The organism is Pseudomonas sp. OA65 (assembly GCF_017498305.1).
GTDB lineage: Bacteria > Pseudomonadota > Gammaproteobacteria > Pseudomonadales > Pseudomonadaceae > Aquipseudomonas > Aquipseudomonas zanjanensis.
Genome location: NZ_JAGDEZ010000031.1, coordinates 1 through 55277 on the forward strand (window position 1 = coordinate 1; position 55277 = coordinate 55277).

Annotated in this window: 61 protein-coding genes and 2 pseudogenes (1 of these 63 running past the window's edge); 14 read left to right on the forward strand and 49 right to left on the reverse strand. The window is 56.3% G+C overall.

Translation table 11 applies throughout. The features are described 5' to 3' along the window. The 3 genes from J3361_RS21810 to J3361_RS21820 form a co-directional block, all read left to right on the forward strand. Positions 1-97 (forward strand): transposase domain-containing protein (locus tag J3361_RS21810; RefSeq protein WP_156422410.1); only part of this gene is annotated, 97 nt, incomplete at its 5' end. A 132-nt stretch (positions 98-229) separates the two neighbouring features. Continuing rightward, a complete protein-coding gene (locus tag J3361_RS21815; protein ID WP_207966274.1) occupies positions 230-1243 on the forward strand; it encodes an SIR2 family protein in 1014 nt (337 codons plus the stop codon). A 10-nt stretch (positions 1244-1253) separates the two neighbouring features. Continuing rightward, the gene (locus tag J3361_RS21820) at positions 1254-2987 is read left to right on the forward strand and encodes an ATP-binding protein (protein WP_207966275.1); all 1734 of its coding nucleotides are present in this window, start codon (positions 1254-1256) and stop codon (positions 2985-2987) included. A gap of 211 nt (positions 2988-3198) precedes the next feature. Here the strand turns inward: J3361_RS21820 and mobH are convergent, their stop codons facing one another. Further along, a complete protein-coding gene (mobH, locus tag J3361_RS21825) occupies positions 3199-4923 on the reverse strand; it encodes a MobH family relaxase (protein WP_207966324.1) in 1725 nt (574 codons plus the stop codon). 231 nt (positions 4924-5154) lie between these two features. Between mobH and J3361_RS21830 the strand changes: the two genes are divergently transcribed. Next, a complete protein-coding gene (locus J3361_RS21830) occupies positions 5155-5349 on the forward strand; it encodes a hypothetical protein (protein WP_025214500.1) in 195 nt (64 codons plus the stop codon). Positions 5350-5483: 134 nt separating this feature from the next. On the opposite strand, the gene J3361_RS21835 is transcribed toward J3361_RS21830, so the two are convergent. Beyond that, positions 5484-6446, reverse strand: coding sequence for a zincin-like metallopeptidase domain-containing protein (locus J3361_RS21835; protein WP_207966276.1), 963 nt, complete (start codon positions 6444-6446; stop codon positions 5484-5486). Positions 6447-6576: 130 nt separating this feature from the next. Further along, the gene (locus J3361_RS21840; protein ID WP_207966277.1) at positions 6577-6906 is read right to left on the reverse strand and encodes a hypothetical protein; all 330 of its coding nucleotides are present in this window, start codon (positions 6904-6906) and stop codon (positions 6577-6579) included. A 450-nt stretch (positions 6907-7356) separates the two neighbouring features. Between J3361_RS21840 and J3361_RS21845 the strand changes: the two genes are divergently transcribed. Then, complete coding sequence (locus tag J3361_RS21845) at positions 7357-7755, forward strand: DUF3742 family protein (RefSeq protein ID WP_207966278.1); 399 nt, start codon at positions 7357-7359, stop codon at positions 7753-7755. On the opposite strand, the gene J3361_RS21850 is transcribed toward J3361_RS21845, so the two are convergent. The 5 genes from J3361_RS21850 to J3361_RS21870 form a co-directional block, all read right to left on the reverse strand. Further along, positions 7744-9285 carry a conjugal transfer protein TraG N-terminal domain-containing protein gene (locus J3361_RS21850; protein ID WP_207966279.1) on the reverse strand — a complete coding sequence of 514 codons (1542 nt, stop codon included), beginning with the start codon at positions 9283-9285 and terminating at the stop codon, positions 7744-7746. The two genes, J3361_RS21845 and J3361_RS21850, sit on opposite strands and share 12 nt — an antisense overlap. 10 nt (positions 9286-9295) lie before the next feature. Further along, complete coding sequence (locus tag J3361_RS21855) at positions 9296-9604, reverse strand: hypothetical protein (RefSeq protein ID WP_207966280.1); 309 nt, start codon at positions 9602-9604, stop codon at positions 9296-9298. Between the two features lie 3 nt (positions 9605-9607). Next, the gene (locus J3361_RS21860) at positions 9608-10990 is read right to left on the reverse strand and encodes an integrating conjugative element protein (RefSeq protein WP_163854401.1); all 1383 of its coding nucleotides are present in this window, start codon (positions 10988-10990) and stop codon (positions 9608-9610) included. Next, positions 10987-11943, reverse strand: coding sequence for a TIGR03756 family integrating conjugative element protein (locus J3361_RS21865; protein WP_163854399.1), 957 nt, complete (start codon positions 11941-11943; stop codon positions 10987-10989). The genes J3361_RS21860 and J3361_RS21865 overlap by 4 nt, the downstream gene beginning before the upstream one ends. A gap of 119 nt (positions 11944-12062) precedes the next feature. Then, positions 12063-12320 (reverse strand): helix-turn-helix transcriptional regulator, encoded by a 258-nt coding sequence (locus J3361_RS21870; protein WP_207966281.1) that lies wholly within the window; start codon positions 12318-12320, stop codon positions 12063-12065. Positions 12321-12480: 160 nt separating this feature from the next. Here J3361_RS21870 and J3361_RS21875 point away from each other — a divergent pair, with 160 nt between their 5' ends. Further along, complete coding sequence (locus J3361_RS21875; protein WP_207966282.1) at positions 12481-12738, forward strand: LasR-specific antiactivator QslA; 258 nt, start codon at positions 12481-12483, stop codon at positions 12736-12738. Positions 12739-12834: 96 nt separating this feature from the next. Then, entirely contained in the window at positions 12835-13398 is a 564-nt protein-coding gene (locus J3361_RS21880) for a hypothetical protein (RefSeq protein WP_207966283.1), read from the forward strand. A gap of 332 nt (positions 13399-13730) precedes the next feature. On the opposite strand, the gene J3361_RS29730 is transcribed toward J3361_RS21880, so the two are convergent. After that, positions 13731-13853, reverse strand: a complete 123-nt coding sequence (locus J3361_RS29730) for a hypothetical protein (protein ID WP_279382090.1) — start codon at positions 13851-13853, stop codon at positions 13731-13733. A gap of 135 nt (positions 13854-13988) precedes the next feature. Between J3361_RS29730 and J3361_RS21885 the strand changes: the two genes are divergently transcribed. Then, positions 13989-15548, forward strand: a complete 1560-nt coding sequence (locus J3361_RS21885; RefSeq protein WP_207966284.1) for a hypothetical protein — start codon at positions 13989-13991, stop codon at positions 15546-15548. Between the two features lie 44 nt (positions 15549-15592). Here J3361_RS21885 and J3361_RS21890 read toward each other — a convergent pair whose 3' ends face one another. Genes J3361_RS21890 through J3361_RS21930 form a run of 9 tightly spaced genes read right to left on the reverse strand, consistent with a single transcriptional unit; the run spans position 15593 to position 23054 of the window. After that, positions 15593-18346, reverse strand: a complete 2754-nt coding sequence (locus J3361_RS21890) for a conjugative transfer ATPase (protein WP_207966285.1) — start codon at positions 18344-18346, stop codon at positions 15593-15595. Then, a complete protein-coding gene (locus tag J3361_RS21895) occupies positions 18346-18762 on the reverse strand; it encodes a TIGR03751 family conjugal transfer lipoprotein (RefSeq protein WP_207966286.1) in 417 nt (138 codons plus the stop codon). Before J3361_RS21895 ends, J3361_RS21890 begins: the two co-directional genes overlap by 1 nt. After that, on the reverse strand, positions 18725-20239 hold the full coding sequence (locus J3361_RS21900) for a TIGR03752 family integrating conjugative element protein (protein WP_207966287.1): 1515 nt from the start codon (positions 20237-20239) through the stop codon (positions 18725-18727). The genes J3361_RS21895 and J3361_RS21900 overlap by 38 nt, the downstream gene beginning before the upstream one ends. After that, positions 20229-21041, reverse strand: coding sequence for a TIGR03749 family integrating conjugative element protein (locus J3361_RS21905; RefSeq protein WP_207966288.1), 813 nt, complete (start codon positions 21039-21041; stop codon positions 20229-20231). Before J3361_RS21905 ends, J3361_RS21900 begins: the two co-directional genes overlap by 11 nt. Beyond that, positions 21038-21679 carry a PFL_4703 family integrating conjugative element protein gene (locus J3361_RS21910; protein WP_054070113.1) on the reverse strand — a complete coding sequence of 214 codons (642 nt, stop codon included), beginning with the start codon at positions 21677-21679 and terminating at the stop codon, positions 21038-21040. Before J3361_RS21910 ends, J3361_RS21905 begins: the two co-directional genes overlap by 4 nt. Next, entirely contained in the window at positions 21676-22089 is a 414-nt protein-coding gene (locus tag J3361_RS21915) for a TIGR03750 family conjugal transfer protein (protein WP_207966289.1), read from the reverse strand. Before J3361_RS21915 ends, J3361_RS21910 begins: the two co-directional genes overlap by 4 nt. Positions 22090-22096: 7 nt before the next feature. Continuing rightward, the gene (locus J3361_RS21920) at positions 22097-22468 is read right to left on the reverse strand and encodes a TIGR03745 family integrating conjugative element membrane protein (RefSeq protein ID WP_207966290.1); all 372 of its coding nucleotides are present in this window, start codon (positions 22466-22468) and stop codon (positions 22097-22099) included. Between the two features lie 17 nt (positions 22469-22485). Beyond that, complete coding sequence (locus tag J3361_RS21925) at positions 22486-22725, reverse strand: TIGR03758 family integrating conjugative element protein (protein ID WP_207966291.1); 240 nt, start codon at positions 22723-22725, stop codon at positions 22486-22488. After that, on the reverse strand, positions 22722-23054 hold the full coding sequence (locus J3361_RS21930) for an RAQPRD family integrative conjugative element protein (protein WP_207966292.1): 333 nt from the start codon (positions 23052-23054) through the stop codon (positions 22722-22724). The genes J3361_RS21925 and J3361_RS21930 overlap by 4 nt, the downstream gene beginning before the upstream one ends. 304 nt (positions 23055-23358) lie before the next feature. Between J3361_RS21930 and J3361_RS21935 the strand changes: the two genes are divergently transcribed. Then, the gene (locus J3361_RS21935; RefSeq protein ID WP_027912517.1) at positions 23359-23730 is read left to right on the forward strand and encodes a histone-like nucleoid-structuring protein, MvaT/MvaU family; all 372 of its coding nucleotides are present in this window, start codon (positions 23359-23361) and stop codon (positions 23728-23730) included. 94 nt (positions 23731-23824) lie between these two features. Here the strand turns inward: J3361_RS21935 and J3361_RS21940 are convergent, their stop codons facing one another. The 12 genes and pseudogenes from J3361_RS21940 to J3361_RS21995 all read right to left on the reverse strand — a co-directional run bounded on the left by J3361_RS21940 (position 23825) and on the right by J3361_RS21995 (position 33356). After that, entirely contained in the window at positions 23825-24556 is a 732-nt protein-coding gene (locus tag J3361_RS21940; RefSeq protein WP_207966293.1) for a TIGR03747 family integrating conjugative element membrane protein, read from the reverse strand. Positions 24557-24638: 82 nt separating this feature from the next. Further along, positions 24639-26744 carry a type IV conjugative transfer system coupling protein TraD gene (traD, locus tag J3361_RS21945; RefSeq protein ID WP_207966294.1) on the reverse strand — a complete coding sequence of 702 codons (2106 nt, stop codon included), beginning with the start codon at positions 26742-26744 and terminating at the stop codon, positions 24639-24641. Positions 26745-26753: 9 nt separating this feature from the next. Next, entirely contained in the window at positions 26754-27269 is a 516-nt protein-coding gene (locus J3361_RS21950) for an integrating conjugative element protein (RefSeq protein WP_207966295.1), read from the reverse strand. Further along, positions 27266-27814, reverse strand: coding sequence for a lytic transglycosylase (locus J3361_RS21955; protein WP_207966296.1), 549 nt, complete (start codon positions 27812-27814; stop codon positions 27266-27268). The genes J3361_RS21950 and J3361_RS21955 overlap by 4 nt, the downstream gene beginning before the upstream one ends. Beyond that, positions 27796-28515, reverse strand: a complete 720-nt coding sequence (locus J3361_RS21960) for a TIGR03759 family integrating conjugative element protein (protein WP_207966297.1) — start codon at positions 28513-28515, stop codon at positions 27796-27798. The genes J3361_RS21955 and J3361_RS21960 overlap by 19 nt, the downstream gene beginning before the upstream one ends. Before the next feature lie 9 nt (positions 28516-28524). Next, positions 28525-29195, reverse strand: a pseudogene (locus J3361_RS21965) (chemotaxis protein). Further along, positions 29192-29734 (reverse strand): PilL N-terminal domain-containing protein, encoded by a 543-nt coding sequence (locus J3361_RS21970; RefSeq protein WP_207966298.1) that lies wholly within the window; start codon positions 29732-29734, stop codon positions 29192-29194. The pseudogene J3361_RS21965 and the gene J3361_RS21970 overlap by 4 nt, the downstream one beginning before the upstream one ends. A 106-nt stretch (positions 29735-29840) precedes the next feature. Next, a pseudogene (locus J3361_RS21975) lies at positions 29841-30588 on the reverse strand (ABC transporter substrate-binding protein). 52 nt (positions 30589-30640) lie between these two features. Further along, entirely contained in the window at positions 30641-31135 is a 495-nt protein-coding gene (radC, locus tag J3361_RS21980) for a DNA repair protein RadC (protein ID WP_207966299.1), read from the reverse strand. Between the two features lie 100 nt (positions 31136-31235). Further along, a complete protein-coding gene (locus J3361_RS21985) occupies positions 31236-31493 on the reverse strand; it encodes a hypothetical protein (RefSeq protein WP_207966300.1) in 258 nt (85 codons plus the stop codon). 72 nt (positions 31494-31565) lie between these two features. Further along, positions 31566-32147, reverse strand: a complete 582-nt coding sequence (locus J3361_RS21990; protein ID WP_207966301.1) for an STY4534 family ICE replication protein — start codon at positions 32145-32147, stop codon at positions 31566-31568. Between the two features lie 858 nt (positions 32148-33005). Beyond that, positions 33006-33356 carry a helix-turn-helix transcriptional regulator gene (locus J3361_RS21995; RefSeq protein ID WP_207966302.1) on the reverse strand — a complete coding sequence of 117 codons (351 nt, stop codon included), beginning with the start codon at positions 33354-33356 and terminating at the stop codon, positions 33006-33008. A 209-nt stretch (positions 33357-33565) separates the two neighbouring features. Here J3361_RS21995 and J3361_RS22000 point away from each other — a divergent pair, with 209 nt between their 5' ends. Beyond that, positions 33566-33823: a hypothetical protein gene (locus J3361_RS22000; RefSeq protein ID WP_207966303.1), complete on the forward strand. Its 258-nt coding sequence runs from the start codon at positions 33566-33568 to the stop codon at positions 33821-33823. Between the two features lie 43 nt (positions 33824-33866). Here J3361_RS22000 and J3361_RS22005 read toward each other — a convergent pair whose 3' ends face one another. The 18 genes from J3361_RS22005 to J3361_RS22090 all read right to left on the reverse strand — a co-directional run bounded on the left by J3361_RS22005 (position 33867) and on the right by J3361_RS22090 (position 50153). Next, on the reverse strand, positions 33867-35834 hold the full coding sequence (locus tag J3361_RS22005; RefSeq protein ID WP_207966304.1) for a DNA topoisomerase III: 1968 nt from the start codon (positions 35832-35834) through the stop codon (positions 33867-33869). A 222-nt stretch (positions 35835-36056) separates the two neighbouring features. Next, positions 36057-36527 carry a single-stranded DNA-binding protein gene (locus tag J3361_RS22010; protein ID WP_027912502.1) on the reverse strand — a complete coding sequence of 157 codons (471 nt, stop codon included), beginning with the start codon at positions 36525-36527 and terminating at the stop codon, positions 36057-36059. Further along, positions 36524-37042, reverse strand: coding sequence for a DUF3158 family protein (locus J3361_RS22015; protein WP_207966305.1), 519 nt, complete (start codon positions 37040-37042; stop codon positions 36524-36526). The genes J3361_RS22010 and J3361_RS22015 overlap by 4 nt, the downstream gene beginning before the upstream one ends. Next, positions 37039-37794: a PFL_4669 family integrating conjugative element protein gene (locus tag J3361_RS22020; protein ID WP_207966306.1), complete on the reverse strand. Its 756-nt coding sequence runs from the start codon at positions 37792-37794 to the stop codon at positions 37039-37041. Before J3361_RS22020 ends, J3361_RS22015 begins: the two co-directional genes overlap by 4 nt. A 144-nt stretch (positions 37795-37938) precedes the next feature. Continuing rightward, positions 37939-39126 carry an STY4528 family pathogenicity island replication protein gene (locus J3361_RS22025; RefSeq protein WP_207966307.1) on the reverse strand — a complete coding sequence of 396 codons (1188 nt, stop codon included), beginning with the start codon at positions 39124-39126 and terminating at the stop codon, positions 37939-37941. Next, on the reverse strand, positions 39123-39671 hold the full coding sequence (locus J3361_RS22030; RefSeq protein WP_207966308.1) for a DUF2857 domain-containing protein: 549 nt from the start codon (positions 39669-39671) through the stop codon (positions 39123-39125). Before J3361_RS22030 ends, J3361_RS22025 begins: the two co-directional genes overlap by 4 nt. Next, on the reverse strand, positions 39668-41251 hold the full coding sequence (locus J3361_RS22035; RefSeq protein ID WP_207966309.1) for a ParB family protein: 1584 nt from the start codon (positions 41249-41251) through the stop codon (positions 39668-39670). The genes J3361_RS22030 and J3361_RS22035 overlap by 4 nt, the downstream gene beginning before the upstream one ends. Positions 41252-41265: 14 nt before the next feature. Continuing rightward, positions 41266-41475: a hypothetical protein gene (locus J3361_RS22040; protein WP_207966310.1), complete on the reverse strand. Its 210-nt coding sequence runs from the start codon at positions 41473-41475 to the stop codon at positions 41266-41268. An 88-nt stretch (positions 41476-41563) separates the two neighbouring features. Beyond that, complete coding sequence (locus J3361_RS22045; protein WP_207966311.1) at positions 41564-42403, reverse strand: ParA family protein; 840 nt, start codon at positions 42401-42403, stop codon at positions 41564-41566. A gap of 4 nt (positions 42404-42407) precedes the next feature. Continuing rightward, complete coding sequence (locus J3361_RS22050) at positions 42408-42638, reverse strand: AlpA family transcriptional regulator (protein ID WP_207966312.1); 231 nt, start codon at positions 42636-42638, stop codon at positions 42408-42410. A gap of 113 nt (positions 42639-42751) precedes the next feature. After that, a complete protein-coding gene (locus J3361_RS22055; RefSeq protein WP_207966313.1) occupies positions 42752-43492 on the reverse strand; it encodes a hypothetical protein in 741 nt (246 codons plus the stop codon). A 342-nt stretch (positions 43493-43834) separates the two neighbouring features. Next, positions 43835-44818, reverse strand: a complete 984-nt coding sequence (locus tag J3361_RS22060) for a Gfo/Idh/MocA family oxidoreductase (protein WP_207966314.1) — start codon at positions 44816-44818, stop codon at positions 43835-43837. A 21-nt stretch (positions 44819-44839) separates the two neighbouring features. After that, positions 44840-45832 carry an inositol 2-dehydrogenase gene (gene iolG, locus J3361_RS22065; RefSeq protein WP_046061941.1) on the reverse strand — a complete coding sequence of 331 codons (993 nt, stop codon included), beginning with the start codon at positions 45830-45832 and terminating at the stop codon, positions 44840-44842. A 465-nt stretch (positions 45833-46297) separates the two neighbouring features. Beyond that, positions 46298-46906, reverse strand: a complete 609-nt coding sequence (locus J3361_RS22070) for a TetR/AcrR family transcriptional regulator (protein ID WP_046061940.1) — start codon at positions 46904-46906, stop codon at positions 46298-46300. After that, positions 46893-47741: a 3-hydroxyacyl-CoA dehydrogenase NAD-binding domain-containing protein gene (locus J3361_RS22075; protein WP_207966315.1), complete on the reverse strand. Its 849-nt coding sequence runs from the start codon at positions 47739-47741 to the stop codon at positions 46893-46895. Before J3361_RS22075 ends, J3361_RS22070 begins: the two co-directional genes overlap by 14 nt. A gap of 37 nt (positions 47742-47778) precedes the next feature. Next, positions 47779-48315 carry a cupin domain-containing protein gene (locus tag J3361_RS22080; RefSeq protein ID WP_046061938.1) on the reverse strand — a complete coding sequence of 179 codons (537 nt, stop codon included), beginning with the start codon at positions 48313-48315 and terminating at the stop codon, positions 47779-47781. A gap of 68 nt (positions 48316-48383) precedes the next feature. Continuing rightward, positions 48384-49499: an alcohol dehydrogenase catalytic domain-containing protein gene (locus J3361_RS22085; protein ID WP_207966316.1), complete on the reverse strand. Its 1116-nt coding sequence runs from the start codon at positions 49497-49499 to the stop codon at positions 48384-48386. A 72-nt stretch (positions 49500-49571) separates the two neighbouring features. Continuing rightward, positions 49572-50153 (reverse strand): amino acid synthesis family protein, encoded by a 582-nt coding sequence (locus J3361_RS22090; RefSeq protein WP_046061936.1) that lies wholly within the window; start codon positions 50151-50153, stop codon positions 49572-49574. Positions 50154-50277: 124 nt separating this feature from the next. Between J3361_RS22090 and J3361_RS22095 the strand changes: the two genes are divergently transcribed. The 3 genes from J3361_RS22095 to J3361_RS22105 all read left to right on the forward strand — a co-directional run bounded on the left by J3361_RS22095 (position 50278) and on the right by J3361_RS22105 (position 53469). Then, positions 50278-51129 carry a fumarylacetoacetate hydrolase family protein gene (locus tag J3361_RS22095; protein ID WP_046061935.1) on the forward strand — a complete coding sequence of 284 codons (852 nt, stop codon included), beginning with the start codon at positions 50278-50280 and terminating at the stop codon, positions 51127-51129. A gap of 41 nt (positions 51130-51170) precedes the next feature. Next, a complete protein-coding gene (locus J3361_RS22100) occupies positions 51171-51731 on the forward strand; it encodes a VOC family protein (protein WP_046061934.1) in 561 nt (186 codons plus the stop codon). A gap of 100 nt (positions 51732-51831) precedes the next feature. After that, the gene (locus J3361_RS22105) at positions 51832-53469 is read left to right on the forward strand and encodes a bifunctional 3-(3-hydroxy-phenyl)propionate/3-hydroxycinnamic acid hydroxylase (protein ID WP_046061933.1); all 1638 of its coding nucleotides are present in this window, start codon (positions 51832-51834) and stop codon (positions 53467-53469) included. A gap of 78 nt (positions 53470-53547) precedes the next feature. Here the strand turns inward: J3361_RS22105 and J3361_RS22110 are convergent, their stop codons facing one another. Next, entirely contained in the window at positions 53548-54234 is a 687-nt protein-coding gene (locus J3361_RS22110) for an FCD domain-containing protein (protein WP_207966317.1), read from the reverse strand. 329 nt (positions 54235-54563) lie between these two features. Here J3361_RS22110 and J3361_RS22115 point away from each other — a divergent pair, with 329 nt between their 5' ends. Next, on the forward strand, positions 54564-55277 hold the beginning of the coding sequence (locus J3361_RS22115) for a DUF1302 domain-containing protein (protein WP_046061931.1). Its footprint extends 939 nt past the window's final position; 714 of the gene's 1653 nt are visible here — the first part of the coding sequence; it begins with the start codon at positions 54564-54566; its stop codon lies off the right edge, out of view.

Below are 55277 nucleotides of genomic sequence, written 5' to 3' on the forward strand. Positions count from 1 at the left end.
CCCGTACGCCTATCTAAAGGATGTTCTCACGCGTTTACCGACGCAGCGGGCGAGTGAAATCGAGCTGCTGCTTCCGCATAAGTGGCAGCCGGTTTAATCACGCAAGATGTGATGCCCGGACGCATACTCTCGATTGCGTACGGTGAACTCTCGGATATTGAACCTTGTAGGCTTATCAGGCCGCAAAGCGTAGTCTTTAAGGACCGGTACAAATGGCAAGGATAGAATTTTGTCTGACCTGAATTTTGAAAAACAAGCGCAGGACTATTACGGCAAGGTTCCTCTCATCATCCTGGGCAGCGGTGCATCGGCCGCTCACGGCATGTCAGGAATGGGTGCGCTTGCGAAGCACTTGGTCGCAAATACCAACACTTCTAGCCTGTCTGCCGCCGAGATTGAGGCTTGGGAGATATTTTGCCAGGTCCTATTGGACGGCGTTGATCTGGAGTCGGCACTGCATCAGGTGGCGGTTACTGAAGAGCTGACCTCCAGAATTATCACCGCAACCTGGTCGCTCATCAGCTCTGAAGACATTCAAATCTTCCACGATAGTCTTCAGAACCAAGCGATGTTTCCGCTGAGTCGACTGCTGCGCCACATGTTCAAAAGCAGCCTTACCAAAATAAATATCGTCACTACGAATTATGACAGGCTGGCAGAATATGCCTGCGATCAGGAGGGGGCCCATCATTACACGGGCTTCTCACACGGTTTTTTTCGGCAGCGTGCTGCACCGAATGAAATCACGTCTGCACGCAGGGTGAATATCTGGAAGGTTCACGGTTCGCTGGACTGGTTTAAATCGCCTCTTGAAGACATCGTAGCCCTTACAAACATTCAAGGAATACCTGCTAACTACAAGCCGGAAATCGTTACCCCGGGCACACAGAAATATCAAACGACGCATTTAGAGCCATACCGCTCGACTATCCACAATGCCGATTTGGCCATTACCGCTGCCAACTCATACCTGTGTATTGGCTACGGCTTCAACGACGAGCATATTCAGCCGAATATCATGTCTAAATGCCAGCGCCAGAATACCCCGATCACGATCATTACCTATGCACTCTCAGATGCTGCCAGAAAGCTCATCCTTGACGGCAAGGCGCAGAATTACCTGGCAATAGAAAGGGGAGCAACTGACGCCCAGTCCATCGTCTACTCCTCTTTGAATAAGACTCCGGTGACCGTTGAAAAAAACATTTGGAGTCTTGAGGGTTACCTGTCACTCATCATGTAGGGAAGAAGAGATGCCAATTTTTGACTTTAAGGATAAAGACGCGCTGGGGAAGGTTGCCTCTGTTGACACGACAAACGTGATCGTGGACGTGGAAAATGTCGACCAACTCAAAAGGTTGCAAGTCAACCATCTGGCCGTACTTCAAAGCAGCAGGCCCGGACAGCATCTCATCGGCCTCATCACCCAGGTGACCCGCAAGCGCGGCATCGAGGACATCGCAGGCGATGGCATCAGCGATCAGACTTCAGAACTCAACCTTTGCAAAATCGCCCTAATAGGTACGATGCTGGATCGCGACGGCGGTAAAGAAAACGTCTTTCGCCGCACTTTGGAAAGTGTTCCAGAAATCGACGCGAATTGCTTTTCGCTAGAGGGCGAAAACCTTACCAACTTTATGCGCACGCTCTCCAGCGTCTCAGCCGATGGGAATGCCTTGACGCTGGGCAAATACACACTGGACGAACATGCCGTCGCCTACCTCAACGGTAATAAGTTTTTCCAGCGCCACGCCTTCATCGGCGGCAGTACCGGATCAGGTAAATCCTGGACGACAGCCAAGATCATTGAGCAGATGGCGGGGCTCTCTACGGCTAACGCCATCGTTTTTGATCTTCATGGTGAATACTCGCCGTTGGTGGGCCTAGGCATTCAGCACTTCAAAGTGGCCGGTCCCGCAGATGTTGAGGCTAAACGCACCATTGATGACGGTGTGCTTTACCTGCCTTACTGGTTGCTTTCGTATGAAGCACTCGTGGCAATGTTTGTTGACCGGAGTGACCAGAATGCGCCCAACCAGGCCATGATTATGGCGCGTGAGATCAACCAGGCCAAAAGAAAGTATCTGGAGGATGGCGACCAGCAGGAAATTCTGAAGCACTTCACCGTAGATAGCCCGGTTCCGTTCGATCTGAATGTTCTGATGGACAGGCTAAATGAAATCAACGTCGAAATGATTCCCGGCGCGCGGGCGGGGTCCGAGAAACAGGGTGACTTCTTTGGGAAGCTTGCCCGCATGATCTCCCGCCTTGAGAACAAAATTTCTGATCGACGCCTGGGATTCATGTTCAGCGGCGGCGGAGACGTTCTGGATTTTACCTGGCTTGAAAAATTCACCACTGCCGTGCTCGGCAGCTCTGGGGAAAATGGCAAAGCTGGTATCAAGATCATCAACTTTTCCGAGGTTCCATCAGACGTTCTCCCGCTGATCGTTTCCCTTGTCGCGCGGGTCACATTCTCCGTCCAACAGTGGACGCCATCCGAGCTGCGCCACCCTATTGCGCTTCTCTGTGATGAAGCCCACCTCTACATGCCCCAACGAAGCATGGCGGAATCAGCTGACGATATTTCCCTGGATATTTTCGAGCGCATCGCCAAGGAAGGTCGCAAGTACGGTGTCAGCCTTGTCGTGATAAGCCAGCGTCCGTCCGAAGTGAATAAGACGATGCTCAGCCAATGCAGCAATTTCGTATCCATGCGGCTGACCAACGCCGAGGATCAGGGCGTTATCAAGAGACTTCTTCCCGATAGCCTCGGTGGCTTCAGCGACATCCTGCCGACCCTCGATACAGGCGAGGCCCTGGTTGTTGGCGATGCGAGCTTGCTGCCAAGCAGAATCAGAATTGATGAGCCTATAAACAAGCCGAATAGTGGCACGGTCAATTTCTGGGATGAATGGCAAAAGCCAGTTAAAGACAAGCGACTGCCGACGGCAGTAGATAACTGGCGTAAGCAAAACATCCAGTAATTGCTTAACGAGGTGGCAGTATGGAGCGGCTTCATGGCCGCTCCGTATGAAGACTCAAGGGCGCAACGCTCTTGAGTTCATCACGCGATGAATTTTCCTGCGAGACCAGGACATTCTGATGCTATAGGATTCTCGGTCGCCGCGCACTGCGATATTAAAGGCCTCCCATTTGCTGAATTGCTCTCCGAGCTGGGCTTACAGTTACGGAAATTTATAGCTCTGCGATTTTAAGGAAAGGATTGTCGGGGGGGATCGATTCGAAAAACAGCTTCGATTCCTCAATCAAGTATCCCTTTAAAATAGTTGTCCTTCTAGGGCCTTGTACTTGACACGCCCAGATATTTAGGCTGTCGCCCCGCTTCCTGTGCACCTTCAGTTTTTCGAACTGCTTTTGCACCCAGCGCCATGCCTCAAACTCCTGATCTGAACCCTGCGAAACGCCTGGAAATTCCTGTGCGTAACGTTGGAAGAGACCAGGCGTGACCAGAAATACGCTGCCACCCACCGTGTGGATTTTGGCCTTGCTGTCATTGATGATCAGCTTGTGGCTCAAAATGCCTTCCTTGACCCAATTCAGGAATGCCTGGCCTGGGTTATCCGATTGAAGCTTTGAAGTATCGTCAGCACTTTCTGGCAGAGCATCGTTGGCCTCAGGCTCGTCCAACTCGAACATGTCCAGCAGCGTGTCGAGGTAATCGGCATCCTCTAGCTCCATCGGATCCGGCTGCGGTTGGCTTTGACATGATTCTGCGCTGACTGCGTCGGGCGCTGGTGTCGGTACCGGGGTGTCAGATGAGTGTTCATGAGCCGCAATACTCACCGTTCCGCTGAAAGCCTCAGGCCGGTCTTCGTTCCCCCAGATCAACGCCGGTTGAAGGCGCAGAAAGGTAAAGCTGTGCTGCCAGTCTCCCTGTGTTACTTGCGCAGTCCAGATGGCTTTGCCTTCCCGAGTGGACTCAACCAGGCCATGCGATTGCAGTTCGTCGAACACCGCGAGGTTGGACGAGGGAATGCCCTCAATCGATTGCGACAGCAGATAGGCTCGTAGCTTGTCTGTGACCGTCTTGCTGACGAGCCAGAGGGCGTCCTGGGTCAGCCATCCTGCGGCACCTGGCTGGTTGAGTTTCAGCTCATGTTGAACCAGATGACGTAGTCCGGTGATCAAGTGATGTTGCAGCGAATGCGTCGGGGCCTGCAGTGCCTTCTTCGGGTTGCCACCGATGTTCTGCGCGGTGGAAACACGGTCGGCCTGCATCACCAACTCACCGAGCACGCCGGCGCGTTCGTACTGGCCCGCCAGGACATACAGCAGACTGGTCCACAGTGGCGGAAATCCACTGAGCCAATCGAGGATTGTACGGTCGAGAATCTGGGTATAGATCAAGCCTGCGGCCGCGCCGTGCAGGTGGTAGTCACGACCCTTGAGGTAGCGAAAGCGGTAGGGCTGATCCAGGGATCCCTGCCAAGGATGCCAGACACTACCGTCTTGGCGTTCGACCAGCAGGTCCACGGCGATCTTGCCGATGTCATGCAGCAGGGCGCCGTAGGCGATGCCTGCGGACCACGCGTCTGTCTGAGCGGCTTGGTCTTCGGGGGCGACACCTGTGGGCAGCAGATATGACTGACGCAGTTTCAGACTACAGGCGACCAGCTCCAGGCCATGGTCGAGCATGCCGCCAAGATAAGCATGGTGGTGCGTCTCGCTGGCCGGGAGTTGTTGGACCAGCTCGGCGTAGCGATGGATCGGATTTAAATAGAGCTGCCTGAACTGCTGATGGGAGAGGGCGGTGTACTGCCAGATGCGATCGAGCAACTGGCGGCGATGCTCGGCTGCTAACAAGCTCTGGGACGATTCGATGGGCAGGTACCCATCGGCGACGTTAACGGTTGGTGGCGGAGGAGGCTTTTGCCTTTTTTGCCGAAACAGACTGAGCATCATGGTCCTCCCGGGAACTGGCAAAGTCAGTTGCCTTTTAGCCTTTTCGGATAGGGCTCTTACCCTTGACTCCCCATTCCCTTCCAACCCTTACCGGTCCTTTTGACGCGGTTCCCTTTGTGCGGCAATTGGAATATCGATTTGTCCTGGTGCCGTTTTGTTGGATGCGCATGCTGGTACGAAAAAGGAAAGTGTCGGTACACTGCGGTGCGAATTTTATTGGGTCTTGCCATGAACCTCACTGACGCCACGCTCGTGCTGCTGCTCGCGGCACGTATCCATGGAACAGACGAAGCCGTCAGGGCCTCGGCGAAAAGCGTGGTCAAGAAGCTTCCGCGCAGCAAGCGTGATCTGATCTACAAGGTGATCGACAGCCGAAGTCCACTCGAGCTGGTGGATTACCTGGCGGAGAATCTGGATACGTAACGGCGTACTGCGGTTACGGGATTACCTCATGTTCTTTGCGTCAGAGCTCCGCAGTGTGGGGATTTTTCTGGGCATAGAAAAAGGGTCCAACTCGTGTTGGACCCTATGAATCGTGTGCAGCGGTGAGGTGACGATCAAGCTCCGTCGCTCATCCATCGCGAGTCATCCATTACCGTCTGCTTCCGTTGCTGCTCCAGGTTGAGCACATACTCCGAAGCACATCGGGCCTGGCCACTGGCGCGGAAGATGGCGCGGTTGTCAGCCTTGAGCAGGCCGAGCCAGGAGTCGATGTAGCCCTCATGCCTCAGCTCTCCCTGAATGCCGGCGTAGGCACATAAAAAAGCGGCGCCCATTTCGGCGATCAACTCTTCAAATGCATAGCCTGGCAAGCCAAATGGACACGGAGAGGTCACGCCTTCGCGCTGCAATCGAGAGTGGTGGCCGGTCCAGTGCGTCAGCTCGTGAAGCGCGGTGGCGTAGTACCCACCCTGATCGTGGAATTGCGATTTTGTCGGCAGTTGGATGAGATCCCTGATCGGGTGGTAAAAGGTTTCGTCGGCAAATCGATGAATGATGTTTGCGCCCGAACGTAACAACAGATTTTCCGCAACGCCGTTGGGGAAGAAGGGATCGCTCGGTTCCGTCTCGAGCACGGTTTTGTTGAGCGTTTCGAGCCCTTCCGTTTGCTCGATGTTGAACAGAAAATGCGTCCTGAGAATGCCAAAGTGAGCGACCTTGGGCTGACCGTTTTCATCGAGTACGGGTTGGCCTGATTCGGTCTGTTCCTCGCGTTCCATCGGTTTGTAGAGCACTGCCAGGGTGCTGTGCTCACCCTTACGGATGTGCCCGCCGGCTTTTTTGGCTTGGTTGAAAGTCAGCCAGCGATCTTGAGTGAACCCCTGCAACCTAGCCTCGGTCCAGAGCAGCGGTAAATTGATGCCCGAATAGGGGCGCTGGGTGATGGCGTTGATGGGGTAGGGGTGGTGATGAGTGACGTCAGTTGAGCCATTTGAGGACCAAGGTTTGATCCAGGGCGCTACGCCTTGGTCTAACGCGGTAACGATCTTGTCTGTCACGTCTTGGTAGATATTGCGCATGGCATTTTCCTCGAAAAACCGGAGGAACGCCTTGCCCGTCGGGGAGGGTTCCCCGGTGGGTGTTGATTGGATTGGTGCAGGACTGCGTATAGCCTGAGTTGGATCAGTGGCCGGGTATGGCCGTTTGCGTTTAGCGTTGCTGCTCTTCCGCAAGCGCTATCAGTAAGGCGTTAGGTTGGTCTGATGCCTGAAGTAGGCTGAGGCTCAGTCGCAGCAATGGTTCATGATCTGCATCACTCACTGAGACGAACTTGGCTACCTCAAACACCACGTAGGGTGCGTTTGGATCGGCCAGGTGCGCTTTGAAGGCTGCGCGTACGATGTTGCTCAGCCTATCGAGCTGCAGCTTTTCAGGATGATTTGAACCATCGAGCAATACTGCGTGTTGCCACGCGTCTGGAGTGAACACGACGGGCAAGCGCAGGGTGTTCAGTGCTTCGGATGTGAGTGAGTCGGACATGGTGTACCTCCGTTGAGCGCGCGAAGAAACCTGCCCCTTAGGGGAAAGAGTTTCCCCGCAGTGGGTTGAAGAAAAGCAAGAGGGTTTGGGACGAGCCGAGCTCGAAAGGCGCTCGGGAGAGGAGTAGGCGTTCATCACCGTGAAACGTGACCGTGCGAGCCACCGAACGCTAATCGCACTTGGGGGAACCATCACCGGAGTGACCTAGCTTTGAAGGCTCTGGCTACCTGGGAAGGTGCTGTCGATAACAGCGATCCGTACCTTCTATGTAGCTGGATGATCTGGATGGGTCAACGGCCATAGAGGCGCGGGTGCACGAGCTGCGTCTTCTGTCTTCCAGTGAAGTTTTTTTCGACCGAGCAAGCTGATAAACGGTTAAGCAAGGGCGATTTTCAGTAGTAGGCTGTAAGCTCGATTTCCACAGGAACACGCTCAGAAGAGGGCGCAATCATGCCGGGTCAGCAGCCACTTCAAATCTCCCTCGCACACCGCTGGGCATATGCATGCGGTATGTTCGCAAAACGTGGTTATCGCAAGTTAAAAGGGTTTGAGTCCCGCGTAGCTAAACGTGCGGTGGCGACAGGTATACCTGCGGGTGGGCTATTGGTTCGCGGGACCTTTCTAATTACGAAGCTGGCATTCCTCCTTGGGTTGCTCTTTATCGGTTTCTGGCTGGTCGCTTCTGTGGTGACGATGATTGCTGTAATTGGTCTTCTGGTGTCCAAGGCTGCCATTGATGCGGATATTAAAGAGGCGGCACCCGGGCCAGACTACCTTGGTGCCGACCTCTACATCGGTGACTTCGACGACAACGGGCATTACATCGGCGACAGCAAATCATCTAATTGAGCGGCTAGCCGCCCCCACTATTTGATCCGTACCTTTGCTTGCTGAATCACTCGCTGCTTTGCTGCCGTTCGCCAACATGCCTTGAATCCCGTTTCCTACTGCATATCCTGTCCAGCTCATAGCTCCAAGGAACAGCATAGGCAGTACGATGAACATTGCCCCCATCACATACTCAATCACCTGCGCCGTGACGGTCCCGTCCATAAAACCGGATGTGGGCAGCGACAACAGCACCTGATTGGACGCCGACACTTGGTTGTACAAGGTATCGAGCATGCTGGAGTCGACCCAGCGGGCCAACTCCCACCAGAAGGTCAGCATGTGCAACGTGAACAGCGCGAACGTCACCGTCATGACGGTTTTCAATTGGTAGGTACTGACCAGCAGGATCAGCGGCAAACTGATGATGACGCCCATGATCAGGAAAGCCTGCACCATGGGCAGGGCGGCGCGTAGCGCATTCATCGCCGGGAAGTTGCTGAAGGAGCCGAGGGCGAGCCCAGTGTTGGTGGCCAGGTTATTAAGTCCCTGATTGATCGATCCGCCGCGAGCACTGGAGCCATAGTCCTGGTACACCTGTCCGGGCGACATGGACATCGATTGTTGGCGCGGGCTGACCAGTTCGCGAAGCGTGGCATCCTCAATCTCGTTGCTTGAGCGACCAGTCAACCAGCCTTTCAGCTGAGTCAGTAGCGAAGGATCGACTTGCTCGATCAAGCGCGCTCGCAACCCGACACCGCTGTCATTCCACCACTGTTTGCAAGTGGGGTAGCCCGCGCCATTCTCCAGCCGTGACAAGGAAGTATCGCGGGTCTCATCGTAGGGCCAGCTGACTCGCGGTGTCCGTGAGCGATCGGTGTCGTAGTAACCCGGAGTGTCGAGAAAATAGCGTGAGCCGATCCAGGACGCATCATGACTTTGTGCCTTGTCCAGCTGAGGACGGTTGGTGAACAGCCGAGATCGGGAATAGCCATAGCAGTCGCGAGTGAAGTCTGCGACTTCCTGCAGCAGCACCTGGTTATCGATGCGCGAACTGTCGATCTCCATGCGCATCTGTCGGATATCCGGTGCACAGGGGATGGAGGCGGTGGCCGCTGCGGTCACTCCTTTACTCAAGGCGTGAACCAGAAACCACCAGATCGGCACGTTGGCAGAGCGTTTGCCGATGGTGTTGAACGTGGTGCCCCAAGCGGTTTCCGCTGGCTTGGCCACACTAATGCCGCAGCGCTGGCTTGCCGCATCATCGAACGCCATTGAGGCAAGGTTCAACGGAAAGACGGGCGCACAGGCGAACAGTACGACGATATAGGCCAGCCATAATCGGTTCTCAATCCGCGGCACAGAGAGCAATCCCTTGTTGCCTTCATCCGCGCCTTGCTGACGGGCCGACAACCATTCTTGCAAGATGATTGCACCAAGGGGCGCGGCGAACAGTCCAGTATCGGACAGGACGTTCCAGATACCGTTGTTGATGATCCATGCCAGCAGGGAGAGGTAAAACTCCAGGTAGCTGTTGGTGCTCATGAGCATGGTGGTGACCTCACAATCGAGTGAGCTCGACGCAGGTAAAGAGCAAGAGCCCTAATGTCCCGGCGCGTTTCACGCGCAATCGGTCCTGCGGTCGATGTCGGTAGCGCCTCAGCAGGTCCCGCCAGAGCGCAAAGAGGACGCCGTAGAGCAGGGCGCGCCACCACCGCAGATAAGGCCGTATCGATTCCAAGGCTTGCTGCCAGACCTCGAAACTGCCCAGCGCAGTGCGGCCGATCCAGGCGACCAGTGCGGCGGTCAGGATCATCGCTGCTGCAACCCACAGACTTGAAAGCAAAGTGAATAGCAGTGAGCGTTTCATGGCTCACTTGCGCCTGGCGTCAGCGTCGTTGAGTCGGCCAGGTTCGGGGTCGCCTTGCTCGACGGTGCGCGACGCATCGGCGCCTCCGGCATGCCGATCGAGCACGAGACTGGCGGTGTTGGTAGCCAACATTTGTCGAACCTGCAACTCGGTCTGCAGTAGGCGTATTTCACGCTCCAGCGTGTCGATGTTTTTCTTCAAGGCCGTTTGGGCCGGTTCAGCGGAAGCGATGTTAGGTTCGTGACTGCCTGCCAGCAGGGTGCGCAGTAGCAGGAGCGCCTTATTGAGTACGCTGGACAGGGCCGTCTCACTGGCCAGGCGCCGCGCCAGGAGTTCCTGATCAGGATCGTCGCGCAGGGCTTCGATCACACCACGGGTCACCGGCAGCATTGGGCTGGAGGCTTTGGCCAGATTGTCTGGGGTAGGCGACAGTGAACCGGACAATAGCCCTTGCAGGGCCTTGAGGTGTTCACTGTAGGCCTCCTGGATCAGTGGCGTCAGTCCGCTGCCAGCGGTAGCCCGCAGAGTCTCGCAGGTGTCGCAGGTCGCGACTTCGGTCTCGCCCAACACGCGAACAGCCCATTCGGATTCCTCTTGGGGTGAGGTCCATGCCTGGCAAATAGCGCCGCCCAGGCAATCACTGCTACTGATCGAGGCGCTGTCATCCACGGACCGGTTATGCAGCAGGTTGTAGCCCGCGCGCACCACATCGGAGGTTGCCCGGATGGGTGTTTGTCCGCTACCTCCAGCCTTCTGCCCGCCGACCCAAGACACCCCATTATTGCCGTTACGGGCCTCGGTGTTTTTCACCGCGGCCACTGCATCACCGCCGGTTTGTTCGAGGTTGCCCTGCATCTCCTGGTTCTTGGCCAATGCGCCCCAGCCGGCTTGACCGACCTTATCCGCCATCTTCTCGGCCATGGCCTGGCAGGTCAGCTTGGAACGGTCGAAGTCAATACGCCCCTGCAGCACCCCATTACTGAGCAACTCGTAGAGACCGGGATTGGCGCGCTGAATAATCAGCGCCGGCAGCGACATGACTGCTTGGGTCGCGTTCTGCACGATGCTGCCCATGATCTGCTGGAAACCTTCGGTGACGCCGTTCAACTGGTTTTGCAAGGTGTTGGTGAGGCTCATGTTTCCGCACATCATGTTCGCCTGCCAGGATCCGCCGACACCGAGCCCGTTGGGGCGATAGAGCGAGCTCGGCGAGCCCGCTGCCGAGCCGCCACCGATGGTGTACATCACCCGGTCGTCGAGTACTTCGCCTTGAGTGCCTAGACGGTAATCTTCCTCGGCGGCGTGGGCATGCGTGGTCACGGCGAGCAGTCCGCAGAGCAACAAACTCATCGGGCACACCCATGGTTCTGTAAGAAGCCGATTCATGAAGCACCACCGTCGAAGTCGATGCTGAACAGGAAGGTCTGTCCCTCTCGCTTGCAGCAGCTATAGGGACGCCACAGCGACCAGGCGTAGCCGCCATCTGCACTCTGCACCGGATCGCTGGGGAAGATGGCGCATGTGGGTTGAACCAGAGGGGAGAGCAATTGCCATTTGTGGGTCGAAGCGTCGTTTTCAACGATTGGGCCAGGCGGCCAATAACCATCGCGTGGTACGGGTATGAGCGGGACATACACGTGCGGTTGCCAATTGCGGGTAATGACGTCACCCGCTCGCTGCGCCATCACCGCAGCGGCTTTGAAGTCGTCGGGTTGCACCAAAAATCCTTGCCGGGGATAGACGTTGCCCCACATGTTGCCCGCGAGCTGACGACCGATCTCACGGACTCCCGGTAAAAGTGACTCGGGATAAAGACTTTCAGGGATGCCATGACGCCAGGCCAGTGAGTCCAAAGTGCTGAAGTAGTAGGACATGAACGCAGTGGCGCCGCTGGCGCAGGCGTAGCCGGATTGCGAGGCAAGTTGCGTGGCGGCCCAGCCACCTGGATGACCGATGGCATCAACGTTTTTGAAACGAGGCAGATTATCGCGCTGGGTGTTCGGCGTGATCAGGTTACCGCCTCCTTCCGCCCCACTGATAGGAGAGGATAGGGCGGCCATCTCGGTCCACGGATTGGCACCGGTGGTGGCATAGCTCGAGACCACCAGCTCAGGAATGAAGTGACGAACCTTGGTTGAGGTTTTAACCGTGCAGCCGAAGGGGGTGCAGAGCAACCAAAAGCAGATGCCGACGACTCGGTACTCGAGGCAGTCTGGAGAAAGTACGGAGGCGGTAATGTTGCCGGTATCCAGCGCTACGCTTGACCCAGATGCCAGCAAAATGCTCAGCACCAACGGATGTAATTTCTGGGGCGAAATGTGCGGGCAGGCAGCAGACATGGTCCAGGCTCTGGGTGTATGGCCTGGACAGGTTCAATAATCGGGAGAGGGGTGTCAGTGGGAAAGCCGAACGCAGGATTGTCGCTTTCTAACGATCTTCTAGATCAGCAGAGGGGCATTCAGCGCTCAGCGCTCAGCGTACGAGCCAGCACGTCAGACTCAATGAGCAACTGATCCGTTTTGATCTCGAAAATGTTGGCGAGTTTGCAGAGGACCAATAACGACGGGTTGCCTACCCCTCGTTCGATTTGACTCACGTAGGTACGATCCACCTCGGCCATGAGCGCCAATTGCTCCTGGGTAAGGTTCTTCACGCGTCGCATCGAGCGGATGTTTTCCGCGAGTTGCAGACGGAGCTGTTCGAAGTCTTGAGTCATGCGCGCAAACTGCGCCTTGAGGGACTCTCAATCCACGGGATATAGTCTACATGGCTCTGATTCGGGCGTTTTTTTGATGCTTAAGCGAAGTGCCAGTTTTGTTTCTATGCTGCTTGGGACAGACCCAGCATTAATAATTAAATCGAAAGCTAAGGTGTCTATGGACGAAAATTACGTTTCAATTCCGGCGGCGGACGGTTGCCCGAGTCTTTTGACGCCGTGGGGCAACGAATTTGCGCCCATGATCGAACGTGGCGTGCAATGCGCCCAGGTCTGGCTCGATACGCCCGGTGAAATTCCACTGTGGTGGGAGCTGGCGCAAACACGCAAGACCTTTCCTGTCGGTGACTGCCAGGATGCTTTTGAAGCCGGATTTTTGTTGAGAATTCAGCAGCGGCTTCGAGGTGTGTCTAAATAACTCTGTGAGCGAGCACCTGGTGTTGTTAGCCAGGGTGATGCGGCGGCATTTCATAGAACCTTGCGGTTTCAGGGATCGGAACAAAGGAGATGGACCATGACCGTGTTTAACGTGAACTTCGCTGCCGATGACATGGAAGGCAAGACCGTATTGGTCTTTCTCAAACCGCAACAGCCACAGCGTAACTACCGAATTCACGCTTGGCAGGTATTGACCGGTTTGGCTGGCTCCACCGAGTCATTCAGCTACGAGGCGATCATCGAAACCGATGTGACTACAATCGATGAAGCTGATGGCCCGATTGTGTCGGGGCGTCAGGGTATTTCGCCTGGCGCGCTCTTGCAGGCGATCAGTCCGAGCGGAATATCGCCATATTTGGAGCCGGCCCCGATATCGCTGGCGAGGGAGAAACTGACACCAGAGCAGTGTGGGGTGATCAACAAGACCAACCCTTACATGCAGTTTGACTGCAACTGGTACGTCAACGGATACCCGGTGGTGACCATGCCCAACGTGGATTCGTCGATGACGGTGAGCTTCGAGTACCTGCCGTGCTTCTACTTCATGGTGACGGCACCACCGATAGTCGGTCAGACGTACATCGTGCAGAACTTCTCTGACATGACTCAGTACATCCCCCCATCCCCGCCGCTGAGGTAGATGTCATCTTGACTCGTCCCTACGGCCTGTGGAACTTCGACTTCAGTGCCAAATGACCCAGGCTCGCTACGGCGCACGGTTCCGTCACGTATTCCTTTCCGAGAAACGGAAATACCACTTCCTGACCTGATCCATAGATGGGAAGCCACGCTTCCCGCTCCCCCGCCCAGTGCTGTCAGCCGATCTTCCTCTCCAACATCTAGTCCATCCGCAGTTGAGCCCGCTTAATCAGATGCCACACCTGCTGTAACTGTGTGATTCGGACCGCTCTGGTTACCGGGACTCTCATAGGCCGCGTCCGTTACCTGTGTCTGCCGCGCTTAATGGAGGAGCTAGGCCAGGGCCGTGACGATGCGCAACGGCGCGATATGCATGAACTGCTGCACGCCCGCTACGGCAACCGCCCTCTGGTCACCGGGCAACGAAATTGACGGCAATAGGAACTTCAAGCTCACAATGCAAACCTGCGTCGCTGCGCTCCAACTACCTGTATGAAGGAGCGTGAAATGAGTGTCCGGACATTGGTGGCTGAGTGTCTGGATGGCGTGGATCCGCAGCCAAGGCCATAAATCATCTGAAACAGAGACTCAATGAACCAAGAAAACGTTGTTACGCCGGAACAAGCGACGGAAGAGATGCGGCGCTTGGCAAAGAAAATCGAGCGCAGCTCTTCGAAGTCTCTGGAGGCGATGAAGGATATACAGCGCAACTGTCAGGAGAAAATCCAAGAACTCAAGTACGAGTTGAGCACGGATCTGATCGCAAAGGCCAACGAACCCGTCGCGAGAGCAGTTAGCCTCCTTAACTGGATCCTGGTTGCTGTGGTGGTGATCGGTGGCGCGCTCGCCTGGCTGACCACCAGTAGCCTCAAGTCCACCTTGGAAACGCTCATGACACAGAGGATTGAGTCTTGGCTGTCACTGGACGATCAGCACTCGCCGGCTAGCAAGACCTTTGATGCTTACCGGACCCGTGCCTTGCTTGACTCCTACATGATCCAGCTCGCTCGGCAGAAGTCGCAGCACAGCTCCATCGTCGATCTACGCTTCAAGGTTGGCGACCAGAAACGTCTGATGGCGATAGTTCGCTCGCCATCATCTGACCACCAAGATTTTTACGATGCACTGCGCTTGTTGGCAGTGGCTGGTGGGGAATGGGGCGTTATCGTCGGTGAGAACGAGTTAGGGCGCGATCTTGTTGGACTAATTGAAGACCCACGCTTTGACTCAAGGAGAAAGCTGGACATACTGCAGATCCTTTCGCGCAATAAAAATCTGGTGGACGTCGAAGCGAGATACCTACAGGACGCCTCGGCACCCGAGGCGCTTCGTTACCAGTCCTATCTCAACCTCAAGGACTATGACAAAGGTTCGCCCCTCGGTGAACTCGCACTGAAATACGCTACCAACCTTTTGCAAAGTACCTCCCGTTACAAGGTTGAGGAGGCGCTCGAACACATCGCAGCGGCCGATCCGTTCAGTGCCGACTTGGCGGCATTCCTTCAGGCGCTGCCGGAGCTACAGCGCGATGCAAGGATGGACTACCGTCTGGCAGTAGCCAAAGGCTGGATTACGCAACTCCCTTCTCCTGACATGATGAGTTTCTACCTCCCGGAAGAAACCGAACCGGTAGACCGGGAGGCTATTCGGGCGAGGGTCGCGACTCTGATTAGCGATCTGCTGGAGGATGGCCTAATGCTGGGAATGGATAATACGCTCAGTGGAAGGTCTCACCTGGCGATTCGTTATGCGCAAGTCACAGGTACCGCCATTATCAAGTCTTTTCCACTGGAACGGTTAATGGGGGACCAACAGCTCATGCAGGCAATTTATGAGCATCAGTATCCCAAGGGCCTAGAGCACTTTGCCCGGTTCTTCTCGGTAGCGGACAGAGGTGAGGTCGTCGCGCTGGCGAAGCTGACAGTGCTTGCGGACGCATTGGGTGTCGGGAGTGACCCATCACAGCCCAAGGAAATTGTCGGACGGTTGGAGCTCGTGCCGGACGCAAAACTTCGGTTTACTTGGAGGGACAGTCTGGGGGATTGGCAGAGTCGCAGCATCGACGCGCTGGACAAGGCGAGGGTCAGCATGGTGTTCGACAAGGACGCTATTTCCTATAAGGGCGTTGACCCTACCGACTGGATCTTCTGATCGTCCATCTTGCTTAACGAGGGCGAGCCGGTCTGATGCAATCGCTATACCGGCTCTATTCCTCTGATTCGATCGATCCTCTCAGCCACCCAGTAGGCTGCTTCCAGCTCCGAGCAACCGTTGTCCTGCATCAATTTCCAACGCTCGGCTTTTTCCTCCGGCTCCGTCATGGCCAGGGCGAGATAAAGACTGGGCGGCACGGCTCTAAACAGCGTTTCGAGTTTTTTCGACAGCACGACCCCCTCGGTGTATTTGCCCGGCTCCTTGCTGGCGGAGAGCAACAAGGCTTTCTGTGCCGGCGTGAGTTTCTTGAAGCGAGCGATTTCTTCGATTTCCGCCGGTGGCATGTTCAAACAAATCCACCATTCGATCATGTTGAGCATGGTCTGCGCAGCAGTGGGGAAGTCGGCAAGGTTTTGCGTCGCCAGCCAGAACCAGGCGCCGAGCTTGCGCCACATCTTTGTGCCCTTGACCACGAAGGGCGCCAGCAGCGGGTTCTTGGTGATGATATGGCCCTCGTCGGTGACCATGATGATCGGTCGGCCCAGGTACTGGTCGCGCTCGGCAAGGTTATTCACAGTGTTCATCAGGCTGATGTAGCTGATGGACATCTGGGCCTCGTAACCTTCACGAGCATAGGTGGCTAGGTCGACGATGGTCACGTCGCTCTCGGGCCAAGGCGTGCCCTCGCGATTGAACAATTCTCCCTCGAAGCCCTGGCAGAACAGGTCGATGGACTCGCCCATTTCCTGGGCACGCTCGCGACGTTTCTCTGGCAGGTGCGGGTCGGCGGCGACACGCAGCAACGCGTCGCGCACGTCGCGGGTCAGCACCTGGTGGTTCGCTGCGACACAGGTCTGCGCGGCATCAAGGATGCACTCGCGGATCAAGCTGCGATCGGCTCGACTCAGGCGGGCTTCTTCCTTGGCCTCGCCACCGGTGATCATCAGTCTGGCAGTGATTTCCAACTCGCCGAGAACATCGCGCTGGTCCTCACGACTGGCTATCGCCTCATCGTCCCATTCGTCGATCGACAGACTTGCCATCTGATCCGGTTGCTCGACAAGACGCCAAGCATCGGCAAAGGGGGCAAGGCTGACCGAGGCACCTGGTTTCAATTGGACCTTATTGACCGACAAGCCCTGGGTTGCGAAGTAGTCGCCCTGCAAGCCGAATGAGTTACCGGCCTCGACGATAAACAAGCGAGGGCGGTACACCGCCATGACCTGCATCAACAGGGTCACCAGGGTCGCCGACTTGCCGGCACCGGTGGGGCCGAACAACAGTAGATGGCCGTTCATGGCCCGGTCCAGACGTGACAACGGATCAAAGCTCAACGGCGAGCCGCCACGATTGAACAGGGTGATGCCCGGGTGGCCGGTGCCGGTACTGCGGCCCCACACGGGAACTAGGTTTGCCAAGTGTTGAGCGAACATCAGGCGTGTGTACCAGTTGCGTGTGTCGCGGGCCGGGTTGTAAGTCATCGGCAGCCAACGCAGGTAACTGTTGCACGCGGCGACTTCATCGCCTTCACGTACCGGTTGTAGCCCCGCACCCAACAGCGCGTTGGCCAGGCTGACCGATCGCTGGTGCAATTGCTGTTCATCATGACCGCGCACGTAAAATGCTAGGGTGCCCCGGTATAGCTTGTGCTGACGGCCGATGATCGCGCGAGCCTCTTCAACATCCTGGCGGGTCTGGGTCGAGGCCAGGTTTTCACCAATGGCTTTGCGCGCCAGACGGTTCAGCTGCTCCTCGAGCACATCTTGGGGTTTGACCACTAGGGTCAGACTCATCACCGTGCCTTCGGGTAACTGGTCGAACAGCGCATTCACCGCGTCGCCCTTGCGAGTTTCACCAGTGAGTTGACCAATCAAGGGAGGCCGCCGCAGTTTGTCCACCACCATGACCCGATGGGGTTGTCCATCGAAGTACCAATGTCCCTGTTGCACATCCGAACGCGGTTCGTTGAAAAACAGCCGCTCGGCGAAGTCGTGATCGAAGGGTAACTCCAGCGACTCGCCATCACTTGACTCCGGATAGGCCGCGCATTGGTAGAAATCCTCGGGCGCTTCATCCGTGAGCCTGGGCGCCGGATTGAACCAGGGCAACAACCAAGCATACAGACCGTGGCCATCGACTCGCGCCGATTGCACCCCGCATGCCTGCAACGAAGCCACTATTCGTTCGCAAGCCTGTTGCAGGGATTGCACCGGGGTAAGTCCCATCTCCTCAATGCAATCCTCAAGCCAGCGATAGATCACTAGGCGCACCCGTCGATTATTGCCGCGCCAGGGCAGGCGCGTGACGGCCTTGTCCTCGAACAGACCTCCCGGCTTGGCGATGGCCCTCAGATGATGGCGGCTGAGTTCCAAATAGGCTTCGGTAAAAACCGTGCCTCGCGCTCGGTCCTGAATATAATTGGTGAGTCGAGTCAGGTAGGGGGTGAAGTCGTTGTCGTCCTGGCAGAAAAACTGCGCCACCCAAGGCGCTTGATCCAGTTCGTCAAAGCTATCTTGCAAGGCGTCTTCGAGGGCATCGCGGGCGGCCATTAGCCAATCGGGTTCGCGCCCTTCGGTGCCGATGGGCAGTAACTCGAACACCGCTCCCACCGAGCGATTGTCATCCAGGAGAAAACAGTGCTCGGTGTCGAGGTATTCGACCCAAGGCAGATGGTCGGTGAAGCTGGGGCTGTGTGCATACAGTGCAGCTTCATCGGCCAAGGTGGCACGAGGGCGCAGTGGGTGGCGCCAGGCTTTCCACGCAGAAGCGCGGTTGCCCGAGTCGCCGGTACGCATTACAAGTCTTCCTGACGTTCACCCGGCAATGCGTACTGCACCCGTTGGTAAAACGGAAAAACGGTCGAGTAACCCGGGACCGGTGCCTGCTCGGTACCACTCAAATGCGGATACACGTACAGCACCAGATCGGGATTGGGTAGGCGAGGGAACAGATTATGGATCTCGTTCTCCGATGTACGCGTGTACGGTTCTTGGAGAGAAGCGGAGAAATCCACCTCAGCCAGCGGGCGGCGTAACTGCTGCCGAGCATCCAGCAGTTGCTGCTGAGTGCCTTGCGACCCGGCACCGTTCCAGATGTCCAGCATGGTTTGCGCGCCATGGGGCAGCAGCGTCTCCTTGTCAGTGGAACACCCTGTCAGGACCAAGGAAAACACGCTAATCCAGGTCAGGCAGAGAAACGTGGTCTTTTTCATGGCGAACGCTCCGGCCCTTAGGCTCGTAGTCGATGGTAATCTCATGGTCGAGGTGCAGCGCGACTTGGGCGGCCGGTTGCACGTATACGGCAGCAAAGGCTTCGCCATAGAGTTTGTTGATCCACTCACGGATGTCGCTGACCCCCCCACTGAGAATTGAATTCAGCGCGCTATTACCACTGCTGCTGGTGACTCCGAGCGTACTGCCGCCCGAACTGATTACGCTGCTGTTGTTCTCCTCATCCCCGAGCAAGGCGGCGACACCGGCGCCGGCCGCAGTAATCAGGCTCTGGCTGCCGAGGTATTGCTGAGCGTTCGAGCGGCGCTCACCGGCAATGCAAGGAATGCCATACGGATCGGACAGGTAACCGAGTCCGCCACGAATCTTGTCGGTGTTCGAGCTCTGGGTGGTGGAGGCATTGCGGCTGGCTACCGCCTTCGGCTGAGGCACCGTGCGGATGGTGCCATCGGTGAACACAAAGGTGATTGACTCGACCTGTCCGCGTACGCAAGACAGGGTCCAGTCACCGGACGCCGTGCCGCTCATTACAGCGCCCGCAACATCCGGCAGATCGATGCCGTTGGCGGTCAGGTTCTCCGGGCCCACCAGCACTTTGAAGGGATAGGGATCATTCACGGTGCCGTCCACCGGGATTCGGCCGATCAGCGCGGTCATCGCGACCGAGCCCATCAGCGTCGCGTTTTCGGGAATGGTGTAGACCGGCTTCGCGCCTTCGGTACGATCCGCGGAGCGTGTCAGGTCTCGTTCACTCTTGGTGACCTCGCGTAACTGCTTCTGGCTGCGGTCGGTGGCATTGTCCTTCAAACCCTCCAGTGAGTTGAAGGCGGTAGGCAGACTCAGTGCGGACACGGTCTTGGTTTTGCCCTGAGTGTCGGTGGGCAAAGCATCCGAGGGCTCGATCCACTGCAGTGCATCATTGGCAGAATGCTGCCCTTCGAACTGAGCACCGTCGCTCGGTTCAAGCCCCAGTCCAATCGGCATATCCTTGTCTTTGCCGGTCAGCCCCGACAACTGTTCCTGCAACTGCGTCAGCAGACCGCGAGCCTGACGACTGTCTTGTTCTGCTTTGAGTCGGGCTTCGTTAGCTTGTCGGCGGCCTTCGTCGACCTGTTGGGTCACACTGCCAAGCGCCGTCTGGATTCGCGAGTCAACACTGTTTTCCCTGTCCCGCAGGCGATTGTTTTCCGCCAGCAGCGAATCGTTGTGTTTCTTCAAACCGAGCATGTCGCTACGCATGGCCTTCACTTGGCCGATCAAGGTGGCGACCGTATCGCGTGGAGTGTCACCCGCAACACCGAGCGACTTGGCTTGCTCGGCGGATAACTGAATATTGTCCTGATCAACTGGGTGCTCTGGAGGGGAGGTACTACCCGCTATCCAGGTTTTCAGGATGATGAAAGCCACGCCCAGCAGCACAGCTGGTACTAGCCATTTAAGTAAGGCGTTAGCTTTCATCGTCGGCACCTTCCGAAACAGGCAGGAGCTGCACGGCATGTTCAAGACCGGCGCCGCGGGTGACGAGGTAGGCAACCGTAGTGTCTTCGGCGCTGCCGACAGGTCCGAGGAAGGTGTGCTGGAATGCCGCGGCGAATAGCTTGGCCCGTAGCCAACGCGGATCGAGTTGCACCGTCGCTGAGCCACGGTTGCGCAACTTCACTGCTGTAACCCAGTAGTCTCCGAGTTGCCAGGCGGCGACGGGCGTGCTGGACACGTTTTCGGTCGGCAGCAGGGTTGGCAGTTCTGTGCGCAGCTTTAGCGGGACGCGACGTACGCCGGGCAGGGACTCCACGGTGCGTAGAGGTGCGTACAGGCTTTGCGCGGCGTAGCGCGTCAAAGCGACTGGGATTGGCGTACGTTCTGGAGCAGGGACGGTGCTGGATTCAGCCTCGGTAGGCTGCTCCTGAGCATTCTTGAGAATACGCACGGGTTCCAGCGGTTGATCGCCAGGCGTGGCTGCAATGTCCAAGAGGATGATCTCTCCCGTCGCGACAGATTGCAGATGTAGGCGGGTCGGGGCGATGGCCTCCGACGCGCGCAGGTACAGCGTGCCGCCAGTTGATTGCACACGCAGCTTGCCCGTCAGGGTTGAGGGCACTCCGACGCGAACAGCCTCATCGACAAAGACCACCCGCTCCTGATTGATTACTAGTGGCACCGCGAGAGGAAGGCGTTCCCAGCGCATCAACTCGACGGCCTGTGCTGCAACTCCCCATAGCATCAGTGCGATGGTGAGCCCCAGGGTAGAAATCCGCGTCATGGCTCACCTCCAGGCAGAGCGATTTTTTGCGGCGTGCCCTGATAACAGTCCAGTGCCAGCCCCCACTTATTGCGTTCGGGGTCCAGATCAAAACGCACCACGCGTAATGGATAGCGCACCACCACCCGTTTCACCGGTTCCGCGGCGTAATATTCATCAGCGTTGAGGTCGAGGGTGACCAGCCAGCTGTCGCGGTCGAGTTGCTTGACCCTGAGTTCTGGATCTTCGCTGTAACCGCGGCCCAGAATTTCGTAGACCCCGCGCACTCGCTGGCGCAGTTCACCGGCGGCCTTGCGGTATTCGTAGTCGCCGTCGAGGAAGGCCTTGCAGGCAGGTGTCAGGTAGGACTGCAAGCCATAGATGGCGCGGCGATAATCTTGCTCGCCATCCGAGGGCCAGCGGTTGAGCTGGCCAAAGATGTACAGGGCAAAGGCATAGACATTCTCTGAGGGGATATCCCACCACTTGCGCGTGCTGCCCGAGCGCAGATCTGGGGGTACATGCACGGTCAGATCGGTCGGTGCCGAACGCCAGCCGTACCAGAGCCCGGCACAGACCAGGGCAAGGATCATTACCGCCAAACGCAGGCTGAAGATATGCGCCTGTTGGGCATCGACCTTGTTTCGAAAGCGGCTCATCGCTGCCACCGGGACAGAGCAGGGCGCAGCCGACGCGAGCGGCGAACCGTCCAGGCGCCGGAGTGAAGGATCAAACTTCCGCGACCCAGGCGCCAACGGCTGGCGAGGACCCATTCGATTTTGCGGTACAACCAGGTTTCGGGGCGGGCTCGTTTGGCCCGATGTAGTAGCGCCCCACCGGCCAATAACACTACCGCCATGCCTGCGATCATGCTGGTTGGCGCCACGGCAATAGAAGTGGTGGCAATCGCCAGAGGAACTCCCAGCACCAGCCCAATGGTTGCGCCGGTACCGAGCGCTACCCACATCTCATCATTAGTCAAACCGCGCAACACGGCAGGATCACGATTGAGTCGCTCAGGCAGAAACACTAAGGTGCCGTCGGCAAGGCGTTCGATAGTGTCGTTCATGTCGGCCTCACAGAATTGCGGCAGCCTTGGTTAAGAACCAGATAATGATCACCACCAGCAAGGCGCCGATGCCTACCACGGCGCCGAGGTCCTTCCAGGTCTTGCGCTGGTTCTGCACGTCGGCATAGACGGTCAGGGAGTGCCAGGCCACGCCGAGAAACGCGAGCAGAGCGATCAGCAGACCGAGCAGGATGCCGCCGTCGTAGGCGTAGTTTTTGATCGTCTCGATCAACCCGGATCCTTCCCCGCGCGAAGGCGCTTCCATGGTGGGGAGTTCGGCGAAAGCCAGGCTTGGACCGAGCACCAGCAGCAGTCCGATCAAGCGTTGGGTCGCACGATCACGCAGGTTGTTTTTCAGAGGGACAAAACACTTGAGCATGGCGGCGATCTCCTGGATTAGGACAGGGTGAAGAACATCAGAACGAGTAGGGCGAGCAAAACGCGGACGGCGCTACCGCCGAAGGCTCCGAAACGCACACTGCCAGCCGCCCAACCCCGGTAGGCCGTCCACATCACCCAGGCGCACCAAAGCAAAGCCAGAACCAGAACCATGGACAGCCACAACGTTGAACTGCTCTGTGGTGCGAAGCCCGCAGCGGTTTGGAATGCTGCGATCTGAGTGTCAGTCATGCTCATGGCGAGGGCTCCGCAATCGGAGCATCGAGGCGGTAATCACCGACCAGCTCATCGGGCTCGCGGGGCTGAGCACGGGACGGGGATAGGTAATTCCGAACACCTTTGCGGATGCGCTGGATGTCTTGAATTAGGCGGGGATAGTCGAAGCGATAGCGATCGTCGGGTTCAGCCGTGCTGGCTACCTCAGCTCGCGTTGCAAGATGTTCGAGCGTGTCGAGTTGCCGCTGGATAAGGCTGAGTTGATCCTGCTCATGAGCCGAGTCGGCATAGCTACTGCCGTGAACGATAGCTAGCGAGAGTAGTAAGCAGCGAAAGATGGTAGTCGACATGATCCTGTCCCGCATGGAGCTGGGAGCAGAATCAAGTCAGGGGGCGAATTATTCAGCATTAAACGCGAGGTAGGATGTATCGCCTTTTTGGGGGGAGAACCGAATAGGTTTACACGCACATACATCGGCAATCGATTCGGCACAAAAGAGGGCTCAGACAGCTCTCAGTCCAAAAAAGATGTGTTTTTCATGAGGCAATGAGTGGGTCGGCTCATGCATAAGCAATATGGGTGACGAAGAGCGAATCATCGCTTAGCATTGGAATGTTCGTTTCTCATTACTCTCACCTGAAGGAAGTTTTCATATGTCTCGTTTGGCTGAATTTCGTAAGCTTGAGCAACAACTCGCCGAACAGCTCGCAGAGCTTGAGTCGATGAAAAGTGATTCCGGCTTGAAAAAAGAAATGGAGTTTGAGAGTAAATTGCGGGCATTGCTTGGCGAGTACGGCTTCAGCTTGAAGAACATCATTAGCATCCTGGACCCAGAGGCTGGCCGTCGTTCCTCGGCACCGATAGCAGCCCCTGTAAAGCCAGCTCGTAAAGCTCGCGATGTAAAAATTTACAAAAATCCGAACTCTGGTGAGCTGATCCAAACCAAGGGAGGTAACCATCGCCAGTTGAAAGAATGGAAAGTCGAGTTTGGCGCGGACGTCGTAGAGTCGTGGCGTACTCAGTAAGATCGGCTTGATCAGGGCTTTGCAAGGGCCCTTTTTTGCTACTGAGGATGCTGAATCCTCAGTGCGAATCTTGGTCCTACTTCTGCACCCATCTTCAGAGATACTTCTTAAATGTCGTTGCCGTGATTGCTACTGTAATGCCAAACATTACGGCACAAGGCAAAAATACAACCATAGGATTGAGCGAAAAGGGCAGGGATAGGTAGATAATCCAGGGCACAAGCAATAGCGGTATCACTCCTCGTTTAGCGCGGTGATAGACGAAGCTACTCTCTCGTCCAGCACCAAATTTGCGCAGGTCGCGACGCATCAGGCCATCGATAAAACCGGTGAGAGAGGCCAGCAGAAACAAGGGTGTGGCCAGAACCAGAATGGTCAGGCGCACCACGAAGGTAAAGGTCACATACACCGCCGCCAGCACGAAATCTTCAATGCTCACGTATAGCTGGTTGATCCACCCCCAGAAGCTGTTACCCATGCTCGATACCCGCGCCTGCTGGGCAAAATCTGCAAAGCCAGTTTTGACCAGTAGCCACTGATTGATTAAATCCAGCCACTGGATAATCGTTGGCCCAGGCTGTTGGATGAGCAGTGAACATTTGAAGTGCTCGCTGAGCCAGCCTAACTCACTGTTTAGCATGGCCTGACTATGCCGCCAGCCCTGATCACCCCAGAACAGCAGCAAACCAGCGAACTCGATCAGGATCGAGAATAGCAAAGAGGCGATTAGCAAACCGATGACGCGCAATACCAGGCTGATCGTCGAGATGATCAGTCCGGTACGCTGGATCGGTTGTGGTGGCATGTTCTGGGCGGAAGTCGCCATCGTTCACTCCATTGCATGCCGCCGAGTTAATGCCGTCATGGCGCTTTCCGGTGTGGTTGCTGAATTTGAACCTAAGTCAGGATTACCCCACCTGGTCTAAATCGAAGTCAATTGTTGGCGCACCACCGCTTGCGCTCCACCATTGCCCCGCCTGCTCGTTGTAAACCGCCCGCATCCGTTGAGTAAGCTCGTGCAGGTCCTTGGGCATTGCGTCGTCGTTGGAGGATTTTGGCAACGGCATGCGGACTTTCCAGAGCTGGCCACCGGCGTGGAAGGAGAACATTTGGCCCTTGGGCAAACTGACGATGTGAGCCGGTTCGATCAACGGCACGCTGGCGCTACTGACGCGGTCCTGCGAGGAGGACGTGAAGTCGGTATTGGCTTCTGGATCGGAGGTGTCGGTTGCACCCGATACCAGGGTTCTGGTTAGCACGTTGACCTTGGGCAACTGCTGGGTGAGCAGCTCCGCGGTGGCGGTTTCGCGTACGCGGAGCATCTGCAAGGTATTGAAGTTACCAATCACCTGGCCGGCTTTGGCGCGGTTACCAATGCGTGCTTCGATATCACTGAGGGTTTGGGTGTAGGCCGTCACCTGGATGCCGGCGCCACCGCCTTTGTTGATTAGCGGAATGAACTCATCACCCATCAACTCGTTGAACTCATCGGCATGCAGGTTAATCGGGAGCTTGTCACTGCCGCTGCGTGATGCGGGCAGGCCGTGGTCAATGCCATGTTTGTAGATGTGGCCCGCAACCGAGACCAAGTCGGCGAACATGGAGTTGCCCACCGCGGCGGCCACCTCGGCGTCGGTCAGTGCATCCAGACCGACATAAACGATGCCGCGTTTTCGGATGATCTGCATCCAGTCGAAGATTGGCCGCGGATCCTCTAAATCGGTGTAGTTGGGCGCCAGTAGTTGGGCGGTCTTGCCGGTGGTGAGTTTTTCCAGCAGCGGCAGTAGCGAGGCAACGATTTTGTCGAAGTAAGTACGGTCATATCGTACCGCCGAGCGCAATCCGTCCAGCACCGGATCAAATACCCGTTTTGCCGCCAGATATTGCTCGATAGCCACTACCCGCTTTTCGCGTCCCACCATGTGTCGGGGGATGTTCTTCTCGGTGAGCTTACCTTCAAGCTGGACGATCACTTCCCACGCCTTCGGGTCGGTCTTGGCGAAAAACTGCTGGGCGTATTCGATGAACAGTGCGTCGATGTTGACCACATGTCGTTGGATCTGCAGGTAGTCCGGACGTCGGCCCAGCTCGATCAGAGCGCGGGCGATGATGTTGACGAAACGCCAGGCGAACTCGCGAAACGCCGCCGAGTTACCTTCGCCACTGAGCTGCCCAGCGATGCGCGACGCCACTTCCGAGATTCGCCCGAAACGTCCCACGGCGTTGTAGCGGGCGGAGATCTCCGGCCAGCCTAGATGGAAAACATAGAATTCCTTTTCTCGACCGGCGCGTTTGGCTTCGACGTACATGCGTTTGAGCAAATCGGCATCGCCCTTCGGATCGAAGACAATGACGACCTCGTGTTCGATACGATGAATGTCCTGGGTTATGTACACCTCCGCGAGCCGGGTTTTGCCGACACGGGTAGTACCAAGCACCAGCGTGTGACCCACCCGTTCGCCCAGCGGCAGGCTGACCTCTGTTTCATCTGGCTCGACCCCATGCAGCAGTGGAGAGCCTCCTACCGGAGGCAAAGGGCGCAACGGATTAAAGGCGCTGTCCCAGGCCGTGACACGGGTCAGTGTTGAGAGCGGAAACGGTGCATGTTCTAGGCGACGTTCGAGTCCACGTGCCAGGCGGTAACGGGTCGGTTGGTCGACGTAGTGAGCGACGGCCGGATCCTGGGCCTCGACCAAGCGCTGGGTGTGCAGGCGGGTCCAGCGAAAGCCGCGGCCCATGAACAGACGTTTGCGACTCACCGGAATCTGCCGGCTGGTCAGCTCGTAGCGAGGCAGCCGGCGGATATTGCGCCGATAGCGCAACACCTCCCAAGCTTGTCGGAGGCGGATCAAACCGAACAGGGCATAGGCCAGAGCCGCAATCAGACCGATCTCGGGTGATAGGGCCACGGCCCAGGGCGAATACACGCATAACACCGCCGCGGCGACGCAGATCGCCACGGTATACAGCTCGACTGCGGGCCGGAGTTTGGACTCCATCGCATGCTCGGCCACGACCCAGACTCACTGTTCCAGTGAGGTGGCTGTGATTAAGACAGGGTAGTGCTCAATTTTCAGGCGAGAGGCGATGTCGTTGCCGTTGACCGGCAGGATGGTGATGCCCGGCGCGGCTGCTCGAATTCGGGCCAGGGCTTCAGTATCGGTCACTTCGACGGCGAGGCCGACCGCCCCCATTTCTTGCAGTTCAGTCGCACGCTGATGCAGCCAAGCCAACGATTGGAGATCCTCCCCGACCAGGAAAAATGGCTGCAAGCCCGGCATGTCCAGGGTGCGGGTTGTGATTTGGCCTGGGCTCAAGTGAGAGCTGCGCACGGGCAGTATCCAGGTCTCATCGGCAAATGCAGATAGGTCCGCATGTCTGGCCCGAGCAGGCTGGGTCTTGTTGTTTATTGGCGGCCTGGAAGCTTCAAACTGGGAGCGGGTGAAACCGCCAGGCTGAACTTCTGCAAACGACAGTCCCGGCTGGGCGAGCGCAGCCAAGAGCACGGCAAAGTAATACGCACTGGGAATTCGCTTCATGGTGGTGTGCCCTGTTTAAAGGAAACCTGCAGCCGTTCGAGTTGTCGGGAAAAGCCGGCGCGGTAACGCGCGGCCGGCGTTCCTCCTGCCGGGCGGTGATAGCGGCCAGCGGCTGACATCCAATCACCGGTGACGGCGTGATGCTCTTGCAGCAGCGCGGCAGTTACGGCCAGATTGCGGTAGGGTTCGAGGGCTTCGCAGGGACTGGAAAAATGCTGTCCGTGATAACCCAGGTTGATTTGCCCAAGCCCGGCATCGACCCGCTTGGCGTCATACTGAGCAAGCGCCTGAAGCAAGGCGTGACAGGCGGTCTGACGATTGGCGAAACGGTAAGGGCTACCGGCAATATTCAGCGTCCAGGGCCAGGGCAGCAGTCGACCACGGAGGCGGGCGCCACTCTCCTGCAGGGCAATCGCGAACAACACCGTGGAAGGGATGTTGGCGTCATGCGCTGCCAGTTGATAAGCCGGAGGCGGAAGTTCGTCTGCCCGGACGGCGTGCACCGTCAGCAGGAGCGCAATAGCAATCAATCGAGACGTTGCCATTGTCCGTTCACCTGCTGAAATGTGACGGGCAATGGCCCCGCAGCACCCAGGCTGAACCAGCGACCTCGGTCATGGTTCAGGGTAATCTGCCGGCGCTGCACCTTGGCCGGATCGATGTCCGCTTGCCGAGCCCAGCGACGGACGCGTTCATCCTCGCCCTGGCTGCCCACCAGGTAAATATCAAACGCCGTATCACTGCTTTGCAGACGCTGCGCTTCAGCGGTGCACGCTGGGCAGTGGTCCTCGACAAACAGAGCTTGGCGCGGCTCTACCGATGAGCTGGCAGGGGGCGGGGATGCCATACCCTGAATCGGCAACAGTCCAGGAAACAGCTTGGCCCAAGCTGCGGTGTAGGCGTTTTGGTAAGCCAACTCGCGCTCGGCACGTTTGGCTTCCAGCGCTACCTGCAACTCGGCATAGCGCTGACGCTCTTGGTCTTTCTCTGCTTCGACGCCGAGTGCAGTCAGCGGATCGAGATTCGGGCTCCAGTAACCACGCGGGCCGGCTTGGATCTGTTCGAAGCGTGTCCACTCCTGCTCCGTCAGACCCCAGCTTGCCGCCTGTTCAGAGTGCGAACGCTCCAGCGGAGCAGACTGCGTGTCCTGGGTCCGTGACGGTGTCGTGACGGGGTTGCCCAGCGCAGCGCCCGTGCTCAGCAATGAAATGAAACAGATGATGGGGCTCAGCGGAGCTCTGTTCATGATCGCTTCTCAAGGGAGGTGCACGGTCTGGTCTGGGTGAGCGGTCACCGCGAAGATAGCCGCGTTCGGCTCCAGCACCTTCAGTTGCCATGTGCCGAACTGCTCGCCGTTGTGCAGCAACTGGATATCATTGAGCGAGCGACTGTCAGGAGGTGCAACCGCCAGAAAGCGCTCGCCACCGCGGGACTCCACGCTCAACACTGAAAATGGCGGCAGGAGCGGGGCAGGCTTGGGCTGAGCGTTTTTTTCGGCTTGGCCGAGGAAGGCGTCGGTGGTGGGAGTGGTGGCTGGCTTTTGAGGTCCAGGAGTTGCTGCTCGACGTGCTCAAGTCGCGCGCGTAGCGCGATCATGTCGGCTTCGGTGGCACGGTCTGCCAGACCGTCGCGTAGTTCCTGTATCTCTTGCGCCCATTGATCCAACATCGGATCGAGGGTATTGGCCTGTTGCTCACCGGTATCGACCATCTGCTTCAGGTCTTTCAGTGCGTACTGCAGCTTCTCCTGTGCATCCAAGAAGGTGCTTGAATCACGTTGCAGGGTATCCAGGGTCTGTAGGCGTTGGGCGTTCTCATTTTCCAGCTCGATCACGCGTTGATACTGGTTATACAAACCACCACTCAGCCCGGAGACCGCCAGGCAAAGTGAGCCGACAATGAGGGTTTGAAACGTCGTGGCTTTCATGGGCGTGCCTCCGGCTGATGGGTCGCGCTGGGTGCGAGCCGCACGACGGCAGCATCATTTTTTTGCCGTTCGAAGCAGACCGAACGGCTGACCTCATCGATCGTGAGTTGCCAGGCGGGGCCAGCCAGTACTTGTAGCGCGTTGCGAAGTGAAATCGGGCCGAGCCGGTAATGGGCGGCGGGCAGAGGCCGGGTAAACAGTATCTTTACTGGTTCGGCAGCAGGGCAGAGCGAATAACCTGAGCGCTGCAGCACGTAGTGCATCGCTTCCTGTCCCGAAGGATTCAGGTTGGACGGAATGCTCACGTCAATGATTTGAGCGAGAAGATCACGTTGCTCCGTGGTGGGCTCGGTGCTGACCAGCGTATAGCGGCCATAGCGGAGCTCTGACGGATGGCTTTCGTCGGCCCGGCTCCGCGACAACTGGGGCCGATTGGAGCTACTGTCAATCTCTGGCTTAGTCGGCAATGGGGTTGGGATTTGCGCCGTGCAGGCACTCAACAAGCCCAGCAGGCAGACAGGCGTGAAAAAACGCTCCATGGAAAAAACCTCATGTCAGATTCAGTGCAGAACCTGACATGAGGTGAAGGAGCGATTCAGTGAGGAAGTCGATTCAAGGTGGATCGTGTTAACGCTGAACGCGTTGCTATCCATCAAAAATCGCGAGCCCATCCAAGACGGCAGCGTCGGGGTCGAAGATCAACAACCTCACATCCGCCAATGCCGCCCAGATACAGTACGTTGACCAGGGCTTCCGGTGTGCCAGCGTCGAGCTGCTCCTGCCTCAGCGATGTGTAAGAACTGCCCTCAATCTTCATCAGATTTTCGTCGGTCCAGGGCGTGCCGATCAGCTTACACCCGAGGCCATTGCAGTCTCTCAGGGCGAAGGGTTCAAACAGCAGTCCTGTTGCTCCAGCGTTGAAACGGCCAGCCCGGTATTCCAAGTAGCGCAATGCCTCTTCGGTGAGGTGTGCGGTGCTGATCTCCCAGGCTCGACTGTAGTGTCTTGTGTCGAAGCTCAAACGATGGACCATGGCTTGGGCTTCTTCCAAGGAGTAAAGGTCACCGACATGATGTCGTTCGTTAAGCATTTCGCCAGTCACGGCATAGATCACTTGCCGCACCAGCCCGGTGGACTGGAAGTGTTCATACAATTCATCCGGAATGGCCTGACCCTCGCTGATCAGAGCGAAGTCGTCGTTGAACAGGCAGAAGAACAGTTCCAGCGCATCGTCGAGTAGATGAGCTTGTGAGTCGTGTATGGAGCGAAAGCAGGGAGGGCAGTCGTTTGCGTAGGTGATCAGTAGCAGCCGTTCGATTGATAGATTGTCATAGCCGCGGACGAATGGGTTTGAGGCCCCCAGCATGTCTGGGGTTTGGGTAGTGGAGTTCATGAGTATTCTCCAGGATGAAAATGAACAAGGCGCCCGAAGGCGCCTGTAAGGGTTAAAGCCAACCGTATTCGGCAAGAGAAAGTGGGCGACCTTCACCCACGATGAAGTGATCCAGTACGTGAACCTCGATCAACGCCAAGGCCTCCTTCAACCGTGCGGTCAAGACGCGATCTGCCTGGCTGGGTTCCGTACATCCCGAGGGGTGGTTATGAACAAAAATGGCAGCAGCTGCGTTACGTGCGAGGGAGCGCTTGACGACTTGGCGGGGATAAACGCTGGCGCCATCGATGCTTCCGTGAAAGAGGATTTCGAATGCCAGAACGCGATGGCGGGCATCGAGAAAAATTACACCGAAAACCTCATGCTCTTGTGGCGCAATATGCAGTTTTAGGTACGAGGCCACGGTGTCAGGTGAAGTCAGGCCGGGGCCGCGGGTGAACAGCCGACGATCCAGGATGTGCAGCGCTTCGTCGATCAGCTGGTTTTCCTGGGCGATACAATCAGCCTCGACATCCGAGGTTTCAATCAGGGTGAGTGGGGTGCTCATGGCGTACCTCCGAAGGGAACAATCCGGGGGTACACACTCGAGGGGAGTGGTGTCCCCGAGGTGGATTTAGAATGACGGGCATTGCGCAATGACGCGCTGTTTACAACCGAGTGAATCGGTGGCGTTGTCCGTGCAGGTGTGAATCGCAACCGTCGCAGGGCAATGGGGAGAAGGTTCTTATGCCACGGCCAGTTTCGGGGTCGAAGTCGGCACTGATGGGCATTAGCCGAACCAGCCCGCGATGGAGACCGGCGATGCGTTTCTCGATTTCATCCGTCGTGTAGTAGAGCGATAACGTGCTGTAGTCCTCGTAAGCCGCAGCGAACAGGCAATCGTCGCAAAGCCAGAAGGATTCCATGTGGGTTCTCCTGTGCGGATTGAAGAAAGGCGCTCGATTGAGCGCCTTGATGTAAAACATCGGGGATTGTGTTCAGGCGGACTGAACAGTGCGTGTGGCAACACGGCGGGCTGTGCGGGGAGTGGGTGCAGATTCAGGTTTGATCCTGGTCTCTGTTGGGTTGTCGGTATCCTCAGCTTCGGCATCAGCCGACGTTGGGGATGGCTCACTGTTTGGCGTTTGCTCAGCAGGTGCTGTTGCCTCCTGCCTGGCAGGCGCTTTGTATTCGAACGTGCCGTTGACCTTGATCCAGTCGATGTACAGCAGCCGACCTTTCAGGCTGGCACCCGGCTGGCCTTGTTTATCGCCTTTCTCATAGAGAAATGGGTCAATCCACAGATCGCCGATACGGAACGACAGCAAGACCTTTTTCTCGGCTCTGACGGCGTCCATATAGAGACGAATCAAGCGTTCAGCTTCGCCTCCAGCGACTTTGCAGTCGAAGCGGGTGTACTCGACCGCATCAGTGGCACCGTGCAGAGCCGCGATATCGCAGGCCATGAACGGCTGACCGCGGCGGACTTGTACTTCACGAACACGGTTGAGGTAGCCGATACCGACAGTGTGCAGATTGAAGTAAGTGGTCGCTTCTTGGGATTGGTTGGCGTGGGCCATGGTGGTTCTCCTATTTCAAGGGAAAACGGCGACGCACAGCCCCTAACGGGGAAGTGAGCCCCGTCAGGGTGAGTGAGGTGAAGGCGAACGATGAACGACTCGTCACCGGTAAGCCGATGACGATCAGAACGATGCGTCTGGAAAATAGCGGTGCAGCAGAGGAGAAATCGGCAGCAGGTCTGCGGATCTAGGGTAGTAGGCATTCATCACCGCTGAAGCGGTAATCGTGCGAGCCTCCGAATGCTGATCGCACTTGGGTAAACCACCACAAGCGTGGCGTAGCCTTGAAGGTTCAAGCTACCTGGGCTGGGCTGTCAACGACAGCGAACCACGCCCTTTGTATAAGCCTGTCACAGGAGAGCGTCAAGACGCCGAAAGCTGATTTTTTATAGCCGGAATACAGTGGACATTATTGGACTGAAAAAAATGAAGAGCGGGCCTGGCGGGTGCCAGGCGAGGAATAAAAAAGCCACCTTAGGCGGTCTGACGCAGTCTACAAGCTCCTCGCAAAACTTGGTTTGACTGCGCCATGATTCGCCAACCGACCCTTATCGTGGCCTGGGTCGGAATACGCTGGCACGCATCCGCGCACAAAGGGTGCCCAGTGTTTCCCCGGTGGGCTCCGGGACTGAATATGATAGCCGTGGCGGATGACCGCTGTTGCCTGGCAGAGGCAACAGCGGTCATCCGCCACCACGATCAGGTCGTGCACAAACGGGAATGAAATTCCGCAGAAGAGAGGGCTCCGAACTCTGAGAGTCCGACCGAGCTACCCGGAGCGAATCGGTCTTGGGTCGCCGTAAGCGATGATCCTGAGGCACTACAGCAGAGCGGGTGGGAGGACGTCAAGCCAGTGTGCTAAGAGGTTATTTTGCTACTGAGATGAGCGGCCAGCTGTTCGACGGTCGTCAGGATAAAGGCACGGTCGCTTTCTTGAAGGCCGCTCAGCAGACCCGCGATCATCTGGCCCTGGTCGTTGGGGCGACTGCTCGACTCCGTCAGCAGTTCATCCATCCGGCAATCGAAGATGTCCGCCAGTTGCATCAGCTTGACCACGGAAAGCTCCACCACACCCCGCTCAAGGCGCGAGATGGCTTCGCTGCCGATCCCCAGGCGTTCAGCCACCTCTTCCTGGGTCAGATTACGCTGAGTTCGGTGCTTCGCGATCATGCGCCCGATTTGGGCTTGGGTTGGATGTTTATATGCCAAGTGATGAGTTCTCCAATTCAACCCGAATGGTTGAGCAAAGACCCATTGACATGAACATCCTTAACGGTTGAGTATCGACTTCTAGGGTTGTTATATTGACTGAAATAGCTGTTTGTCGCGACGTGACATCTATTCCTCCAGGAATCAGAGGCCGAAGTGACCAGCGAGACTGAGCGGCCTGATACGGGCAAAGGGAGGAAAGGTTGAGCATGGATGAGCAGCGCGAGAACGTCATGGACCTGATCTGGGATCGAACACTGGAGCTGTTCATCAAGATCCATGATTGCCCTGATAACCCCGCACACCTCGACAGCCTTGTTCATTGGCTCAACGAAGATCCTGCTCACCTGAAAGCGTTCAACGAACTGGGGCAAATATGGATTGCGACAGGTATCGCCTTGGCCCGTGAAATCGGACGACCTCTAGACGACTTGGAAAAGGGTCAGCCGCCGTTGATGATGCACTGACCCATACATCTCCCCCAAGATTCATGTGAACGCCAATCACGCGTCATGTGTGTCGCGTCCCTTTGCTGATCGGAAAAGTGCCTTTGCAGTTCGGGTAGTGGGAGCATGACCAGAACGGTCCTGATTTTCCCTTCCGCCTAAGCATTGAGGCATTGCAATTGGGGCAAGCCGGCCCGGCTTCGACTGGTACCGACAAGGTGAGTGCCCCGCAGTGTGCGATCAGCTGCGTTATCCAGTGCGCCTGCTTGGCAACGAATGCATCCAAGGTCAGACGTCCCGCTTCGATTTCATCCAGAGCTTGCTCCCAGATCGCTGTCATACCCGGATCCGCGACTGCTGCGGGTACCGCTTCGATCAGTGTATGGGCCGCTGCGGAGGCCGTTAATGCACGTTTTTTCTTCAACAAGTAACCGCGATCAATCAACCCTTTGATAATGCCGGCTCGCGTGGCTTCGGTGCCGATACCGGTGGTGTCCCGAAGTTTCTGTTTCAGGCGTGGGTCGTTGACCAGCTTGGCCACATTTTTCATCGCCTTAATAAGATCGCCCTCGGTGAGCGGTTTGGGAGCAGCGGTGCGCATGGATTTGAGTTCGACGTTGTCCACTGCGCATCGCGTACCCTGCTGTAGGACGGGCAACACCTGGGATTTTTGACTGGGTTCATCGTCTTCGGCGCTGTCGGAGAGCAAGCCTTTCCAGCCTTGGACGAGGATCTGTTTGCCGACAGCAGTCAAACACTCGGCGCCGCACTCCAGTTCGACCTCGGTTCGATCAAACTCGTGATGCGGCAGGAATTGCACAAGGTAGTGGCTACGAATCAGTTCGTAGACTTGGCGCTCTTGTTCGGACATCCGCCCAAGGTTCGCCGGCTCGGTGGTGGGGATGATAGCGTGGTGCGCGGTGATCTTGGCATCGTTCCATGCTCGTGAGCGCAATGATCGATCGATGCTTCTGAGCGCTGGGCGTAATGCGGGATCCATTCTGAGCAGGGCATCGAATACTGCGGCTACCTCGTTAAACATGCTCTCTGGCAAATAGCGGCAATCGCTGCGCGGATAGCTGGTGGCTTTGTGGGTTTCATACAAGGCTTGGACGATGTTCAGCGTTTCCTGAGCGCCGAGTCCCAACTTGCGTGAACAGACTTCTTGCAGTGTGCTCAGGTCGAAGGGCAGGGGTGGCGCTTCGCGCAAATGCTCAGTCTGCAGCGAGCCTACGGTGGCGGTCTTGCTGCTAGAAATCGCTTGAACGGTCTGATTGGCAAGCGCCTGCTGTAGGCAGCGACCGGCTTCGTCACGTCCTGAGCTGGGTGGTATCCACGACGCGATGAAGGGTTGCCCCATTGAAGACAGGTGCACATCCACCACCCAGTACGGCACTGAGACGAAGCTGGCAATCGCGCGGTCTCGTTCAACCACCAAGCGCAAAGTGGGTGTTTGGACGCGTCCAACCGACAGCACGCCGTCATAGCCCGCCCGCCGTCCTAGGAGGGTAAACAAACGACTGAGGTTCATACCAATCAGCCAATCGGCGCGGCTGCGGGCGAGGGCTGAGTGATAGAGCGGGAAGGTCTCCTGACTAGACTTCAGCGAGGACAGTGCTTTGCGAATCGACGCCTCGTTGAGTGCCGATAACCAGAGACGCTCAACAGAACCACGATAGTTGCAGAGCTCTAGTAACTCGCGAGCAATCATTTCACCTTCGCGATCGGCGTCGGTGGCGATGACGACGGTGGTAGCTTCGCTGAGCAGGTGTTTGATGACTTTGAACTGCGCGACAGTCTTGGGTTTGACCTCAACCCTCCACTGCGCGGGAATGATCGGTAGATGATCCAACGACCAGGTTTTGTACTGATCGCCATAGGCTTCAGGTGGGGCTGTCTCCAGCAGGTGACCGATACACCAGGTGACGGTCGTCTCGGGTCCGATCAAGCAACCATCGCCACGTCGGCTGGCTCCGAGCACCTTGGCGATGTCACGACCTTGGGAGGGTTTCTCGCAGAGAAAGAGACGCATAGAGCTGCTCCGGGTTGAGTTCGGAGCAGCGTTGTTGGAAACAGCAGTGGCGAGCTATGAGAAACCTGAATGGCAGGTCCCTCATATTAGTCGGTGAGGGCAGTCTTGATTGGGGGCGAGGCTACTACCTTGTAGTCACGTGGACGACAGTGCTTCGCGAGCAGCTAGTAATGACAGGCCAGGAACTTCGCGCAAAGGCGCAATTTTTATGCCTCAAGTCAGTCATGCCGATGGTGGCTGCCCTCTGCGCTTTTTGGACTTCGACGCAGGCGAGCTGGCCTGGTCTGTAGTCTGCCCGACGGGAGCCGCAGACGAGGCTGATTCACTTGAGCGATCCCGCATGACCACGTTCTGCACGCGATGAGGCAGGATGCCGACACGACGCGCCTCGATCTTGAAGGTGACCCGCGCATTATCTTCACTGTCCTCCCACTCATCGCGCACGGTGCGGCCCTCTACCAACACGCGCATGCCTTTCTGGTACAGCGTGCTCCAGTGTTCAGCCTCGCGGTGCCAGAGCTCGACCGGCGCCCAATAGCCGCCTCGATCCTCATAGCTGCCATCGCGTGGCACAGGGTTGTCGAAGTACACATTCAGGCGCAGCAAACGCCGTGGCTCGTCATTGCCTGATGGGAACTCTTGGAACTCTGGCGCACTGCCGATGTTGCCTTCGCCGACGAAAAAAGTACTCATCGTGAAATCTCCGCTGCTGGTGTGAACTGGCGCAGCAGCCGTTCGGCGCTGGCCATTTTGATCGCGCAGGTTGAAGCCTGACGGTAGAGCGAATGCACCACGCTCATCTGCAAGTTCAGTGCAATGCGCTCGCATTCGAAACGGTGCAATCCCTCGTGTACGGTTTGCGGCAAGGCCTTGTTGGAGACCTGGCGTTCCCAGACCGCAACCCCCATACGAGCGAAGTCTCGGGTGCGCCAACGCAAAAAAGTGCTGCCCGCACTGGTGTTCTGCAGCACCAATCGAATATCCAGCAGCGAGTAAGGGGGCTGTCCGGCTTGCTGCACCACAGCTTCCATCAGGCGACGTAACTGCGCCTCGGTTTCCCTCGCCACCTGCGCCAGGTATTCCAGCTCCCCCTTACTCTTAAAAGGTTTTAAAAGGCCTTTTAGGGAGGCCGCATGTTCGAGCTGTCGATAGGCATCCGGTGTTAGTGTTTCGAGGGGCATTGGTTGAGCCGGTATCATGGGACTCATGCTTCGTCCTCCGGCTCATCGACTGTCGCAGATGGCTCTACCGCGTTCTCCGCCAACGCGTCAGCGTCATCCACCGCCACAGCACCACGACGAATGATGGGTGGCGCGAACTGGGAGCGGCGATGCCCCTCAAGGATGTCCATAGGGGGTAATCCAAACTTCTCCATAGCCGCAAGAGCTCGGGCGTTATTCGCCGCCATATCATCACGGGTGACGCCGGCATGCCGATAACGCTGCGCCTGGCCAAACAAGCTGCGCAGCAGATGAGCACCGTCGTCGATCCAAGCTTCCATGTCCCTACGACCGATCAAGGCGGTGTGATGAGCCAACAGCGTATGTCGCACCAAAGTGTCGTAGTCAGTCAGCAGGTAAACGGCGAGGAAGCCCAGTTGGCTGCCGATGTACAACGGTAAGGTGACGGGATGGATGTTGAGGTTGTCGCCCATGTCGATCTGCGACGGCAGCTCTTGTCTGATCCGGTCCAACTGCTGGGTCAGTTCCAGCATCCCATTCTTGGCCTGCATCAATTTTTCTTCGAGCTGCACGATCGCCCAATCGGCATAGGGGTCGTCCTGCGCTGCGGCCTGTTTGATCAGGTTGGTGACGCTGATGTAGCCGGCCATACCCATAATCGAGTGGACGCCTTCGCGTGCGGTTCGACCTTGCCAGATTCGGGCGGCGTGGTGGGTATGCAGTGTCAGGGTGATGCTGCTGCGCAATGAGCCCAGGTTGAGCTGATAGTGATCGGCCACGGTGTCGTCCTCGCATAGGCTTGGACGGGAACGTTGCGACAGACGAAGGTCAAGGACAGCTGAAAAGCTGAATGCTGTCTGTTCGATTTGGTTCGAGACGGTTGATTTTCGAGACGCTCGACAGTGATGCCAGTGGCATCAAATCTACTGACGTCCAGTGCGTTTGCTACGCAGCTGGCGCAGTTCGTCCAGGCACGCTTGGACGAGGGCAGAGGCGGGTTCGCCCTTTTTCCTAAGTTGGCGCGGGGGAGCGGGTGGCGGTTCTGCAATGGGTAACGATTCAGCCTGACCTGCCCAAGGGTGGAAATCGCCTTTCAGCGCCCGCTGGATCAGGCCCATCAGATACGCCGCGGGTTTGCGGATACCGCCGGCCGCACATCGCGCCCCCGCTTCGTTGAGCACCGCCTGTCGATCCGCTGGTTTAAGCTTGCCCAGCGCCACGGTGACCGCCTGACGTTCGCTTGGACTCAATTGCAGCAGATCGGGCCAGCGCAGGTTATCCACCGCTGGGGTCGCCCGCGGTACCGTACTAATACTTTCTTTTAATACAATACAGGCGGAGTTCGGATTCCGAACGCTGCCGGAAACATTGGCGCTCGGACTCGGTTCGGAATCCGAACCGGGTCCCGCACGATTCCGAACGAGGTGGTCGCCACCCAGTTCGGAATCGTGCAGCGCTTCATCGGGCGCCTTATCCAATCCTTGTTTTGTCCAATGGTCGCCCCAACTGTCGAGCCGGGTGGGGAGCCGACCCAAATCGATATCGGTGTCCTGACGAATTTCTTCCAAAACATGCCGAGCGACAATTCGCACAGCCTTGGTTGCATGATCGAGGGCGTGTCCGACCAGCTCCAGGTAATCCTGATCCAGCTCCATGGCTTCGGCGGGGGTTAACGGTTCATCGTGCAGGACGTACAGAGAACCTTGTAGGCGCCCGCTGAGCTGATCGCGACCACGACTTACCAAGCTGAGCCAGCGGGTCAGCCGGAGCATCGTCAAAACGCGAGCGATGGTTTCACGAGAGGCTGACGCACCGTAGGGCACGCTCGACAAGTAAGGTTGCAGATCTTCATAGCGCGGCGTGACCACGCCCTGGCCTTGCAGCATGAGTCGAAACACCTGCCAGGCATTCCGTTCCAATGGCGTTAGCCGACTATCCAGCAGCAGTCGACGCGGCACGACTTCGTGAGATTGGCCACTGAACAGAAAGGCAACCTGTAGAGCCTGGTTGGAGGGTTGTTCAGTGGTAGGGCGTTCGGGCCAACGTTCACTTAATTGCTGGGTGCATTGCTGCAAAACACGCTGCCAGCGACTGGAAGGGGCAGTGTTCATGTTCCATTGCTGTAATGGTCGATCTGCTGCCAAACGATGGTCAAGCTGATCTGTTGCTCCTCCGCCAACATCATCATGGCGTCGAGCTGATCCTCAGCACCGGCCTGATCGCGTAGTTGGCACCAACGCTGCCAGAGCGCATGTTCCTGCGCTTCGCTCAAGTTCTGGGGGCGGCCCTTACGGGCTTCTATCTTGAGCAGACGTCGACGCAGCGCGGTTTCCGAATGCGCCATGCCGAAGCACTGATACATGATGGTACTGCTGGCACCGAGCTTAAGCGCTCGGTTGATCAAGCGCTCGTTCTGTTCGTCGCGCTCGGCCTGGTCGATCAACCGATGCAGCACCGACGAGTCAATCTTGACCTCAACCCAAGGGACGGTGGCATGAGCCAGGCGTGACAGCGTGGTCGGCGGTAATGATTGCAGCAGGTAGATGTCCTCTTCGCCCAGTCCGAGTGCTTTGCAGCGTTGCAGATTACCCAGGCGCAACTCGTGAAGGACCTGGGTCAGCATGGCCTGATTGAGCACATTGAAGGACAGGTTCATGGCAGTTCCCTTAGTGAATCGTCGTCATGGTTTAGCGTTAGGTCAATCAGACGACGGGCCAGACGGATCAGGCGATACAGTTTAATTAACAAGCTGTCGGGCAGTCGCTCCAGTCCTACGTCCATGGTCGGACGATCTATCAGTGGGAGTTGGTAGACCCCCAGCAGCAACTGGCCGAACAGGGCGGAAGGCAGTTGCTTGCGATCCTCCCAACTCACTTCGTCTTGAGCGCGCAGTAGAGCCAGGAGCATCAAGTGAACGCCGGCCGCACGAGGCGCAGTAAGATTAAGTTGATTGATGTTCATGGCGAAGCCCAATCCATGTTTCTGGTCGATGATGCTCTCGGGATGTCCGGCGTAGGCCGCCATTTCCCGAGCCAGACCGGCAATGGCTAAACGCAGTCGTTCGGGGGTATCCAGTGTTGGTGCGATGATCCAGATGTCGTCGATCGGACAGGTTTCGACGGCCTGTGCTGGTTCGGCGGCAGTGGCGCGATCAATCTGTTCGCGGATCTGCTGGACACGTGACGGAGGGCTCAGTTCTGATACGACATTTATTTCGTGCAGCGTGAGCTGCTCCTCTCGCTCTGTTTCGGTCTGCGTCCTGGTTTCAGCTGATTTGGAATGCGGCTCGGAGGGGGGAGGCTCGGCTGCGGGCTCACCGACGCTTGGCAAAAGGTTGTTCTCCGGGGGCGTGACGACAACGCCGGGCGTCCCGATAACCCGTTGGGTATCGCCCAGCTCCAGGGCCAACATGCGGTAGGACTGTCCGAGTAAGCGACTCATGCGTTCGAGCAACTCATCCTGGATTTGCTCAATGTCGAAGGACTCTGGGTCGGCATCAAATTGTCCTAAGGTGTCGAGCCAAAACTCGGGAAAAGCGATGGCGTCGGTTGGATAACGATTCCAGGTTCTTTCAGCCTGGCTACGCAGACCAATTAGGCGTTCAATTTTTGGTTTCCCCAACCCGGCATACAGGGTTTGTGGAATGGCGGGCAATAAATGTTCAAGGGTGTCCAGCATCCGGCTAATGTGCGACTGCGAAATGGGGTAGCCCCCAGCGGCAAGACGTCGTGCCAGCTCTCGTTGCGAGAGTGTCGCTCCATCTGGTTCGAACATGGTTTTGAGTTTGGCTACCGCCAGAGCACGCTCAATGAAGGTGAGTTGGCCGTGCAGATCGCTTTCAACCAGATGGCCGAGTAGGGCAGTGATTTCACTGCTCCAGGGTCGGAACAGGCAATGAATACGGAAGAAGCGTTCATCGCGGGTTTCCTGCCACAACTCGCCGAGAATTGCCAAGCGCGTATTACCGCCGTTGCGGATGATGAAATAGGTTTCTCCCGGGCGGCGGGTAATCGGCGGTGGTTGATCCAGCCCGCGTTCACGAATCGAGGCTTTTATGTCGTCATACAGCGGGTTGCGGATGAAGCGTGGGTTGTGTTCGTAGGGCCGCAACTGTTCCAGCGTGACTAGCATCGGGGTGTCGATGACTGGATCGGACAGTCGCTCCAGTTCTGGACCCCGAGGAAAATGGTCCTGGTGCAGTTTGTCGGTGATCTCCTCCGGACTGAGCTTTTTCATTGGAAAAGCCTCAGTTAACGCCGGTTACGCAAATGGTCACCAACCTTGAACTTAACGATCTCGGTTGTACCCGAACCTTCGAAATACCGAGACAGTTCCGCGAGAAACCCACCCATGGCCGAGCGCCCACCCTGCAGGCGAAAGACCACGGTGCAGTACTCCTCGCTTGGTGGGTGATCTTGTCGAATGGCTGGCTGAACGATGACGGGAAACTGAGCCAACATCAAAAGACTCCTGGCCAAACGCTGTTGGCCTCAAGGTTGAACAAACAAAATGATTCGGCGAGAAACACCGTCTTCGGAATTCGCCTTATCAAACCTCTGCGTATCTGCTCACTCTAGTAATCGCTTCGCGCCATTCCGGAAATAACTCGATGGCCAGCGCTTGCATGGTTTCCAGCGCTGATTGCGAACGTCGTTCACGTGGCTGGCGAGTCTCGATTCGATGGGCGGGTAGACCAAGGGAGGCGGCGTTGAGATAAGCCACTCGGTCTGGAACTACTGTGTCTAGGACTGAGATGTTGGGAGCCCCAGCGAAGGCCTCATGCAGGCCACGGATGATCATCCGCGTGTCTACTCGGATGCTATTTACCTGGTTCAGCAGCAGTCTCAAAGGTGGCGGTGTAATACCCAGGTGACGAAATGGTTCGAGTTCACTGAACAGCCTCAAAGTGCCGCGGCGTAGTTCGCGGGCGGCTAGCATCTCCGGTGTGATGGGAGAGAGGGCGATATCGCAGGCGAGGATGGCCATCTCCAGCAGCACGCTGCGTGCGCCTTGGGTGTCGATCAAAAGCAGGTCATAACGGGGGCGGAAATCGTCGAGCAGATTGCGCAGCCGTAATCGCCCGTCAGGGGCATGCAGCAGCAACGTATTCAACTGGCCTTGAGCGTCGTTGGAGATGATCAGGTCGAGCCCAGCGATCATGGTTCTGGATACTATCTGTGTAGGCGTTGTTAAGTTGAGTGCAATGAGCTCGTACGCCCCAGCGACAGCTTTCTGGCTCAAGTCGTAATAGCTGGAGAGGGTGGGTTGGCTATCCAGATCGAGCAGTAGGACGCGTAGACCAGCGTCCGCCAGCAGACCGCCGAGATTGGCGGCTACTGTGGTTTTGCCTACGCCACCTTTCGTGGAAACCACCGATAACACATGCATGGCATCAGGCCTGTTGGCCCAAGCGCTCAACGACCCACTGCTCGATTTCCAGCGAGTCCCAACCTACCGCGCGCAGTCCAATGCGTTTGGCCTGAGGGAATTTGCCTTCCTTCATCAAGCTGTAGATATGTGCGCGCTTGAAACCGGTTTTACGCTCCACCTCGTCACGCCGCATGATGTGACGTTCGAGCGACGGTTGGAGTAGGTCAGTAGTAGGAGATAGTTGGTTGGACATGATGGGGCACTCCTGGTGTCGATTGGCGCGTGACGGGACGTGACCTGAATTGAATAGCAGAAATGGAGGGGAGTCATTGCGCCGCAGTAAGGGGGGTTGCAGCGCAATACGACTCAGCGTTTGGAAAGGCTGCGCTTGGCAGCGGCGAATTTTTCGTCCAGGGTACGTTTAGAAACGCCAGAGAGTTCTTTATGGTGAGCGATCAGAGCGTCGACTATCGCGGATTGTGACCTGAAAACTGAGTGAGGCTTGCCGGAAGGAGAATGACCTAGCAATAGAGTCAGCATCGCACCGATTATATGAAGATAAGCGGTTTCACTACGGTCGCTGACTTTTTTGTTGCTATTGAGCATAAGTCGAATATTTTCTTTCTCCAATCCGATAGCCTCAAGCTCAGTAGTCAGCTCTTGATAAGCAGTGCTAATTTTCTTCACTTGTAATTGGAGAGCTTCTCTATCAGCTTGCAATGCGAGGTAAGTCCCAATATTTATGCTGTCTAATTTATTGGGTTTTGGATCGAAGAGGAAGGGCGGTTTTTGCTCAGGATAGTACTGTGACATCCACATCCGAAGATCGGTGTGACGAACAGTTAACTGCGAGATATCGACAGGAGTGCCTCGAGAAACCGTTAGTCCCAGGCAGCCGTAAGGCAGTTCACCATGCTTAACTGCATCGATAATTCTCTCGGTATTTGCATGCAGGCACGGCCATTGTGGAAAAGTCGTCCGTAGAATAGCCAAATCGGTCCAATTTGACTGGAGAATTTGGGCTTCATATGCCATTAGAAGACACCAGCGCAGCGCTACCTCTACAGGTCGATAAAAAATTTTACTGTGGCGATTGAAAGCAAGCATCCGCCGATGACCTCCATAGTCAAATAGACAAAGCCCTCCGGAATACTTTTCAAATCAATGCGTAACGAGTCATGACAATGCGCCACGCCCGCATGGGGAGGTCAGTATCATCCCTTATATTTTTAAATTTTTAATCCGAGTTTTCTGTCTGGTTATGTCCATATTAGATAAGTTAATAATCGATTTCCCATATATGTGCCGTCATGTTCGTACATTTCGAAATGAACGGTCGGCGAGGGCGTTACCGTTTGTCTCGAAGTAGCAAGTGTTGCCTTGCCTACGAGGCGAACGAAAACGGAGCAAAAAAATGATGCACCATCTCTTTGGTAAAAATGAAGGCGGTTACGCGAAATGATCATCAACATTAATGTAAGCAATTTCTATCGATTGGCGTAAGGCTATCGAATCACGCGCTACATCCATAATCACCGCAGTATCCAGTGCATCATCCATTGTAGACAGTGGACTTCTCTTATTGGTGAGGCACTCGCCTAGGAAAAATTTCTGAATCTGATAGAAACTATCCCAATATGTTCCGTCATCCCAGAACGGTAGCCTTGCGTCGCCGAACTTGGTGGTGTCCCAAGGGACGACGGCGGACCCGTTTTTTCCAATGATCTTGAAGTACACGGACCAAGGGTCGCGACTGCGGTCATCAGCTGAAAAGCTTCCCCACAGATTCGCAATTGTCCCGTTAGGGTATTCAGCAACGATCATCAATTGATCATGGGCTTGTGGATCATCAAAGTGAACGTTGGAGCCGGTAGCAAAAATTCTTGCTGGACGTCCTAAGAAGTACAGCATGCAGTAGACGTGGTGTACCATCAATTCACTCATGGTCAGATCGGGCGATCCCATTTCTGCTGGGTGACGCTTATTATATATCGCCCAAAAGTTCAGGATTTCACCCAGGTGACCGGCATCGATATGAGCCCGCACCCGTTGCATCGTTTCGGCGTATACATAGTTATGTGAGGGCATGCAAACCTTGCCTGCTTCTCGCGCTAATTGCGCCAGTTCCTGAATTTGCTCTGGTCTTTCGCAAATAGGTTTCTCTATCAGAACATGCTTCTTTGCTAACAACGCTTGCTTCGCGAAAGCAAAATGGGATGCAGCGTTGGTACAAATTATGACGGCATCAATGGCCTCGTCTGCGAGCAATGTCTCCGGAGATGCATAAAGGCGTCCCCCAAATCGCTCTACGAACAGCTCCGCTCTTTTGGCAGTTCTACCCCAACCGCCCACATATGCGTCAGGATCAAGCTCTTTCAACGCTGTAAGGTGGAGCTCGGCTACATTCCCGAGTCCTATAATCCCAATTCTCATGGTTACTCCTACTTTGGTGAACTAGTAGTTAACATCGACCGGTTGACCGAGCGCCAAGGATTCAGTGGCAGCATCTGCGATCAGCTGAGCAATCAGCCCGTCCTCTGCATTCGGAGTGGGAGAAGTGCCTGTGGAGATGCACGAAATAAAATGTTCCATTTCGGCGAGATAAGCGGGGCCGAATCGCTCGAGGAAGAATGGCTTCGCAACAGGCAGGGTAAAACCAAGGCTTGTTGCACTCTCCACCTGATTTTCATGCACATTCTTCACTCGCAGCATGCCCTTGGCACCATGCACTTCAAGTCGCTGGTCATAACCGTAACTAGCGCGCCGCGAGTTAGAGATCTGGCAGATTTTGCCTGATTTGGTCATCAGCAGTGCAACTGCGGTGTCTACATCATGCAGCTCTTTGATACTTGGATCGATTAAAGCAGCACCGGTTGCGAAAACCCGGGTCGGATTTTCGTTTAGTAGAAATCTAGCTAAGTCAAAGTCATGAATCATCATGTCTCTGAAAATGCCACCGGAGTCTTTAAGGTAATCTCTCGGCGGAGGGGATGGATCTCGGGAAATGATTGACACCGATTCCAGTTCACCAATTTCGCCAGCAGCGAGACGTTTTTGAAGCGCCCCGAAGTGTGGATCGAAGCGCTGATTGAACGCGGTCATGAAAGGGACCCCGGCTGCAGCTACCTTCTCAATGCACTGCCGAACCCTATCAGAAGACATATCGATAGGCTTTTCACAAAAAATCGGTTTTCCTGCGTCCGCCACGGCGTGAATGAACTCGAAGTGTGTGGGCGAGGACGTCGCGATGACCACCGCGTCGATATCATTTGCGCTGATGAGATCCTGAATCGAACGTGCTTCGACATTGAATCGGTTGGCACATGCTTGAGCCGCTGCAGGAATTGCATCGGCTACTGCAATCAGTTTGGCAGATGGAATCTGCACAACGCTTGCAGCGTGCACATTTCCTATCCGGCCGCATCCTAAAACCCCTATTCTGAGCATGAGGTAATCTCTTATCATTGATTATTTTTGAGACTGACAGCTATCCAAGACTGGCAGCCAGAGCTCGTCCAGACAACCCCTTGCCGATCGTACTTTTAGATGGGCACTGAAAACTAAAATTTATCAGGCTGTATTTGGCGGTTTGCAGTGAGACGCCGAACGATAATAGGTAGACATTGGATCTGATTAAAAACCTGTGTAACGGGGACTTAACGTAGGTACAGCCGCGATTCGTCAGTGCGTTTCGTTATTCATATAGCTTGGAGCGTTAAAAAACAAAATTCAAATAACTGTTTGGTAGTTGCGAGTATGGTGCTTCCCTGCGGACCTTAGCAGCTGTTTTTCATTTGCGCACGAGCATTATCTTGAATTATGAAAATACGTCGTGTTGTACATAATTCAATCGGGGCGGACAAAAGCGTGTATGACTGAATAGTCTCGCTCGCTTGTTAAGCGATATTTAATTCAAGGAGCGGGAGCAGGGATTTTTTGGATGGCTGACTTTGAGCATTCGCGGAGTGCTCCTGTGACAAATTGCTCGACAAGAAGTGCGCATGCCTCGTCATTTAGATGACCATCATCCAGCCAGCCCGGTAGGTAATTGAGAAATTGTATAATGGCCTGCACAGCCACCGAGCTTGTGTCTTTGGCCAGAAAAGTTGCGTTGAATGCTGTAGTAATAAAGGCGCTTTCATATAATTTGCGCTTGTTGACGATCCGTTGCTGCTGAGCGTCATCTAGATAAACAAAGCCATGTAGCGCTAGTCGAAAGTGCTGCGGGCGCCGTCGGTGCAAGCGCAGATGTGCAACGATTAGACTCGACAGAGAACGAACTTTGTCAACTCCTTGACGCGCAGGTTTAACAAGCAGATAGAGCTCTTCATAAATTTCCTCGATTAGATCGAATAACAACGCTTGCTTGCTAGGGAAGTGGTTGTACAGTGAGCCCGGAGCAAGGCCCACATGGCGAGCCAATTCCCGCATGCTAACTTGGCCGAATCCCTTGTTAACGAAGAGCTCTAAAGCTTGAGCACGTATAGTTTCGTACCCCCTATAAGCTTCAGCTGTAAACATGAAAACCTCGTCCCGATTTTTTGCCTAAGAAGCCCGCAGCGACAAACTCCCTAAGTAAAGGTGCGGCACGGTATTTCGGGTCACCAAAACCAGTTTGCAAGCTTTCCAGAATGGCCAGCACGGTATCCAATCCAATCAGATCGGCCAATGCCAAAGGCCCGATCGGCTGATTGCACCCCAATCGCATGCTGGCATCGATTGCTTGAGCATCGCCATTTTCCTGAAGGACGAAGATGGCTTCGTTGATCATCGGAATGAGGATTCGATTAACTATGAATCCCGGGCGATTTTGAGTATGGATCGCGGTTTTTCCTAGCTGTTCGGCCAATGCCTGGGCGATGAAACAGGTCGTGTCGCTGGTTTGCAAACCACGGATTAGCTCCACCAACCCCATGACGGGCACCGGGTTGAAGAAATGAATACCCATGAAGCGTTCCGGGCGGTTGATGCTGGTTGCCAGTTCTGTGATCGACAGCGATGAGGTGTTGCTTGCGATCAGACAGTCCGGGCGAACGTGGGTGGCGATCTGTTGTAGGATTGAGCACTTGAGGGCAAAGTTTTCCGTGGCTGCCTCAATCACCATATCCCTATCGTTCAGATCGGTGTGATGAGTCGAGGTGCGGATGCGTTGTAGCGTGTCGGTGGCTTGCTGACAGGTGAGGGTCCCTTTGCCCACTTGCCGGTCCAAATTCTTCTGCATTGCGTGCAGGCCTCGCTCCAGTGCCTGTTCGCTGATATCGATGAGCAATAGGTCGTGGCCGGCTGCCGCGCACGTCTGGGCGATTCCGCTGCCCATCGTACCGGCGCCGATCACCGCAATCTGACGTAGGGTCATGTATATATCCTAGATTCAGCGTTTGGGAAAATGTTGGCTAGTCGCGTTTTGCACCGATCATCACAAACAGTGCTCGGGCGACTTGATCGCTTTTGTTACGCCATGCGTGGCGGGTTCCGCGCTGGATGACAACGTCGCCGGGCCGGATCAGTTTTTGTTCTCCATTGTCCAGCTCCAGCCAGAGTTCACCCTGGAGCAGAATGCCGTAGTCGATGGTCGGGGTCGTGTGCATGCCCGGATGGTCCGGTTCAAAGCATTCGAACAAGCCGGGCAGGGCACCGCCCAATTCCTCGATCATCTGTCCGACATCCGTCGGGTTCTGCATCACGGTGTCCGGCGGAAAATCATAGATTGCCAGGCTGGTTTCGCCCGGCCCGGGCACCAGGGAGGGGTGCCCCAGGGTGGGGTCCTGCTGTGCGACGGACGTTCCGGCCGTTGATCCGGTGGACCACAGGTGCGCCATGGCATGGCCGGGAATGGATTCAAAGGAGCACGCGCGTGGAGCAGCGTCATCGCTGATAAATACGGATTGGCCTGCGGCATCCAGGCCCGTGACGACTCTTCGGATTTTCATAGCATTCCCCTGGAAGTGTGGGCGGGCATTACAGTGCCCGCCGTTGTGGTGAACGGGTTTCGTTAATGTCAGGGGCAGATGACGTAATTGCTGAAGCCGCCATGTCGATTTTCGATACCGGTAATCGCGTCGTTCACTTTTTCCAGGCTGAAAGCGGTGTTTTCAAAGAATGAAAGATCCAGCGTGCCAGATTCCACCATGTCCGCCATGGCTTGTCCTTGCCCAGCGGTGAACCAGGCCGAACCGCTGATCTGGATGTCGTTGTCCATGATCCAGTGCAGATCGATCGGGACGTCACCGGCGATGGCACCGATGTTGACCAGATGCCCGCCGCGGTGGATGGACTTGAGGGCTTGGGTCAGGGTCTCGTGTGGCGCACCTGGACCCAGAGCATCGATCACCACATCAACGCCTTCACCATTGGTGATTTCACTGACCCACTCGTTGATCGGCAGCGTGCCCAAGGTGTGGATTTCAATCCGACCTGGCGCGGCGAGGTCTTTCACCCGCTGGAAGAGCTCCTGGTTGCGGGCCGTGCCGAGAATCTTACGCACGCCCATCGCCAGCGCCAGTGCCACTGCGCCCAAGCCGAGCGTGCCACTGATGCCATTGATCAGCAGGGTGGTGCCAGGCCCGACATTGGCCTTGAGCATTGCCTTGTAGGCGGTACCCAGGTAGCCCAGTCGCGCGGCCGTCTCGAAGCTGAGGTTATCGGGCAGTTTCACCAGACTGTATTGCGGCGCAGGGATGTACTCGCAAAGGCCACCGTAGGGATAGTCTTCGAACATGCGCGGGCTTTTTGGTGTGAAGCCGAAATAGCCATTGAAGGTGTACGCCGTGCAGGCGATGGTATTGCCCGCACGACAAGACCGGCAGGAACCGCAGTGGCGGCCTGGATTGACGTAGACCCGGTCACCAACCTTGAAGTCGTAGACCTGTTCGCCAACTGCCTCGATGACTCCCGTTGGGTCAAGGCCGAAGGTCGCCGGCAGTTTCGGCAGAGGATTTTGGGGGAACCATTTAACCCAGTTGGTCAGGATGTTATGGAGGTTGGGGACGATTCCGCAGGCCTTGATCTTGACGAGCACTTCAGTTGGACGAATGCCCGGTACGGGCAACTGCTCGATGACCATGGGTTTGCCGCCTTCATACAGGCGTGCGGCGCGCATCGTTTTTGCAGTCATGATGTTCTCCGATACTCATATTATTTTTGTCGTGGTACGTAATCCGTGGAGCGACACTTCAAAACCCTGGCATCAACGTAACCCGTCTTCGCCCTTCACTTCGGCAGCACTCAGGCCGCCCAGCCGCGCATGAATCCTGCCGCCGGTGGCCATGGCCAGGCCAAAAGCGATTTCGCCACGGCGAGGACCATCCCACACGGTCATTTCCGCCACACCAAAATGACTGCGGACATAAGCTGCCTGGATATGTCCCAGCGGAATCATCACCCGGCAACCAGGGCCACCGATAGTCTTGCCCGCTGGAACGATTGCCTTGGGGTTGCCCAATGCTTCACGCATCGCCCAACCCCCGGCTTCGTGCCAGACCGCACCGTGCTCCAGTTCGCCGTCTTCACCAACAATTGCGCCCTTGCCATAAGCCTGCACTTGCGAGGCACCGCCCAGCGCCTGGATCAATTGCTCCGACAGTTGTGCGCCTAATCCCCTGAGCTCCTGCATGAAGGGCAGCAGGTCTTCTTCATATCTGCCGGCGTAGGGATTGGCGACCACAGCGGTAGCGACCGCGATGCGTAATGGTGTTGATATACGGGGGCCTCCCTCGTGGAATATTTCTTCGATGTCCAGTTTGATCTTACGAACCATCACCAGCGACATGCTTGCCTCCAGAACCAGGAGCCTCATGGGGCTCATTATTTTTTTTCGCGACCTTTTGCATTATGCATTTAATGATGTATGGTGCAAGAAATTAGTTTTTGTGCACAAAAAATAGGAGAGGAACATGAAGCTGATTTCGTACCGCAAAGAAGGGAAGGCCCATTTTGGCGCCGTGTCAGGTGATGGGGTGGTCGAGCTGACCCGTCGTTTTGCGCAAGTTCCGGATCTTGCCTCGTTTCTGGCCAATCGATTGCTGGTACAGGAGGCACGCAAGATCGTCGAGACCGCCCAGGCCGATTATCCGTTTTCCAGTATTCAACTGGAGGCTGTCATACCTAATCCTGGCAAGGTGATCTGTGTGGGCATCAACTATGTGGCTCATGCCGAAGAGGCCGGCCGGAAGGTCGGGGAATTTCCAGTGATATTCCAGCGATTTGCCGAAACGCTATTGCCCCACGGCGAACCACTGGTCAGGCCCAAAGTTTCAGAGCAGTTCGACTTCGAAGCTGAGTTGGCCGTTGTCATTGGTAAAGGTGGCGCGCACATCGATCCGGCCGATGCAATGGACCATGTGGCGGGTTACACCTGCTTTAACGATGCCAGCGTGCGGGATTGGCAGTTCCATACGCACCAGTACGGCATGGGCAAGACATTCAGAAAAACTGGCGCACTGGGCCCCTGGATCATTCCAGCGTCGGAAATTTCCGATTACCGTACGCTGGTGGTACGGGGCATTCTTAACGGTGAGCAACTGCAGGAAGGCAGCCTCTCGGAGCTGGCTTTCGACATTCCACATTTGATCTCCTACGTGTCCAAGGCGCTGCCATGGAACCCTGGCGACATTCTGGCAACCGGTACGCCGAGCGGGATCGGCTTCAAGCGCAAACCGCCGATTTTCTTGAAGCCGGGTGATGTGTTCGAAGTGGTCATCACTGAAATCGGGACCCTATCGAACGGCGTCATTGACGAAGCCTGAGCGTTGTCCTCTACACAATCATAAGAAACTGGAGGTTCCACATGCCCGCCTTACCTACTATCAATTTCACCCATTCCGGCGTGTTCTGCTCAGACTTGGATCGGATGGTCGACTTCTATTGTCGCGTCCTGGGTTTCATCGTCAGCGACAAAGGCGTGGCCTCGACAGGGCATCGTCTTTTCTTCATGACGCAGAATCCAGAGCTGCATCATCAGGTCGTGCTGTTTGACGGGAAGCCTGTTGATCTGCCGTTCAACCCGATCAATCAACTGTCGTTCCTGCTCAATTCGTTGGATGACCTGAAGGCGTACTATCAATTCGCCAAAAAAAGCGGCATTGAGGGCATCGCCCAAGTGGACCACGGGAATGCCTGGTCGATTTATTTCAAGGACCCTGAAGGCAACCCCGTCGAGATGTATGTCGATACACCGTTCTATACCGCTCAGCCGTGCAAGGAACCTCTGGATCTCGAGCTACCGACCGAGGTCATTCTGGCCCAGACCGAGGCAATGTGCAGGCGCCGTCCAGAGTTCCAGACGCGCGCACAATGGATGGACTCCATTCGCACGAAGATTGAGGAGCAGCGGGTCCGAATCGTCTGATCGTTCCATCCGGTAAAGACGATATCTGGTTGATGAACAGACGTTGTGATTGGCATCAACCAGCACTCGCAATCGACAACTACAAGAAGCGGAGTAGACGATGGACTACGATGTCATCATTGTTGGAATGGGACCGGTGGGCGCCTTGTGCGCCAATCTGGCCGGTCTGTGGGGGCTCAATGCCCTGGTGGTGGAGAAGTCCGAAACGGTCTATGCCAACCCTCGGGCCATGGGCTTTGACCATGAAGTGATGCGAGTCTTCGGCAATATCGGCCTGGCTGGCAGCATTGCCGAACATGTCATGCCGTACCGTCCCTCGGAGTACCGTACGACCGGTTCTCAGTTGATCAAGCGCATTGACGCTGCCCAACCGCCTTTTCCGCTGGGCTGGGCGCCGAACTATGTGTTTTCCCAGCCGCCGGTGGAGCGTGCACTTCGCGAAAAAATTGCCCGTTTCAAATCGGTAACCGTTGAGCTGGGCTCTGAGGTGCTGTCGGTTGACTCCGCCGAGTCCCAGGCGAATGTGCGTATCCAGGCGAAGGACGGGACTGAGCGCACGGTCACGGCGGCCCATGTGCTGGCCTGCGATGGCGGCACCAGCCCGATCCGCACCCGCTTGGGGTTGAAGATGGACGACCTTGCGTTCGACGAGCCGTGGCTGGTGGTCGATGTGATCCTCAACGAAGGGGCGGGGGAGGACCTACCGAAGACCAACGTCCAGTTCTGCGAATTGGCCAGGCCTTGCACCTTTGTCGTCGGCCCCGGGCGACATCGTCGCTGGGAGTTCATGATCAATCCGGATGAGCAGCCGTCGGAAATCTCAAAACCTGAAATGATCAAGAAGCTGATTTCCCGCTGGTTGCCGGAGCAGGACTATCAGTTATGGCGGGCTTCGGCGTACCGATTCCATGCATTGATCTTGGAGCAGTGGAAAGCGGACCGGGTGTTCTTTCTCGGGGACGCGGCCCACATGACGCCGCCATTCCTGGCACAAGGCATGTGCCAGGGGATCCGCGATGCCTTGAACCTGGTCTGGAAAATCGCCCTGGTGAAAGAAGGGTTGGCGGCTCCGGAGTTCCTGGAAACCTATCAGATCGAGCGTATCCCTCATGTGCGCCAGACCACTTTGGCGGCCAAGGAGTTCGGCGGAGTGATCTGCGAGCGCGACAGCGAAAGAGCCGCGAACCGGGATGCACGGTTGATCGAACATATGAAGGAGAACCCGGGCGGGACCATCCGGCAATCGTTGATCCCCGGTCTGTCCCAGGGGTTTATCGCGCAAGTGTCGCCGGCCGGTGAGCTGTTTCCCCAGCCAATGGTGATCGACCATGTCGGCAAGCGGGCCCTGCTCGATGAGTTTACCGGCCAGGTGTTTCGTGTGGTCGTTGCCCCCGGCTTCGATGCCACTGCGTTGTTGAGATGTCTGCGCAGCAGCCAGTCGCTCAAAGGCTTGCCTATTCACGTCGTGCGGTTGGTCAACCCTGAACAATCAGGCGCTCGCGCTGCCGATGAGTATCAGGAAGTCGATGGGTTGTTGGCGCAATGGTTGGAACAGCGAGGGTGCAATGTGGTGATCGTGCGGCCTGATCACTACGTGTATGGCGGGGCAGTCACGGTGGCCTGGGCGATGGAGTTGCTCGAGGGCATGGAGCTTGCGCTGTGGTGCAAGCCGCCGCAGAAACCCACGTCGGCTCAAGGTGGTGTTTGCGATAAGACGATCAGGTTCGAACAGGCTTAAAGCCTGAAGGGCAACACGCCCTTCGCCTGGTGCTGTCCACGAAAACAGTGCCAGGCGAAGGGCTTTATTACGTACGGCTTATTGAAGTGTGGCTTGTCGGCGTTCTATGGCTTCGACGATCCGGCCCAGGGTTTCCTGGATGTGATTGCGCAGTAAGGTGACGGCTTTCTCAGTATCGCGAGCCAGCGCCGCTTCCATCAACTTCTGATGCTCGTTGCCCTTATGCCGCTGGGTGATCCGCTGCTGGGCGGAAAAGCGCCGGTAGCGTTCAGCTCGATCAAACAACGAGTCGATCATCTTCAGCAACAACGGTGATGGGCACGCCGCGAACAGGGCGAAGTGAAAGGCCTTGTGTCGGGTCGACCATTCATCATCGAGCACCAGCACACCGCTTCCGAGTTTTTTCTCCACCAGATTCAGGCGATGAAATGCCCCGAGCACATCGGCTTCCCAGGCGTCGTCGCCATGCTGAATGGCATCGGCCAACGCCTCGCATTCCAGCAGACAACGCATGCGCGTGATGTCGCGAAAATCGGTGACGGAAATGGGGGCAACCCTGAAGCCTTTGTTATCGCTGGCTTCGACCACGCCATCCTGGGTCAGACGATTGAGCGCTTCACGAATCGGCGAGCTGCTGAGTCCGTAGGTCTTGGACAACTCTGCGACCTTGAGCTTTTCGCCGGGGGGCAGCTCACAACAGACGATCGCTTTTTTCATCTTCGTCAACGCGACATCAATCAGCGGAACGCTGGGAGAGGGAATCATGGTCGGAGTCGTCCTGAAATTTGCACCAAACGCATTTTATGCGCAAAACAAAGTTTAGTGCAAAGACTGATTGAGCGCCTGCTGTCGATGGGGTTCTGCCGGGTCTTTCGGCCCTCTGTCGACTTTCCCTTCCTTTTCTCAACCCCCAAATGCGCGATGCTCGCCTGAATCCGCTTGACTTTGAATTTGCGCAAGGATAGGTTTTGTGCATAAAGTAGTTCTGAGTGCAGTAAATATATTTTTACGCATTATAGCGATGCCAGCGGTATTCGCGGCCAAGGCTGCGAGTGGATGATCTTTTACAAAAACAAGAAAACAGGAACATCTCCATGAAAACAGCCAACCAGCGGTTCTGCCCGTTGCCGGTCTCCAGCCTTGCCTGCGCAGTCAGCGCTACGGTACTGCTGGGTCTTTCAACCCAGGCGCAAGCCTTCCAGATCGACACCGATAATCCGGACCTTTCGGCGACCTGGGATAACACCATCAAATACAGCAACGCCTGGCGCGTGAACAAGCTCGACCACAAGGTTGCGGTAGGCCCTGGGACCTCCAACAGCAATCCCAACCTGGACGACGGCGATCGAAATTTCGATCGCGGGCTGATTTCCAATCGTCTGGACATCCTTTCCGAATTCGACATCAAGTACAAAGACGTCGGTGCACGCCTCAGCGCGGCGTCCTGGTACGACAACGTCTACAGCCAGGACAATGACAACGATTCACCGGGCACAGCCAACTCGGTGAGTGTCGACCACGATGAATTCACCAGCGACACCCGCCGTATCCATGGCCAACGGACTGAAATCCTCGACGCGTTTATCTATGGTTCGACGGAAATCGGCACGACCTCGTTGTCCGGGCGGCTCGGGCAGTTCACCCAGATTTACGGTGAAAGCCTGTTCTTCGGCGCCAACGGGATTGCCAACGCCCAGTCCACCGTGGACCTGGTGAAGCTTCAATCAGTCCCCGGTTCCCAATTCAAAGAAATCCTGATGCCCACCAAGCAGGTGTCTGGCAACTGGCAACTGAACGACACCGTGAGC

What these genes read in the sequence shown, in the direction of transcription:
- J3361_RS21820 (WP_207966275.1), top strand. Translation starts at nt 1,254, where the DNA reads ATGCCAATTTTTGACTTTAAGGATAAAGACGCGCTGGGGAAGGTTGCC.
- mobH (WP_207966324.1), bottom strand. Translation starts at nt 4,923, where the DNA reads ATGCTCAGTCTGTTTCGGCAAAAAAGGCAAAAGCCTCCTCCGCCACCA.
- J3361_RS21830 (WP_025214500.1), top strand. Translation starts at nt 5,155, where the DNA reads ATGAACCTCACTGACGCCACGCTCGTGCTGCTGCTCGCGGCACGTATC.
- J3361_RS21835 (WP_207966276.1), bottom strand. Translation starts at nt 6,446, where the DNA reads ATGCGCAATATCTACCAAGACGTGACAGACAAGATCGTTACCGCGTTA.
- J3361_RS21840 (WP_207966277.1), bottom strand. Translation starts at nt 6,906, where the DNA reads ATGTCCGACTCACTCACATCCGAAGCACTGAACACCCTGCGCTTGCCC.
- J3361_RS21845 (WP_207966278.1), top strand. Translation starts at nt 7,357, where the DNA reads ATGCCGGGTCAGCAGCCACTTCAAATCTCCCTCGCACACCGCTGGGCA.
- J3361_RS21850 (WP_207966279.1), bottom strand. Translation starts at nt 9,285, where the DNA reads ATGCTCATGAGCACCAACAGCTACCTGGAGTTTTACCTCTCCCTGCTG.
- J3361_RS21855 (WP_207966280.1), bottom strand. Translation starts at nt 9,604, where the DNA reads ATGAAACGCTCACTGCTATTCACTTTGCTTTCAAGTCTGTGGGTTGCA.
- J3361_RS21860 (WP_163854401.1), bottom strand. Translation starts at nt 10,990, where the DNA reads ATGAATCGGCTTCTTACAGAACCATGGGTGTGCCCGATGAGTTTGTTG.
- J3361_RS21865 (WP_163854399.1), bottom strand. Translation starts at nt 11,943, where the DNA reads ATGTCTGCTGCCTGCCCGCACATTTCGCCCCAGAAATTACATCCGTTG.
- J3361_RS21870 (WP_207966281.1), bottom strand. Translation starts at nt 12,320, where the DNA reads ATGACTCAAGACTTCGAACAGCTCCGTCTGCAACTCGCGGAAAACATC.
- J3361_RS21875 (WP_207966282.1), top strand. Translation starts at nt 12,481, where the DNA reads ATGGACGAAAATTACGTTTCAATTCCGGCGGCGGACGGTTGCCCGAGT.
- J3361_RS21880 (WP_207966283.1), top strand. Translation starts at nt 12,835, where the DNA reads ATGACCGTGTTTAACGTGAACTTCGCTGCCGATGACATGGAAGGCAAG.
- J3361_RS21885 (WP_207966284.1), top strand. Translation starts at nt 13,989, where the DNA reads ATGAACCAAGAAAACGTTGTTACGCCGGAACAAGCGACGGAAGAGATG.
- J3361_RS21890 (WP_207966285.1), bottom strand. Translation starts at nt 18,346, where the DNA reads ATGCGTACCGGCGACTCGGGCAACCGCGCTTCTGCGTGGAAAGCCTGG.
- J3361_RS21895 (WP_207966286.1), bottom strand. Translation starts at nt 18,762, where the DNA reads ATGAAAAAGACCACGTTTCTCTGCCTGACCTGGATTAGCGTGTTTTCC.
- J3361_RS21900 (WP_207966287.1), bottom strand. Translation starts at nt 20,239, where the DNA reads ATGAAAGCTAACGCCTTACTTAAATGGCTAGTACCAGCTGTGCTGCTG.
- J3361_RS21905 (WP_207966288.1), bottom strand. Translation starts at nt 21,041, where the DNA reads ATGACGCGGATTTCTACCCTGGGGCTCACCATCGCACTGATGCTATGG.
- J3361_RS21910 (WP_054070113.1), bottom strand. Translation starts at nt 21,679, where the DNA reads ATGAGCCGCTTTCGAAACAAGGTCGATGCCCAACAGGCGCATATCTTC.
- J3361_RS21915 (WP_207966289.1), bottom strand. Translation starts at nt 22,089, where the DNA reads ATGAACGACACTATCGAACGCCTTGCCGACGGCACCTTAGTGTTTCTG.
- J3361_RS21920 (WP_207966290.1), bottom strand. Translation starts at nt 22,468, where the DNA reads ATGCTCAAGTGTTTTGTCCCTCTGAAAAACAACCTGCGTGATCGTGCG.
- J3361_RS21925 (WP_207966291.1), bottom strand. Translation starts at nt 22,725, where the DNA reads ATGAGCATGACTGACACTCAGATCGCAGCATTCCAAACCGCTGCGGGC.
- J3361_RS21930 (WP_207966292.1), bottom strand. Translation starts at nt 23,054, where the DNA reads ATGTCGACTACCATCTTTCGCTGCTTACTACTCTCGCTAGCTATCGTT.
- J3361_RS21935 (WP_027912517.1), top strand. Translation starts at nt 23,359, where the DNA reads ATGTCTCGTTTGGCTGAATTTCGTAAGCTTGAGCAACAACTCGCCGAA.
- J3361_RS21940 (WP_207966293.1), bottom strand. Translation starts at nt 24,556, where the DNA reads ATGGCGACTTCCGCCCAGAACATGCCACCACAACCGATCCAGCGTACC.
- J3361_RS21950 (WP_207966295.1), bottom strand. Translation starts at nt 27,269, where the DNA reads ATGAAGCGAATTCCCAGTGCGTATTACTTTGCCGTGCTCTTGGCTGCG.
- J3361_RS21955 (WP_207966296.1), bottom strand. Translation starts at nt 27,814, where the DNA reads ATGGCAACGTCTCGATTGATTGCTATTGCGCTCCTGCTGACGGTGCAC.
- J3361_RS21960 (WP_207966297.1), bottom strand. Translation starts at nt 28,515, where the DNA reads ATGAACAGAGCTCCGCTGAGCCCCATCATCTGTTTCATTTCATTGCTG.
- J3361_RS21970 (WP_207966298.1), bottom strand. Translation starts at nt 29,734, where the DNA reads ATGGAGCGTTTTTTCACGCCTGTCTGCCTGCTGGGCTTGTTGAGTGCC.
- radC (WP_207966299.1), bottom strand. Translation starts at nt 31,135, where the DNA reads ATGAGCACCCCACTCACCCTGATTGAAACCTCGGATGTCGAGGCTGAT.
- J3361_RS21985 (WP_207966300.1), bottom strand. Translation starts at nt 31,493, where the DNA reads ATGGAATCCTTCTGGCTTTGCGACGATTGCCTGTTCGCTGCGGCTTAC.
- J3361_RS21990 (WP_207966301.1), bottom strand. Translation starts at nt 32,147, where the DNA reads ATGGCCCACGCCAACCAATCCCAAGAAGCGACCACTTACTTCAATCTG.
- J3361_RS22000 (WP_207966303.1), top strand. Translation starts at nt 33,566, where the DNA reads ATGGATGAGCAGCGCGAGAACGTCATGGACCTGATCTGGGATCGAACA.
- J3361_RS22005 (WP_207966304.1), bottom strand. Translation starts at nt 35,834, where the DNA reads ATGCGTCTCTTTCTCTGCGAGAAACCCTCCCAAGGTCGTGACATCGCC.
- J3361_RS22010 (WP_027912502.1), bottom strand. Translation starts at nt 36,527, where the DNA reads ATGAGTACTTTTTTCGTCGGCGAAGGCAACATCGGCAGTGCGCCAGAG.
- J3361_RS22015 (WP_207966305.1), bottom strand. Translation starts at nt 37,042, where the DNA reads ATGAGTCCCATGATACCGGCTCAACCAATGCCCCTCGAAACACTAACA.
- J3361_RS22025 (WP_207966307.1), bottom strand. Translation starts at nt 39,126, where the DNA reads ATGAACACTGCCCCTTCCAGTCGCTGGCAGCGTGTTTTGCAGCAATGC.
- J3361_RS22030 (WP_207966308.1), bottom strand. Translation starts at nt 39,671, where the DNA reads ATGAACCTGTCCTTCAATGTGCTCAATCAGGCCATGCTGACCCAGGTC.
- J3361_RS22035 (WP_207966309.1), bottom strand. Translation starts at nt 41,251, where the DNA reads ATGAAAAAGCTCAGTCCGGAGGAGATCACCGACAAACTGCACCAGGAC.
- J3361_RS22040 (WP_207966310.1), bottom strand. Translation starts at nt 41,475, where the DNA reads ATGTTGGCTCAGTTTCCCGTCATCGTTCAGCCAGCCATTCGACAAGAT.
- J3361_RS22045 (WP_207966311.1), bottom strand. Translation starts at nt 42,403, where the DNA reads ATGCATGTGTTATCGGTGGTTTCCACGAAAGGTGGCGTAGGCAAAACC.
- J3361_RS22050 (WP_207966312.1), bottom strand. Translation starts at nt 42,638, where the DNA reads ATGTCCAACCAACTATCTCCTACTACTGACCTACTCCAACCGTCGCTC.
- J3361_RS22055 (WP_207966313.1), bottom strand. Translation starts at nt 43,492, where the DNA reads ATGCTTGCTTTCAATCGCCACAGTAAAATTTTTTATCGACCTGTAGAG.
- J3361_RS22060 (WP_207966314.1), bottom strand. Translation starts at nt 44,818, where the DNA reads ATGAGAATTGGGATTATAGGACTCGGGAATGTAGCCGAGCTCCACCTT.
- iolG (WP_046061941.1), bottom strand. Translation starts at nt 45,832, where the DNA reads ATGCTCAGAATAGGGGTTTTAGGATGCGGCCGGATAGGAAATGTGCAC.
- J3361_RS22070 (WP_046061940.1), bottom strand. Translation starts at nt 46,906, where the DNA reads ATGTTTACAGCTGAAGCTTATAGGGGGTACGAAACTATACGTGCTCAA.
- J3361_RS22075 (WP_207966315.1), bottom strand. Translation starts at nt 47,741, where the DNA reads ATGACCCTACGTCAGATTGCGGTGATCGGCGCCGGTACGATGGGCAGC.
- J3361_RS22080 (WP_046061938.1), bottom strand. Translation starts at nt 48,315, where the DNA reads ATGAAAATCCGAAGAGTCGTCACGGGCCTGGATGCCGCAGGCCAATCC.
- J3361_RS22085 (WP_207966316.1), bottom strand. Translation starts at nt 49,499, where the DNA reads ATGACTGCAAAAACGATGCGCGCCGCACGCCTGTATGAAGGCGGCAAA.
- J3361_RS22090 (WP_046061936.1), bottom strand. Translation starts at nt 50,153, where the DNA reads ATGTCGCTGGTGATGGTTCGTAAGATCAAACTGGACATCGAAGAAATA.
- J3361_RS22095 (WP_046061935.1), top strand. Translation starts at nt 50,278, where the DNA reads ATGAAGCTGATTTCGTACCGCAAAGAAGGGAAGGCCCATTTTGGCGCC.
- J3361_RS22100 (WP_046061934.1), top strand. Translation starts at nt 51,171, where the DNA reads ATGCCCGCCTTACCTACTATCAATTTCACCCATTCCGGCGTGTTCTGC.
- J3361_RS22105 (WP_046061933.1), top strand. Translation starts at nt 51,832, where the DNA reads ATGGACTACGATGTCATCATTGTTGGAATGGGACCGGTGGGCGCCTTG.
- J3361_RS22110 (WP_207966317.1), bottom strand. Translation starts at nt 54,234, where the DNA reads ATGATTCCCTCTCCCAGCGTTCCGCTGATTGATGTCGCGTTGACGAAG.